Raw genomic sequence first — 57,671 nt, forward strand, 5'->3', positions numbered from 1 at the left:
AACTAGAAATCAACTAGTTGGGATTATCGCCTAACTGCAGGATCGTTCAAGTTAGCTTAAACGATCGGCATTAGTCCTTATGACGGCTTTTTGTTTATACCAACCGACATAAATATTTGATCAACGACTTATCCAAATTGGTATTACTCCCCCCACTTCTCTACCAGCGCGAATTTCCATTCAATACCTGTATAGCCCCTATACTTTATGTTGTCATTACCCAATGACAAATCAATCCATGATGATAATTTCAAACTAGGTGGAGAAATAATCATGGTCAATTTTTTAAAATCAGCTCTTTGTATATCTGCAGTACTTTCAACCAGCCTGATTGCGATTCCTGCAATTGCAGAAGACAGTAAGATGGCAGAAGACTTGATGACCGAAAAAATAGGTCGAGCCAAGTCTGCCGCCCCTGCCTCTATCAGTGGCGATGCAACAATTGTTGTTGATGGCAAGGTTGTGGTTGAAGGCTCAAACGGTTGGACATGTATGCCTGATACGTTCCCTGATGATGGTATGCCTATGTGCAACGATGCGGTTTGGATGGAAATGCTCACGGCGATGGTCAACAAGAAAGATTTCACAGCAACAAAAATTGGGATTTCCTACATGTTGCAAGGTGACCGTGGCGCCGGAGTCAGTAACTCCGATCCTTATCACTCCGATCCTAAGTCCGCTGATGATTACGTAGAGACAGGGCCGCACCTCATGATCATTGTGCCAAAAGCCATGCTTGAAGGGATTACCGATGATCCGACCACCGGCGGGCCTTACGTCATGTGGAAAGACACACCTTACGTGCACATCATGGTACCGGTTGCCGACAAGTAACCCCCATAACTATGAGTGCCGTAACAAACAATCCGCGCACAATCAGCCCAGCTATCAATAGCTGGGCTTTATGCAAAGATAAGACAATGCCCCAGCCTAAACCTGAATAAGCTATTCATTATTCTTAATGATTAGTGCATGGCTTAATCACGCTTTTCGTTTGTAGTTCTAATACCAATCTGGCTAAGTCGTTGATCAAGTATTTGCACTGGAAAAACCGTTGTTATCAAGGCAGAGATTGCCGTAACTAGTGGCTCTAATTACAAAATATCTAACGCAGAGAACAGCGATTTTAACCAGCAAGACTGATCAAATATTTATGTAGGTTGGTATAAGGTAGGTTGGCGTAATGATCAGTGTTAAGCAGCAACTGTTACAACCGTTCTCTTTGTCTTTGGCCCTATTAAGCTTGGTGTTTATACAAGGCTGTGAAGATAAGGAAGCTGCACCACCTCAAGGGCCACAATACGATATCGGCTATGTCACAGTAGTGTCTAAGTCGGTCGAACTACGTGATGAAATGCCGGGAAGAACAGTCGCTTCTTACGAAGCTGAAGTACGCCCGCAGGTGGGTGGCATTATCCTCAAGCAGCTGTTTGAGGAAGGTACAATGGTACAGAAGGGACAACCTCTATACCAAATAGATCCGGCGCCATTCCAGCTTTCCTTGGACCAAGCACAATCTGAACTAAATAAAGCTTCGGCGAATCTAGCTACAGCAAGAAACCGTGCAGACCGCTACCGCCGCCTAGTCAGAGAAAAAGCCGTTTCAAGGCAGGATTATGACGATGCTGTTGCGACATACCAAGAAGCACAATCGAATGTCGCCAGTGCGAAGGCCGGTGTTGAAAACGCCAAAATTAACCTTAACTACACCAAAGTCAACGCCCCGATAGATGGTCGTGCTGGCCGCTCATCCGTCACAGCAGGTGCTTTGGTCACCGCGAACCAATCTGCACCTCTGGTTACGGTGCAAACGTACAACCCGATGCACGTCGACCTGACAGCGTCAAGCACTGAGCTTTTACTGTATCGACGAGAGTTAGTACAAGGGGCTTTCAAGCAGACAAAAGCAGAGCTTGGCGATATTCAACTTTCCCTTGAAGACGGCACGACATACGACAAATTAGGCACTATCCTGTTTTCTGATATCAACATTGATGAAACAACGGGCTCGTTTGTTCTTAGAGTTTCCTTCCCCAATCCACAGCAAATTCTTCTTCCCGGCATGTTCGTTAGGGCATCACTGCCTCGAGGGATTGTCGATAGCGCTATTTTGATCCCAGCCAAAGCCTTAACCCGGACACCAAAAGGTGAGGCACAGGTGAGCGTTATTGGCCAAGACAATAACGTTGAAGTCCGAACCGTCAAAACTGAACGGCTTATAAATAATCACTGGTTGATCACTCAGGGGTTAAACGTTGGCGAGAAAGTCATTGTCGATGGTTTGCAGTTTGTCCGCTCAGGGGCACCTGTTAGTAAGTCGCATGAAATAAGCACCTCAACGACTAACAATCCTTCGAAGTAAATAGGACGGGGTCATGGCACATTTTTTTATACAACGACCTGTTTTCGCGTGGGTGCTTGCAATTATGGTGATGCTTGCAGGCATTATCTCGATTATCCTGCTGCCTATTGCTCAATATCCGACCATCGCGCCACCGGCGATACAAATTTCGGCCACTTACCCTGGCGCCTCGGCAAAAACTGCAGAAGACTCGGTGACACAGGTGATAGAACAACAGATGAACGGGCTCGATAACCTGTTGTACATGTCATCGACTTCCGATTCATTCGGTAATATTACGACCACCTTAACTTTCGGTGCGGGTACCGACCCTGATATTGCGCAAGTACAGGTACAAAACAAGTTATCAGTTGCCACCCCCTTACTGCCACTTGAAGTACAGAACCAAGGGGTAAAAGTAGAAAAAGCGAGTAACTCAATCTTGATGGTAATCGGGTTTGTCTCCGATGACCCTTCTTTAACCAATGAAGACATTTCAGACTATGTTTCCAGTAATGTGCTGGATCCCCTCAGCCGGGTAGATGGCGTTGGTCAAACCCAGCTTTTTGGGGCTGAATATGCAATGCGGATATGGCTCAACCCGTACCAGTTGGAAAACTATGATTTAATGCCATCCGATATTGTGGCCGCTATTCAAGAGCAAAATGCCCAAGTTTCAGCCGGACAACTCGGCGCAGCACCTGCGGTCCAAGGCCAACAACTCAATGCCACCATTACGGCTCAGTCCAGATTGCAAACTGTAGAGCAATTCAAAAAGATTTTGCTCAAGGTCAACCCTGACGGCTCTCAGGTTCTGATGGAAGATGTTGCCAAAGTTCAGTTAGGCTCAGCCTCATACCAAACCGTTTCCAACTACAACAAGCAGCCAGCCACCGGTATTTCTATTGCGCTTGCAACAGGTAAAAATGCCTTAGAAACTGCCGATGCCGTCAGGGCAAAACTCGCAGAGCTCGTCCCGTTTTTCCCTGAGGGGATCACCATTGTTTATCCTTACGATACCACTCCCTTTATTGAAATCTCGATTGAAGAAGTGGTAAAAACCCTACTTGAAGCGATCTTCCTCGTTTTCTTGGTTATGCTGTTGTTCTTGCAAAGTTTCAGAGCAACGCTGATCCCAACGATTGCTGTACCTGTTGTGGTACTCGGCACCTTTGCCGTACTGCTCACTCTCGGATATTCGATCAACACACTCACTATGTTCGCGCTGGTTTTGGCTATTGGCCTGCTGGTGGATGATGCCATCGTAGTTGTTGAGAACGTTGAACGGATCATGGAGGAAGAAGGGTTAGAGCCTAGGGAGGCAACCGAAAAGTCCATGACTGAAATTACCAGCGCTCTCGTTGGTATTGGTATGGTGCTCTGTGCTGTATTTATCCCCATGGCTTTCTTTGCTGGTTCAACTGGAGCAATTTATCGTCAGTTTTCCATTACCATAGTAACCGCAGTTGCACTCTCGGTAATGGTTGCGATTATCCTAACTCCGACCTTATGCATCAGCCTACTCAATAGTTCCGACGGGCATAAAACAACGGGGTTTGCAGGCTGGTTTAACCGCAACTTCAACAAAGCGACGGAGAAATATACCTCAGCAGTCACTTTCATTACTCACCGCAGCTTTCGCTTTTTGTTGATTTACCTAGGGATAGGCGTTGTGATGGCTTTACTGTTTTTACGCCTTCCAAGTGGTTTCCTTCCCGATGAAGACCAAGGCACCATGATGAGTATGGTGCAGTTGCCCAGTGGCTCAACCCAAGAGCAAACCTTGAACATCCTCGATAAAGTTGAGGATCATTTCCTCGAAACAGAAAAGAAAAATGTAAAATCTGTCTTCTCTGTTTCAGGCTTTAGTTTCGCTGGTTCCGGTGCAAATACCGGCATGATGTTCATTTCACTCAATGACTGGAGTGAGCGCACAGCAGAAAGCGACAAGGTCAATGCTATTGTTGGTCGTGCGATGAAGGCTTTTACCGAAATACCGCAGGCGTTAATCTTTGCCTTTGCCCCTCCCGCTATTATGGAGCTCGGTAACGCCACCGGCTTCGACATGTTTTTGCAAGACCGCTCAGGCCTCGGTCATGAAAAAATGACTGATGCGCGTAATCAATTATTGGGAGTGGCAGCTCAAAACCCTAAACTATTTCAAGTTAGGGCTAATGGGCTTAGTGACACACCGCAATATCATATCCAAATTGACCAACTCAAAGCGCGGGCACTTGGAGTCTCCATCAGTGACATCAACAGCACACTCGGTACCGCTTTGGGGAGTAACTACGTCAATGACTTCGTTGATCGGGGCCGAATAAAACAAGTCTATGTGCAAGCCGACATGCCCTTTCGCATGAACCCAGAAGACATCATGGAATGGAAAGTCAGGAACCAGTCTGGCGAAATGGTGGCCATGCGGGTGTTCAGTAAGGGTGAATGGACCTACGGCTCCCCCCGACTCGAGCGTTACAACGGCACATCGGCCATGGAAATTCTAGGAGAGCCCGCTCCCGGCATCAGTACCGGTGAAGCCATGTTGGAAATGGAGCAGATCGTGAACCAATTACCCAAAGGGGTCGGACTGGAATGGACAGGCATGTCTTATCAAGAAAGGATCTCGAGTGGTCAGGCACCACTGCTCTATGCCCTGTCCATCCTCATCGTTTTCCTCTGCCTTGCTGCACTTTATGAAAGCTGGGCAGTCCCCTTCTCCGTTATCCTCATTATCCCCCTTGGTGTATTGGGTGCGGTATCAGCGACCTTGCTGTTTGGGCTCGAGAATGATGTCTATTTTCAGGTTGGCTTACTGACAACCATTGGCCTTGGTTCAAAGAACGCCATCATGATTGTGGAATTTGCCAAATCGTATCATGACTCAGGTGAGGACATGTTCAAAGCAGCCATTCATGCCGCCAAAATCCGTCTGCGCCCAATTTTAATGACCTCTCTCGCTTTTGGTATGGGGGTTGTCCCCTTGGCGATATCTAGCGGAGCAGGTTCAGGTGCACAGAATGCGGTAGGTACAGGGGTTCTTGGTGGGGTTATTACCGCAACCTTCCTCGGAATCTTCTTTGTGCCGTTGTTTTTTGTTGCCGTGACACGGGTATTCTACGGATCAGACAAACCATCAGCCCCTGCAGAGGAGACCACGAATGACTAGAACCACGTCGCTGGCATTCTGCATATACCTGACTACCAGCCTAGCCGGCTGCACCAATTTCATCCCGAGTTACCAGCAACCCGTTGCGCCCGTCGAATCGGGCTGGCCTGTGGATGAGAGTGCCAATAACTTCTCTATCTATACTGGGAGTAATGTCCCAGGCACCTCAGTTCCAAACGCTTCGGATACTCTAGCACCTGGACCAGCAACATCGGTCAACCGAGTTTCTCCCTATGAAGACTGGCGGGCATTTATTCAGAGCAATAAGCTTACTAACGTTATAGAACTTGCCCTTCGCAACAATCGTGATGTGCGTATTGCTGTTTTAAATATCCAGCGCGCAGAAGCTCAATACGGTATCCAGCGAGCAAACCGCTTACCCAATATTGATCTAGGCGTAACCGGTGCCAACCAGCGCTTGTCTGAAAACGTGAATAATGGTAACTCGACGATTAGCCGCCAGTACAGCGTAGATCTTGGCGTCAGTAGTTATGAAATTGATTTCTGGGGCAGAATTCAGAGCTTAGAACAACAAGCGCTGGAGCAATACCTATCCACGATCGAAGCACGTAAAAACACCCAGCTCAGTTTGATCAGCAGCGTGATTGAATCATATCTCACCCTGATTGCCGATCAACGCTTACTACGTTTAGCGGAAGATACCCTTAGGGTGCAACGAGACTCTCTGGCCCTGACTGAAAAAAGCTTCAACAGTGGTGTTGCAACAGGGTTGGACGTTGCCCAGGCAAAAACAACTGTTGCTACCGCGCTCAAAGATGTGGCTGTTTTCACTAGCCAAGTGGATGTAGACATCAATGCACTGAATACCTTGGTAGGTAAAGCTGTCCCCATTCACCTTCTTCCCCAGTTAACGGATAATATCGGATTTGCCCCAGTCCATGTCGGTGTACCGTCAGATGTACTTCTACGTCGACCCGATATCTTATCTGCCGAACACCAACTACGTTCTGCTAACGCAAACATAGGTGCAGCGCGCGCGGCCTACTTCCCGACTATTTCTCTCACGGCAACAGGTGGTCTACTCAGCGCTTCGGCCGACGATCTGTTTTCCGGAGATAGTCGAAGTTGGGTATTCACGCCTAACCTTGTTTTACCCATCTTCAATTGGGGTGAGCTGGATAGTCAGTTAGATGTGTCTATTGCTGATCAACAAATTGCCTTAAATCAGTATGAACTCGCCATACAAACCGCGTTCCGCGAAGTATCAGATGCCTTGGCGAACCAAGCCACGATAAATGATCAGGTATCAGCACAGCAGATGCTGGTTGATGCCACCGGAGAGAGCTTCAGGTTATCGAACCTACGTTTTGATGAAGGGGTTGATGACTACTTTACGGTGCTAGATTCACAGCGAGAGTACTACACCGCCCAACAAGAGTTGATAAACACTAAGCTCTCAGAAGAGCTAAATCTGGTGACACTATACAAAGTGCTCGGAGGTGGGTGGGTAGAAACTGATGTACCAATACCTGACTCATTGCCTTCAACAGGAGCCTTATACGAAAGCCAATGAAAAAGTGGTAGTGAATTGTTCTAATTACATAAACTTTGACGCTTCACAACAATCATATATAACGCTGATCGTACCTCTCTTGACTTATGTAATTAAATTACATGACACCCGATCACGCATGATAATAAACGCTTGAATAGTGACCTAAGTCACACTAAAATTCTCCTTGTGGTAGCAATACAGCCACAAACTGTAAATTAATTACAAAGGAGTTACCCCATGACTTATGATTCTCTTATGGCAATGCACTATATCGTTTCTAAGCGCGTTAAAGCCCAAACAAAGCAGAAGCGTAAATAAGCCAGCAATTCCTTAGCGCTCAATTTTCAGCTCTGAGCAAAACAGAACACAAATCATCACTATCAAATAATATAAATCCTCCCCCTCAGGGGGTGTTGATTTAAATAGCTTCCCCGCCTACTTCTTATTTTTTTCATATACCGTACAACAACTCGGCGAGCACCCCAACACCAACCCAAGTGGTTTTATACCAACCTACATAAATATTTGATCTGTCTTGATAGCAACGATTTTTCCAGTGCAAATACTTGATCAACGACTTATCCAGATTGGTATTACAGCTAGATGCATGGTTTTCAGCGTTCTCTTTTTCTTTTAATTTAGCTGGCAGCCTGCTTTTAATCATAAAAAAAGCGCAAGCCACACACGTTGGCTTGCGCTTCAATGTTTCTTAAGTATTGTCTTTACGACTGACTAGCAACTTCTGCTTGTTCCCAGCCTTGCTGAGCTTGAGCTTCTGCTTCAGCCTTCTTGCCCTGCATTCGCAGAACAGCCAAAGGACCAGTGACCAATGTCACAGCCAACAGCATCGACACAGGAACCGCCGTGATCACAATGAACGACTGCAACGCATTCAAGCCACCGTCACCCGCAAGCAACAGCACGCCCGCAATAACACCCATCGCCAACGCCCAGAACAGACGCTGTGATTTTGACGGCTGGCTATCGCCAGACACAACAAGCGCAATTGAGTAAGCCATTGAGTCACCCGTTGTAACAACGAATGTCGTCGTCAACACTAAGAACGCAGGGATCATTAGTTCGTTGAACGGCAATTGTGCCAACGATGCAAGTAATACCGCTGGTAGGCCAGAGTCAGCAAGCGGGCCTGAAATGGTTCCTGGAACCTGAAGTTCAAAGAAGATTCCTGTGCCGCCTAGAACGGTAAACCAGAAGTTAGTCACAATCGGTGCAGCCACCGCAATGGTCAAAATCAGCTCACGGATGCTACGACCTTCAGAGATGCGTGCGATGAAAATCGCCATCATAGGTGCAAAACCGATAAACCAACCCCAGAAGAACCACGTCCACCACTGGCTCCAAGCAGGGCTATCCGCATTCACACTCATTTCGGGCAGATGCTGAATATAAGACGCGAAAGCCAGACCAAAGTGCTCAAAGATAAACTGGGTTGGGCCAAACACTAACATCACCATCAGGAGGGCAAAGGCACCCACGATGTTGAAACGGCTTAGCCACTGAAGACCTTTATCCATACCTGTGAAAGCAGAAAGCGAGTAGATCGCAACAACCACAGCCAAAATAACCATCTGGCTAGAAGAGTTGTTTTCGATATTTGCAACGACTTCTAGGCTGTAACCTAGTTGAGAAGCCAAGAAACCAATTGGACCGATTGTACCTGCTGCAACAGCAATAATTGAGCATGCATCAATAACAGAACCCAACCAGTGGTTTTCTAGCTTGTCACCAACAATAGGATAAAGCAAAGCGCGTGGACGTAGTTTTACCCCACCTTGGTGGTGCGCATACATCAACACAATCGTCGCTAGTGTGCCAAGACATGCCCAGGCCAAAAAGCCCCAATGCATAAAGCTTTGGCTAAGAGCAGGAACGACCGCAGCAGCAGACTCTGCTTGAACACCATCAAAGCTCGGTGGTGTCGTCATAAAGTGATAGATAGGCTCTGCAGCTGACCAGAACACACCACCACCTGCGAGCAGCGTACACATGATCATCGCCAACCAACGGAATGTACCAATTGTTGGCTTGCTGTTCACAGCACCTAGGCGTTGTTTGCCATATGGACTAACCGCTATCACTAGGGCAATAACGAAATTAATCACCATCAGCCATTGCCAAAACTGGCCAAAAGCAGCAGTAGAATAGGAAAACGCGGAATCGATGATCTGGCTGACTAAAGTCAAATCATAGAGAGAAAAGAGGAGAAACAATCCTAGGAAACCAATACTTAGAACTGAAACTGTTTTGTCGCTACCTTTTAGGGTATTGCTTAGCATAATTATCTCACGGTGTGTGTGAGGGACAGCACTCTAGCAGCTCATCCCCCAGCACACCAGTGAAATATTTCTGAAAGATTTATAATTACAACTCAAGCACCTAGCTAATAAAACTGTCATTTTTTAAAAATAGCTAGCCATAATAGGGAGTTATCGCATTCGTTACTTTCTATGCACCAATTGTTTTGAACACGAAATATTTTTTGTGATGCAGTTCAAAATCACACCAAACACAACGTCATGAATTGCTCGTGATATTCACCTCATTTCACTTGACTCACCAAGTACTCCGCTAGCAAATGGCTATGGAGATTTCGCTGAGTTAAAGCAAGTTCCTGTTTACCCGAAATAACAACGTCAAGCCAATGCTCTGCCATCGCATGAAAGCCCTTTGCAGCTAGCATTGGTGTCCAGTCTGCAAGCTTTAAACGCTTTTCTATATTATTCTGCCAGCGGCTCCCCTCGGTAAAAGAATCAAACCGATAACTGACATTCTTATAATTGGCAGAAACCGTTTCCATGGTCGCACCGTGCTGGCGGTTCATTGACGCGTGGAACAACGCGCCATTCTGTTGCCATTGCACATCAAGACGGCCAAGTTGTAACTGCGAGCCTACCGAGGCCGACTGGCAAGTAATATAGAGGTCTTCCAGATCGATGTTCGCATTCACATTGATGCTATCTAATGGATGGATGAAATCATCAAAAATAAAGGTTCTCCCTTCGCCCGGTAAGCCATGACGGTGTTTTTCCCAGCGTAATGACAACAATGGTCCTGAGGAAAGTTGCTCTGCAGGAACATGTTCCTCTCGTTTAGTATCAATAGATACTCCCGAAAGATGCTGCTTATATAGAGGGATATACCGACGATTGAACCCCATAAATAAGGGGGCTTGCTTACTTTCAGCAAGATCATAAAGGCGTTCGCACTGCTCATAGTTATCGGCGAGAGGCTTATCAACAAAGACCGGTAAGCCAAGGTTCAAGAAAAACGCTGCCAGCATAGGATGCGAAGATGTCGCGCTATGGATCATCACCGCATCGATACCTGCCTTGGCTAATTCTCGGTAGTCAGTATAAGTTTCAGTCACATGGTATTGCTTAGCGAGTTGTTGCAACCGCTGCGGATTGCGGGTACAGAACACCCACTCCACATTCGGCAGTTGGCTCAATACCGGTAAATGCGCCTTTATCGCGATATCGCCTAATCCTATCAGGGCAATCTTCATTTCAATCCCTACTAAACGTAAACTAACGATTTATGACACTTATTTTACTTTTTAAAGCGTATACTTTGCTAGAATCCCGTCTCAATTTTTATGAAGTGTATTGATTATGTTCCTCCGTCCATTCATTGAGCGCAAACTCCCTGGCCTCATCGCATTATTGTTAATGACCACCCTATTGTCAGCGGTGCTGGTCTTTTATTCTCAAGCCGACTTGAATGGTCCAGTTTCTGACTTTAGCGGCATGCTTTTTTCTTTATTAACCCATTCAGCTGGAAATCCAGGTTTCTTGGTGACGGTAGGCTTATTTATGATGATACCCGTTATCATGAAGCTACCGCGTAAGACATTGATCAAACTAGGCACTCAATTTGCCCTTCTGCTTGCCTTAAGCTTTATCGCCAAAACCGTAATGAAGCACATTACTGAAGTCCCTCGCCCTTATACTCATCAACTGCAAGCCTTGGACATCGTAGAAACTCCAGACGCTTTTTATACGCTTAGTCATATAGAAAAGGATGAAGCGGTTAAACAGGCAAGCGAGAGTGTCAGCCATTGGCGCATCACTCACTGGCAAGGTGAAACAAACTACTCGCTACCTTCTGGCCACACCATTTTTGCAGCTGTGTGTGTTGCTTTTTGGGGTGGTTTTTTCCTAAGGCGCCGTCAGTTTATTCCGGTCGGTATCATCATTACATGGGCTGTTAGCGTTGGGATCAGCCGCATTTGGCTTGGCATGCACTGGCCTACAGATCTACTCGCCTCAATTTTTGGCGCGGCTTGCTTATACCTTTGTATCCCTGAATGGAGGGTATTGCCTGCAAAGATGGCTGAACAAACTCAGCAGCAAACATTTCAAGAAACTAAGTAGCACTTCTAAATAGTAAGTTGTCCAGATTGATTACTGGTTAAGGTCTCTTTGCCAGTAATCAATTTCATTCAACTAAAATCTCTCCCCTCCGATTCACATCCATTTAATACGAATCACTACCCACATCTCATAAAATACGATAAGTTGAACCTTGGTTTATCCAAAAGTCATACAAAACGTCGCATAAGGGATAATGTGCTTGAGCAAATAGTAGGGATCCTATTTCCCGTTTTCACACTGGTATTAATAGGCTACGCAGTAGGTCGCTGGCTAAAGCCTGACTTTCGCCCCATCAACCGCATTAATATGGATGTATTTACCCCAGCATTGGTCTTTTCTTCGCTGGTTGCCATGCCGCTCGATACCGATCAACTCCCCCTACTTTACGCCTCGTTAATTGCCATTTTGGTACCGGGCATAATGATGCTTCCTGTCTGCCGCTTGAGCAAACTTAACTTTAAAGCTTGGGCACCACCACAAATGTTCCGTAACAGTGGCAATCTTGCGATTCCCCTCTTTACCTATGCATTTGGTGATTCGGCATTAGCACCAGCCGTCTTGCTGTTCGTGGTGTCAGCCTGTGTGCACAGCAGCCTCGGCCTAGCATTGCTCAGTAATGGTAATCCAATCAAGCAAATGGTCCGGATGCCGATTTTCATTGCGACATGTGCGGCGCTTGTGTTGAACATAAGCGGCTTGGGTATATGGAAACCTTTATATGATGCGACAGCACTACTGGGACAAGCAGCTGTCCCCGTCATGCTTCTATCGCTTGGCTCTCAAATGTGCAATTTACGTTTAGATGGGGTGAAGGTAGGTATGGTGTGTACTTTCCATTCATTAACCACTGGCGCAGTCGCTTTCAGTCTTATTTACTTCTTTGTTCCTTTGCCCACGTTACAGCTCCAGATGATGGTACTGTTTACCATGTTACCGCCAGCGGTCATGAACTATTTGTACGCAGAGCGGTTTGTCGTCGAGCCCGCAAATGTCGCTTCTATGGTGTTATTTGGCAATTTCTTCAGTCTCTTTGCCCTACCGCTGTTGTTGATGTTTTCCCTGTCCTTGGCTTAACCCATATTGATATGACAGCATCAAAACAGCCGCTCCCTAACTGTTGATACCTATAAACAAGAACACCCCTGAGGTCAGCCTTCATAAAGAAAACTGACCTCAGGGGTGTCAAAAAAGCTTGCATTATAAAGGCTTTACACCCAGTAACTGTAAGTTACTTAGGCCGATAAAATGTATTAATGCACTTCAACACTATGAATGTATTCAACAACCAGCTGATTACCGTCGTAGCGTACATTTTTAATTTCACCATCAACGATAAATGTATTGGTCAGCGTCACCGAATTTGGCAGTACCCCACCCATTTGGCTGCGCAGTGACGGTAATGTGAGCAAAGGATCTACACCAATATAATTACAAAACTGGTTAACAAAACGGTGCTCAAGAGGAACACTGCCACGAAGGATATCAGAGAATACCAATTGACTGACGCCAAGACGTTTAGCCATTTCAATTTGGGTAACTCGCATCTTTGCCTTGTAGCTCATCCAAGTGTCATGAAGAACCTGACGGTCTTGTTCAGTATATTGCATCATCGTTTCCTTGCGCACTGTTGCTAGCGCATTAGTATTTTTTCGTTGTACTTATTTAAGCCGATCCTTAAACCAGTTTTGTCAGAGAAAAGTAAGGCTTTTTTGCTTTCAAAGCCACGTCACATATGGCTTGAACTCAGTTTCATTAAAAACAAAAGCGTGATCATAGACTTGTCATTTTTTGTTCAAACGATAGCCAGTCTTGTACTTGAGGTTGTTCAATTGACTAAATACTAGACATGATGTGTTTGTATGTTCTATGGCTCTCTATGCGCCTGCAAAAGCGCATGGTCGGTCTTGCTGTTCCGGGCATGCCTCTCGGCTCTCCTGGCATGGAGCATAACGATCAAAAAGCCCCATATGAGGTTTTGGCCTTTGACGAAAATGGCCGAGCTATGGTGTGGTCTCGCCAGAATCAGTCACGATGATAATCTAACCGGTTAAAGGCGCCGTTTGGCGCCTTTAATTGAGTAACGTACTGAGTTATAGCAGTCTATAGCTTATCAAACCACGCCCGATTAGGATCTTGATGCTCAGCCCATTCTGGCTCAAGCTCTCTATGCTCTAGATAAATTTGCATCGCGGTAAAATAGGTAAAAGCCGTTAACTCAGAATCGGCACCGAAGTGCTCAAAAAAAGCATCTTCTTGCTCAGATAATTGATTCAAGCTCTTGATACCTTGCTTGAAGACCCATTGTGTCGCATGCGGCGGAATCAAAGTACGATGTAGAATCAACTCGGCAATATCACCAATGTTCACATCAATGCCCTTTGCATTCTGTCGTTCAGGTAAGGTCAATACCGCCTCTTCTGCTAGTAACGCTTTAAGGCTATCAATACTCGCCGCACGCTCTGCTGTCGAATACCCGTACGTCGCTTTGGCAAAGCGGATGGCATAAGACAAACGGTCACGCCCTACGACTTCCACCACTTCTTCTAAATACGGCTGCGGGATATTGTACGACTTTGCCAGTTGCTCTACCGCATGGCTGAGGCCGGTATAGTTGATGCCATCAAACTGAACATGGAAGCTAGTACTCAAGCTCGCGACAGGCAACCCATCAATGGTTAACGGCCAGCCCAGGTAGTTAACCCGCTCCTTGGCAATTTCAAACATGCTCCAAGCACTTTCACGAAACCCTTCAAGCGCCTTACCTTCAAATTCTGATTGCTCTAACTCTTCTTTTGTCCAATTCACCCCTATTTGCAAGTGTTTTTGGTACTTACGGTGAAGTTGCTCTTTCACCTTATCGCGCAGCAGCTCCAAATCACTCGCTTTAATGCCTTTGCAGATGCCATAACACTCTTGGCAACTCGGCAGAAGAATTGGCAGTTTTTGGTGGTCATAGTTAGGTGATGGTAAAAAGGCGTAAGATTCAAAATATGGTTCACCACAAAACCAACAGGTATGGCGATAATCAAAAGGTACATCAACGGATTGGTAGGTCGCTGTCATAGCAAAAATACCCAAATGAAAAACTAAGAATATTATGCTTGCCATGCCACCAAGACACAAGGCAGCACGTCGTCAAGCGACAGATAAATATGACCACTCATCTCGATTTCACAGATGCATAATTTACCCACAATAAAATTAACAAAGTACTTAACTGCTGAGGAGTCCGAATATCCTCTCGCTAAAAACTGCATAAACTATCCGCTAAAGAGAATTGTGCTAGCTTAGGGAAAACGTTAAAATGTGTGCCCTTTTCTATCATGGTGTAATCGAATGTCTGAACAGAAGCGAAAGGCGCTCAAAAAAATAGCGAAATGCCTCGAGCTGGGTAACTCTGCAAACGTCAATGAAGCCGCACAAGCCATTAAGATGGCGCATCGCCTGATGCTGAAATACGGCCTTGAACAAGATGACATCGAATTTATCAAGATGGGTAAAACCAAAACTAAGACCTTACTCCCGGCCGACATCAGCCAGCAGATATTGAAGATTATCCGCGGAATCAACCGTCGCTTTGGTGTTGAATGCGTGCTAACCAATCACAAAGGGCTCAAACAAGCTGAGTTTATTGGGGTTGCAGAAAGGGCGATCTTTGCCGCGTTTGCTTTTGATATTGTGTATCGTGAAATGAACCAGCAAACAGGCCAGTTCAGAAACAGTTTCCAAGGCTCCGGCACCAGTAATGCCGAAGTCACTCGTCGTGTAAACTCTTTCTTAGCCGGTTGGCTTGAAGGCGCGTTGGAAAAACTACCCGAGCTCAATACCGATGATGACCATGATAAACGCATGTCTAACTTCATCGATAAAGAGTTTGAAAATATTGATCGTGAAACCTTCAAGAAACAACTGCAGGAAGCGATGAATGCCCTTACCGATGATTACGAAAAAGGGATGAAAAAAGGTCGTTCAATTTCAGTAAACCGACCTGTTGCTGGCGAGAAAGCGTTCAAACCAAAACTGCTTTCATAACCAACGAGTCGCCCTAAAAGCCCCTACTTTCACTTAAAATGCGCTGCATCCAAGTAACTTGGTAGCTATAGCGACTTGGGGCTATATGAACACTAAGGTACAACTATCTTTAGTTTTAAAAGAAACAGCCCATATTGCGGCTGTTTTTTTATTTCCCTCCGAACAAAAAAACAGCAACCAACCTCAAAATATCACCTCAACGTCATGAAGTGGGATGTAAATCTCGTTTTTATGATACAATGAAACAAAATCCCCTTTAACCGATAGCCTTCAAACATGAAATTCCCTGGTCAGCGTAAATCCAAGCATTACTTTCCAGTCAATGCCCGCGATCCATTAGTAGCTCAAATCCAGCAAGAAAATCCGCTATCTCGTACTCACCTTGTTGGTGTTGGCCAAACTATCGTAGATATCGAAGCGCGTATCGATGATGATTTCTTGGCTCGTCACAATCTAAGTAAAGGTCATTCACTTGTTCTTGAAGAAGAGAAAGCTGAATTACTTTACCAAGAGCTCAAAGAACGCAATCTTATCAGTCATGAATACCCTGGTGATACCATTGGTAATACCCTTCATAACTATTCTGTTCTTGCTGATGACAAATCTATTCTTCTTGGCGTAATGAGCCAGGATCTAAAGATTGGATCTTACGCTTACCGCTATCTTTGTAATACCTCTAGCCGAATGGACCTAGATTTCTTACAACCCGTTGAAGGCCCTATTGGTCGCTGCTACACCCTTATTACCGAAGACGGTGAACGCACTTTTGCGATCAACGAAGGGGAAATGAACCAGCTTAAGCCAGAATTCGTGCCAGAAAGTGCATTTGAGAATGCTTCAGCGCTTGTTCTCTCTTCTTACTTGGTTCGTGGCAAACCTGGCGACCCGATGAAAGAGTCGGCACTTAAAGCTATCGAGCACGCTAAGAAAAACAATGTACCTGTTGTGCTGACCCTAGGTACTAAATACGTTATTGAAGGCATGCAGGATTGGTGGATTGACTTCCTAAAAGAACACGTTACCTGTGTAGCGATGAACGAAGAGGAAGCTGAAGCGCTAACTGGCGAAAAAGATCCACTCATTGCCGCTGATAAAGCACTTGAGTGGGTAGACCTTGTTTTGTGTACAGCAGGCCCTGTCGGCCTTTACATGGCCGGTTATACCGATGAAGAGCTTAAGCGCGAATCAACATTGCCACTTCTTCCTGGCCGTATTGCTGATTTCAACAAATACGAATTCAGCCGCCCAATGAAGAAAGACTCGTGTGCAAATCCAATCCGTGTTTATTCACACATTTCGCCTTATCTTGGCGGCCCTGTGGAAATTAAAAACACCAACGGTGCCGGTGATGCAGCATTGTCTGCACTGCTACATGATATGTCAGCCAACCGTTTCCACAAGGCAAACGTACCAAATTCAGGCAAGCATATCGGTGAGTTTTTAAGTTACTCTTCTTTCTCTCAGATCTGCCAATACTCAAACCGCGTCAGCTATGAAGTATTGACCCAACACGCCCCTCGCCTATCTCGTGGCCTGCCAGAGCGTGAAGACTGCCTAGAAGAAGCGTACTGGGAGCGTTAATCGTCACCAGCTAAACATCAAAAAACGGAGCATTTGCTCCGTTTTTTATACGCTAAATAATCACTGAGTTAAAAAGTGTACACCCCAGTATGAGAAGTATATTCACAAAATAATGATCCTTCCCTCGGTTGATTGACATCAACACACAGCAGCACATAGTTGATATAATCAACCAAATTTCGCTTTGTCGAATTCAATACGTACGAATCCATCTTACTGACATGCTTTTGTCGGTGAAACATTGAGAGCATCAACTTGAAAAAATCCCAACCGATACTGGGGAAAAATGGAACACTATTTTTCCTTGTGATTATCAGTGCCTTTCCGCCACTCACCATTGATTTATACTTGCCGGCACTGCCGCAAATGGTCAATGTGTTCAATACCGATCAGTCGATGGTCAACTTAACGCTCAGCAGCTACTTCATCACTTATGCTGTTGGTCTACTTTTTTGGGGACCGTTAAGCGAAAAGTTTGGCCGTAAGCCTATTTTATTTATCGGTATTAGCGGTTACATAATCGCCAGTATTCTTTGCGCAATGACGGGGAGTATAGAGCAACTGATTGGTGCACGGGTACTCCAAGCATTTTCCGGCAGTGCGATCACAGTTGTTGCGACGGCTATCGTCAAAGATCTCTTTGATGGGCTTCAGCGTGAAAAAATCATGGCTACAATTATGTCGTTGGTGATCATCGCCCCTATGGTCGCCCCTGTTCTTGGTGCCTTTTTGCTTAAAATTGCGTCCTGGCGAATGATGTTCGTGACACTTGCCGTTTTTGGTGTCTTCGCCTCTGTTTTAGCATTCTGCTACAAAGAAACACTCGAAACAAAATACGACGGCTCAATACTTCGCTCTTGGGGCAGACTGGGAGTGGTGTTGAAAAACCCAAGGTTCGTCGCATTGCTCGTTATTTTCTCCATCACTCCCATTGCCATGATGGCATTTCTTGCTGCCGGCTCTTATATCTATATCAATGGCTTTGGTCTTACTGAGCAGCAATTTAGTTACGCCTTTGCTTTCAATGCGTTGTGTGCTTCATTTGGCCCCTCAATATATATGAAGCTATCACGTCGAATACCGGTGCAGAAAATTATTACTTTATGCTTCTTCCTACTTGCCACGGTAGGTCTGTTAACCATAACCATCGGTCATATTTCACCTATCGTATTTGCATGTATTGTCGCTCCAGCAACGTTAATGGTGATCACCATGCGAGTGCCAGGCACCAATTTGATGCTTAACCAACAAGATCACGATACTGGATCCGCAGTGGCATTGATACAATTCTGCGGCATGCTTTGTGGTTCACTTGGTATGGTCTTGGTGTCCATCCGTCCAGAGTCTTTGATAGAAAACCTTGGTATCATTCAACTGACCGTTGGTATCGTAGGTGGCTCGCTCTGGTTATTGGCAAGAAACCGTCCCTTTGTAACCGATAAGTTAGTTACGCGATAATACACAGCTAATCTACAATCACAAAAACAGGCCAAGGTTTTCACCTTGGCCTGTTTTTAACCTAACGCTATAACGTTATAACGCTCCAATCATTACATAGTTATCGACCACAAGTTATAAAAACTCACTCGACCGATCAATTCACCGATCATCACCAAACCACACACTGACAGTAGGATCGGCTGAGCCGATTTCTGTTTCAATAGTGCAAACAGTGCCACAGCGCCACCAATCAATAACGCTATTGCTTGCAATACCCAAAGGCTGCTTTGCTCAGCGGCAAGTGTCGGTTCTACGCCAGTGACAAACGTAATATAGTCAAACCGCAGGGCTAACGTGACAAAAACGGCGGCAATAGACACAGCGACACCGTGACGAAATGCACCCAGTACTGCCGCTAATGCGCCACCAGTTACAAAGGCTGATGTCAGCATTTGAATGGTGGTATGCGACGTATCCCATGCAGCAACAGTGCTTAATTGATATACCTTGGGAATAGTCGCTACAAAAGCAATAGCAAAAATAGCGGTAGCCCATCGCAGCGCTTTTCGCTGCCCCGGTGTGCCTTTATCGTAAAAGCCAGCCAAACCGACCAATATACCAAGACCTGCAAATGCCCCACCGAGCAAAATTTCATTGCTCATTGGTGAACGCCCGACCCCAGCAAGAAGGTTCAAGGCTCGAACTGGCATACCAAGGTGGAACATACCAACCAACATCCCGACAGACAACAGCACCATTGAAACCAAGATGCCAATGGACAGCTTTCGCTCATTCATGCCATTGAAAGGCTGACTCAATAGCAATATCAAATAAGCACCTGCGGCTGCTTGGGCCAATACGGTAAAAAATACCAAAGGTAATTCATGCATAGTTACACCTCCGCCCTATTTTGAATTGCGCCCGCTTTATCGCCACTTGGCCTTGCGTTGGAATGCGGATGAATAACCAGATTGGGCTTGGTTAAACTCGCATTCGGTAAAGGAGCTATCTCATTCAATTGGCCGTACTTCTGCCTTAATTCGGCAATCGGACCAAACTCAATCGCCCGTTGCGGACACGCCTCCACGCATACAGGAGATTTACCCTGCTCTAGCAGATCAAAACAGCCATCGCATTTGCTCATGACTTTCTTTTCAGCATCAAACTGAGGCGCACCGTAAGGGCAGCGCATTTCACAATACCGACACCCTACACACTGGTCTTGATCCACAACGACCAATCCATCTTTTTCCCGTTTAGCCATCGCACCAGTGGGGCAGCCTTGGACGCAGGCTGGCTCATCGCAATGATTACAAGCGATCGAAACATAGTAGCTATAGACATCATGTTGCCACAGCCCCTCCCTTTGCACCCAAGTACCACCACCGTATTCATACACACGCCGTAGCTTAGGGCCAACATCCAAATCTTTCTTGTCTTTGCAGCTCACCAAACACGTTTTGCAACCGGTGCACTTTGCCGAATTAATATAAAATCCATATTGCGCCATTACTCACCCCCTAAGCCTTTTGGATTTCCACTAAGTTAGAATGCTGCGGATTTCCTTTTGCCAAAGGAGAAGGCCGCTGTGTCGTTAATGTATTAATACACCCTCCGACATCTATACCTTTTGCATTGGGCTGGTACCACGCCCCTTGTGGAACAGCAACAACACCCGGAATGATCCGTGCGGTGACTTTCACAGGCATATGGATTTGACCACGATCATTGAAGACAACAACACGATCCCCCTGGATCAAACCTCTCGATTGTGCATCAACCGGATTCATCCATACTTCGTCACGTACCGCTTCACGAAGCTGAGGAACATTATGGTAGGTTGAGTGGGTTCGACCTTTGGTGTGGAAACCTGTCATCTGTAGCGGGAATTGTTTCATTCGTTCTGGATCACCCAGCCCTTCGAAGCCCTCGCAATATTCAGCCACCGCAGTAATTTTATCGCCTTCTGGTAGCTCCCATGTCTGGGCAATGGTCGCCAACCGCTCTGAGTACATTTCTATTTTACCTGATGGCGTTTTGAGCGGGTGTGAATCAGGGTCTTCTCGGAACGCTTTGAGCGCGATATGATCTTCACTCTTTGCCAGCTTACGGTCGATGACACCCATTCCATCAGTTTTGGCATACTCTGGTAAATGTGGATTTGCTTTACGCAGCCCCTCATAGCTATGCGCTATCCACTCTTCGTAGGTACGACCTTCAGTAAAGGCGTCATGAGTCCCCATTTTCTTGGCAATATCCGCTAATACATCGTAAGTCGGACGGTTATCCCACAGGGGTTCAATTGCTGGCTGGAGTCGGGTTACATAATGGTAAGCCCCTGTCGCGTAGGAGTTATCAATCAGATCACTGGTTTCCAAGGTGGTGACATCCGGCAACAAAATATCGGCATAACGCGCTGACGGGGTCATATGATGATCCCACACCATGATAAATTCACACATAGATTCATCTTGCAGGATCTCATGGGTTTTATTGAGATCAGAATGCTGGTTCATTGTGGTATTACTAGCGAAATGCCACAAGAACTTGATGTTTGTATCCAGCTTGTCCTTATTGCGGATGAAACTGTTTTTAGCCGTCATTTCTGTGCCGCGCGTGATTGCATCCGTCCACAGAAAGCAAGGGATCGATGTCTTAACCGGGTTCGCCGTGGCAAACCCAGGAACAGCATATTTCACACTGCTACCCCAGTTACCAGTGTTGGTACCCAACTTACCGAACTGCTTGGTCATCACCGGTAACATCATAATCGCTCGCGCTGATTGCTCACCATTGGCGGTACGCTGCAAACCCCAGCCTTGTGAAATCCAAGCCGCTTTTGCTCCCGACATTTCCCTGGCTAATTGCTTGATCCTGACTGGTGAAATACCACAGATTTGACTCGCCCACTCCGGTGTTTTTTCAATACCGTCAGGCCCTTTACCCATGATGTAATCTTTGTATGAAGCATTCTTTGGTGCTGATTCCGGTAATGTGCTGGCATCCCAACCCACACTATAGCGATTGATAAACTCATCATCCGCCAGCTCTTCAGTGATCAAGGTATGGCCTAACGCGGCAACCAAAGCAGCATCTGTTCCTGGTTTGATTGGTATCCATTCGGCATCAAAGGCAATACTACTATCCGACATCCGCGGATCAATAATGATGACTTTGGCATTACTTCGTTTCAGTGCTTCAAAGGTTTCTGCAATCTGACCGCCACCCGACATCCGAGTTTCTGCCAAGTTCTGGCAGAACATCACAACCAAATCAGAATGGGCAATATTTGATATCAAACTTCCTTGGCCACTACCGTAAACGTAAGGCTCAACCGTTGATATCTGCGCGGTCGAATAAGTCCCGTGCTGCTCCAAGAAACCACCAATCGTATTCAAAAAGCGCTTGTTGGCATTTCGGCCGAGTAAATTAGCGCCTGTTGAACCAGAACCATACTGATAATAAATAGCTTCATTACCGTACTGTTCAATGGTGTATTTCAGCTTATCAGCAATGATGGTGGTGGCTTCGTCCCAACTGATACGTTGAAACTTTCCTTCGCCACGTTTTCCGACGCGCTTCATGGGGTATTTCAAACGATCTGGACTGTAGGTTTTCCATTTAACTGAACGACCACGCAGGCAAGGACGGATCTGATGCTGCCCCCAAACCGCGTCATCAATTCCACTTTCAGTGGATATTTGAGTCACAACGCCATCTTTGGTATGGACTTTGAGTGGGCAACGACTACCGCAGTTGACCAAGCAGGCACTGTAAGAGATCGTTTCTTTGGTCTCTTTCGCTGCAGTCTGTGCTTGTGCTGTTTTAGAGAAAGGAAGTGGGATACTCGCAGCAATTGCCGCCATTCCCCCAGCCTTGGCCGAATGCCCAAGAAACTGCCTACGAGACAATCCCTTCATGAAGGCATTAAATTTATGACTATCCATTGCCACCGCCTTAATTATGTTAATTTCTGTAACCAGATTACGGCGAGTAATAATGTAATTATTGACTAATATCAACTGATTTATCAGCAACGAAAGGCATAACCATAAAGTGGTATGGTGGTCACTAACACGAGCAAATATGCGCTTTTTGGAATATTTGAAGCTAGTCAAACAAATCTATAAATGAGAATTGTTAAGAGCAAAATTTAGATAAAAAAAAGCAACCCAATTACTTAGGTTGCTATTTATATAAAATTGAAGAATCAGACTACATTAACAATCGTTAATCGCATTGCGAACGCGCTTATCAGACACCGGATATGGTGTACCCAACTGCTGAGCAAAGTAACTCACACGAAGCTCTTCAATCATCCAGCGGATCTCTTTCACCTTCTCAGGGACAGGCTGGCCTTTCGGGATCTTATTAAGCAGCTCTTTATAATCAGAGACGACTGATTCGATCTTCAGAATATGCATGCGGTCTTTATTCGGATCGATTGGCAGCTTTTCCATGCGGCGCTCAATGGCTCGCATATAACGAAGAATATCAGGCAGCTTTTTCCAACCACATTCCGTCGCAAAGCCTTTGAAAATCAAGCTTTCGATTTGCGCCTTAATGTCTGACAGCGCAAAGGCCATCGATAGATCAACACGGCCTTTCAGCTTCTTGTTGATATTGAATGCTGTGGTTAGGATCTCTTCAACCTGCTTGGCGATATCCACTACCGTATCACCGAGCTCTCCACGTACATGCTCTTTCAACACTTCGAACGCTTCAGGTTGCCAAACAATGCCGCCCTTTTCATCGATCAATTTATCGATACCACAAGCGATACAGTCATCAATCAGATCCATTACTCGCCCGTATGGGTTAAAGTACAGACCCAGCTTCGACTTGTTCGGTAAGTTAGCATGTAGGTATTTAATCGGTGACGGTACATTGAGCAGTACCAATCGGCGTTGGCCTTGCTGCATCGCCGTACGCTGCTCTTCTTCGGTCTCAAACAGTTTGATACCAACCGAGTCTTTGTTATCAACGATTGCAGGGTAAGCTTTCACTTCAAAACCGCCGCGTTTTTGCTGATAGCGTTCAGGTAACTGGCCAAAGCTCCAGGTCTTCAGGCCTTCCTGCTCGATATCATCATCAGCCACTTTCGATAGCGTTTCTTGTACCTTCTCTTTCAAACCGTCTTTCAAGCTGTAGAGATCTTTGCTCTCACGCAGCTTACGGTTGCGATGATCCACAACACGATAAGTGATCTTCAAATGATCCGGTACCTGCTCAAGGTTCCAGTCATCACGCAATACCGTCACACCAGAAATACGCTTGAGCTCTTTTTCCATCGAATCTAGCAGCGGCATCGCCATCGCTTCTGCACGGGACAAAAACGCATCAGCATAGTTCGGCGCTGGTACAAAGTTACGACGTACCGGTTTTGGTAACGATTTAATTAGCGACACCACCAGCTCCTGACGCAAGCCTGGGATCTGCCAGTCAAAACCATCGGGTTCAACTTGGTTTAGGATAGGCAACGGTACATGCACTGTTACACCGTCACTGTCTTCGCCAGGCTCAAACTGGTAGCTCAACTTAAGTTTCAAGTTACCCTGATGCCAGAAGTTCGGATAATCCAGATCGGTGACATGGCTAGCATCGCCTTTGAACAGCATTTCACGTTCAAAGTTAAGCAGCTCGGCATTTTCACGCGATGCTTTCTTCCACCAAGCATCGAAATGACGGCCAGAGACCACCGTATGCTCAATACGCTGATCATAGAAATTGAACAGCTCATCATCGTCGATCAGGATATCGCGGCGACGAGACTTATGTTCGAGCTCTTCAACTTCACGCAACAGCTTACGGTTCTGCTGATAGAACTTGTGCTTGGTGTCCCAATCTCCCTCGACCAAGGCCGAGCGGATAAACAACTCACGAGAAATCACTGGATCAATTTGACCGTAATTGACTTTCCGCTTGGCAACTACCGGAATGCCATAAATCGTCACTTTTTCGAAGGCAGCGACAGATGCCTGCTTCTTCTCCCAGTGAGGCTCACTGTAACTACGTTTCAACAAGTGCTCTGCTAGCGGTTCAACCCATTCAGGCTGGATCTTAGCCGCAATACGGCCCCATAAGCGTGATGTTTCCACCAACTCGGCGACCATAACCCACTTCGGCTGCTTCTTGAAAATGCCTGAACCCGGGAAGATATTGAACCGTGCATTGCGAGCACCTTGGTATTCATTCTTCTCCTGATCTTTTAGACCAATATGAGAAAGCATACCGGCAAGAATTGCAGTATGAATACCTTGGTAGCTTGCTTCTTGTTCATTGATCCGAAATTCAAGCTCTTTGACGACTTGGCTAACTTGGAAGTAGATATCCTGCCACTCACGTACACGCATGTAGTTGAGGTAATCTTTCTTACACTGGCGACGGAACTGATTACCAGACAGCGCTTTTTGCTGCTCTTGAATGTAATCCCACAAGTTAACAAATGTCACAAAATCCGACTCTTTATCATTGAATCGACGGTGCTTTTCATCTGACGCTTGTTTTTTATCCGATGGTCGCTCACGCGGGTCTTGGATAGACAGTGCACAAGCAATGATCATTACTTCACGCAATGATCCGTTCTTTGGTGCTTCCAACACCATACGGGCAAGCCGAGGGTCAATTGGCAAACGGGCTAACTGGCGACCAATCACTGACAAGCGCTTACGCGGATCTTTTGCCTTGGGGTTAATCGCACCCAGTTCTTCAAGCAGGCGGATACCATCTTGGATATTGCGGTTATCTGGCGCTTCAACAAATGGGAAGGCTTGGATATCACCAAGACCAATCGCGGTCATCTGCAAAATAACAGATGCTAGATTAGTACGCAGAATTTCTGGGTCTGTAAACTCAGGGCGAGACAGGAAGTCTTCTTCCGAGTACAGACGAATACAGATACCTTCTGCCACACGGCCACATCGACCTTTACGCTGATTAGCACTCGCTTGTGAAACAGGCTCGATAGGAAGACGCTGTACTTTAGTTCGATAACTATAACGACTGATGCGCGCAGTACCTGGGTCGATAACATATCGGATGCCCGGCACCGTCAACGAGGTTTCGGCAACGTTAGTCGACAGTACGATACGGCGGCCAGCATGAGACTGGAACACACGGTTCTGCTCTCCCGCCGACAATCGGGCATATAGAGGCAATATCTCGGTGTCGCGCAGGTTTCGCTTCTCCAGCGCATCGGCAGTATCGCGGATTTCCCGTTCACCGTTCATGAAGATTAGAATGTCACCTAAACCTTCATCACAAAGCTCATCAACCGCGTCGAAAATAGCCTGAAGCTGATCGCGGTCGTTATCTTCGCTGTCTTCCGATACTGGGCGATAGCGTACATCTACAGGATAAGTACGGCCTGACACTTCAATGATCGGCGCATTAAAGAAGTGCTTGGAGAAACGCTCAGGATCAATGGTTGCCGATGTAATAATGACTTTTAAATCAGGGCGCTTTGGCAACAATTCTCGCAAGTAGCCCATAATAAAATCGATATTAAGGCTACGTTCGTGAGCCTCATCGATAATGATGGTGTCATATTGGCTTAAGAAGCGATCGTTTTGTATTTCGGCCAGCAATATACCGTCGGTCATTAGCTTGACCTGACTGCGATCCGACACTTTATCGTTGAATCGAACCTTATAACCAACATACGAGCCCAATTCACATTGAAGCTCTTCAGCGATACGACTCGCTACCGAGCGCGCCGCCAATCGACGGGGCTGGGTATGGCCAATCATGCCCTTGGTGCCAAGCCCAAGTTCCAGACAAATTTTTGGAAGCTGGGTCGTTTTACCCGAACCGGTTTCACCAGCCACAATGACGACCTGATTATTCTTGATCGCTTCGGCAATTTGGTCTTTTTTCTGGCTGACCGGTAACAACTCTGGGTAAGAGATTTTCGGGCGCTGGGTAGTACGCATTTCAACGGTTTGCATCGACTTGGCAATGTCTAGTGCAATTTCGTCAAACACGGCATGCTTTGCCTGCTCTTTCTTGATTCTGGCCGCACCTTGCACACGCTTGTGCAAACGAAACTGATCGCGAATCATGCAATCTTTAATCGCGGCTTTAAGTGTTTTTTCGTTGTTTAAAACGTTAGCCTGAGGAGTATTCGACTGAGTCAATGGAATTCCTGATATTTCAGCTGGGTATTTCAAAAAATTGTCCGAATTCTACCACAAATCTGTCGATTTGCGGCATACGAGAATTGCAGCCCAATTTTTTGATAAATATGTGACATAATTTGCAGCAGTTTTATGTCTTCATGTATTATTTTGTCGCAACTTCATACATAGAGTAAAAATAATGAAAAAAACACTCGTTAGCCTTGCGCTTGCAGCCGTAATGGCATCACCTGCTTTTGCTAACCAGCCTGTACAGCTATCCGTACCAGGCAATAACCTGCCTGACGGTAATGTTCACGGTTTCCGCGCTTCTCTTTTATATGGACAAACTCCATCGGTAACAGGTTTCCAGCTTCCAATGCTAGGTTTGGCTGAATCTCAGACTTTCAAAGGTCTGAGCTTCGGTATTCTGTTTGGTGCCAACCGTGTTACTGGCGATTCTACGGGTGTAAAGTTTGGTCTTGCTAACTGGAACGACAACACAGCAGCAGGCGCTGACTTTGGTTTTACCAACTACACAGGCAGCCAATTCACCGGCCTTCAATTTGGTGCGCTGAACTATGCAGGTAGCCTAAACGGTCTTCAGCTTGGTTTCATCAACGCCACTGACCGCATTGAGAAAGGTATTCAGATTGGTCTAATCAACTATGACAAATCTGGTACTTTCATCAGCAAAGATGTCCCTGTATTCCCGATTATCAACGCCCGTTTCTAATCACCATTACTGAAGAATGATTGCAGTCCGGAGCCAAAACTCCAGGCTGCTATTTTTCAGTCATTCCAGCCCCTCTCTCAGGCCATTATTGTTGAATAACTGCTGACTAAACATCCAACTAAACAGCGCGTAAGGAACTCCAAGCCTATCTAAAGAGTCATATACTTAATAGAAATGAAACTTGAGGCTCAGCATGTTCAAACAATTGCGTACAATTTTCCGCCAAGTCATGAATGAAGGAACTGATGGCGGCGCTGTCGATACCCCGACTCTCCACCTTTCAATGGCATGTTTGCTATGCGAAGTATCAAATGCTGATCACCGTGACGACCCAAGAGAAATTCAAGCCAAGCGCCACCAGCTTGTTTATTTGCTTGATATCAGTGAAGAGAATGCAGATGCATTGCTGGAAAAAGCACTACTGCAAAGCAAATCGTCCATATCGTTATACGACTTCACCAGTAAGCTACGCACCTTAGAGCCCGAGCAGCGATATGAACTTATCGAAGCGATGTGGCAAGTTGCCTATGCCGATGGTGTGTTGGATCCAATGGAAGAAGCGGTGATCCGCCAAGTTGCCGAACTGATCTATGTCGACCACTCCGAATTTATTCGTGCGAAATTAGCAGTGCAGAAAAGCTTGAAGAACAACTAACACCTAATCATAAAATATCTTTAAATATCCATTTGAAGTACTAGTGAACTAGAAGAGAGTGACAGCGGCCAAAGCGTTTTGTATTATTATATTTCAAATATTGAACTAGGTAAAAAAAGACTCGATTACCTTTTACCTTGTCTTGAGAGCCACCATCCTGATCTTGTTGTAATTTTACTGGGTACTAATGATTTGAAGTCTCGCTTCAATGTCACCGCCAGTGATATATCCAAAGGTGCTGCACGTTTAGTTCAGGTCATACAGAACTTTAAGCATTCATTTATGCCAAAAGCACCTGAAGTTTTGTTGGTTTCTCCCGCTCATGTATACGAAGTGGACCCATTAAAAGAAGGCTTTACTAATGCTGAAACGAAGTCGAAAGAGCTTTCTCATTACTATGCGCTACGCTCAAAAGAATTAGGCTGCCATTTTCTAGATGCAGCAACCTTCATCACCCCATGTGAACGAGAAGGTATTCATTGGCAAGTTGACCAGCATCAGAAGTTTGCAACAAAGTTAGCAGAGATCATACCTACTCTACTGCCAACAACATAAGTTAGCAGGTAAAGAATCTACGATAAGATATGGAAAACACAACATCATTGTAGAAGTTCTTTTTTAACCTCGTAATGCCAGCCAGAAGTTAGAGATATCTGACTTCTGTCTCTATTGCACTATCTACGTGGATTATCCACATGAATATAGCTATCACCCTGACGTTTATAGTAAAAATTATCAACGATCGCGTAACTTACTCCCGAAATAACCGCAAATGTTGCGATCTTAGGCAAACTGTTTCTTTTATAATGTTTATGTGATGGAGCCGATCTTTTATTTACAACAACGACCTTTGTCGGCGTCTTTTTTGCTGGAGCCTTCTTCACAACGGTAACCTTATTGCTTTTATTGTTAGAGTTGTGGTTATGCTTTTTTGCTTCAACTCCCGAAGACATGCCCAAGCCACATACAATAACAACGGCTGTAACAATTGATTTCACTGTATGTGGATTTAAACCACTTTTTTTAGCATACGGATGTAAATTCATAACGGACCTCTTGTTCTGTTATGAACAGTGTACATTAATTTATTTAAAGCAACGTTTTTTTAGGTAAAGTAATGTCAATATCTATTCGAATTCAACTTATGCTAGATTCTCAGCCATCAAGCCTGTAATGCGCTCAAATTCTTTCAGCTCTTCGTTACTGATCCCTTTCATCATTCTCTCATTCATCTGACCATCAATAATGGCCAGGTTCGCCAAAATCTCAGCGCCTTCACTAGTAACCAACAAACATTGGCTGCGTTTATCTTCTGGATTTGGCACTTTTTCGATCAAGCTCTGCTTAATCAGTTCATTGAGCAAACGGGTCACCTGAGCTTTGTCGCGATTTAAGAAATGAGCAATATCAACAGCAGTACATATTTGTTTTTTCTTGATAATTTTCAGTACACGCATATGCATAGGCGTAATGCTCAAATCCAGTTGCTCAATATGTTCATGCATGTGGCGCTTTAGCATATGGACTAAGTGAAACACGCTTTCTAGTGACTTTGACTCTGACATCCAGGTATCCTTAAACGAAATATAGTTGACTTTATCAACCAAAACACTATAGTTGACATTATCAACTTAATTGAAAGCAAATTCAAGTCTGGAGAATTAGATGACTGCAGAAGCAACAATGACAGCCCCATTACCCACTCAAACGAAGACACCTTTGATCTACAAGATACTGGTCGTGCTAGGAATGATGACCTTGATGGGAGGCACTTTGACTGGAGTAATGACATACATGAACGTCGGTTTCACCGACACATTCTTAATAGACTGGCTAACTTCATTTCTTAAAACTGTCCTGGTAATGATGCCAGTCGGGATGGTCATGATGACATTGGTCACCAAACTCGTTACCAAGCTGATGCCGAATGCCAGCGAGCATAAACGAAACCTCGTCGTAGGTTTGAATATGGCCGTAATTATGGAGTCAATTATGGCCTTTACAACGACCGCGAATAACATTGGTTTTAGCGACTTAAATCAGTTTACCCATAGTTGGCTACAAGGTTTTTTTGCAGCCCTGCCTATTGGCCTAACGTTGATCACTTTGATCTCATTAACAATTAAACCGAAAATCGAACGCTTTCTAAAAAGCTAAGCTATTCCATTGAATAAAATGGCAAATGAAGCATTGATAAATCTGGAGAGAAACATGAAACAGCCAAACCACTACCGTATTACTATCGAACGCACCAATACTGAAAATGAAAGCAGCCAGCAAACGTTGCAGTTTGAAATGCAAGACCGAGAAGATATGTTTGCTATTGTTGAAAAGCTAAAGCAAGGCAGCGGCTTAGATGAACAGACGTCTACCCGTGTTGGTGTTGCATTGCGTCTACTTGGTCCTGCGATGATGCAAGACCGCAAGCACCCTGTATTTGTAGATTTCTTCCCGCACTTCAAGACATTCATGCAAAACGTGAAAAGCAAATTGAAAAACAACAGTTAATCTTAAATATAGAGAAAACCAAGCTGCCCAATTTCCATAGGCAGCTTCAGGTTTATACAGCAAGCAATGACTCAACTTAGTCGTAGCATCTAGCGATCTCGCTACAGATTGCCCCGTACCATAGACTAACCTTACTACCTCACATCAATCGTCCGACTGGCTTTACGGTATTGTACCTTCCACCCTTGCCAGCGTGGCAGTTCCCAGCGCTTGGGATCGGCTTTACGATTCCCGCTTTCATGGACGGCCAATACCAGTTTTCGAGCTATATGGTATTCAATCCGCATGGTGAGATCGGTCAGCGAAACCCTGTAAGGATAGGCTTGGTCAAAATCGGGGCGCTCCCAATCAGGTATACCATTAAACATGAAGTCATCAGTCGTGAATAACTCGAAGTCTTCAGCTGATTCAACCCCTAGCGCTTCTATCTGCTCACTAAGCCACTGACGAACTTCCACAGGCTGTGCAGCACGAGTACACACATCAGATTGGTATTTACCCATAGCCAAGTACAAATTCCATTGATGGATATCCGCTGTAATTTTCTCGCTCAAGCCCGGTAAAATTGAACCCGCCAGAATCATATCGACAAATGTATCATGAGCAGAGGCCCCTTCCGGTACCACCCAGTCAGATTTAATCACACGTCCGGCATACACCTGCTGTTTTTCAACCAGGCAACCTTCATCCGACACACGCGTTTCGCCGAAGCTCGCTTCCCCCATCTCTAGTTGATTCATCAAATCAAAAGTGATTGGTGCCATACATGTAGCCAACACCAAATTTTGTTTAACCCCTTTGCCTGGCAACGCAAATTGATCAAACACGATGGCAGCTTCGGCATTTTCAGGAAAGCGACTCTCACGACCAGTACTAACTTCACTAAATCCATTGCCTAATGCCTGCCGCCTTTTCTGACGACAGACAAAAACCAATTCAGGTGCGGCTTTCATTACTGCCGTCAGCCATGCACCTCTTTTTACCGAAGACGCCACTTCAAGTGCTGGCAATCCAAGGGCCTCACGCATCTGCTCAGATAGCATTTTCGCTTCAGCCAACACATCTTTGTCAAACGTTAGCCATTCCGGCTCACTACCGCGTAACAGCTTAATTAGAGCCATCGCGTCACAGTGCTTTGGCTCCCATTGAGTCAGTTTTTCACGGGCTTCTTCACCCGACGGCATCTGCCAAATCCGCTGATACACACTCAGCGAGGCAGCAAGATCGACCATGGCTTCTCGACTGGCTTTATCAGGCATCGCCGTGATCAGATGGGCAAACAGCGTATCAATGGGTAGCGGATATAAGATTTGACCATGCTCTGTGGCCGCCCCGTCATTATCTATTGCCTGCATCTGGATGAGTTTATCCTTAGCAAGCAATAAAGACTTTTCAGGCACCGTATCAACAAAACTCAGTGTCTCGAACGGGTAGCCACAGCAAGCCGCAGCAAGCATAGGTTCGACGAGTTCTTCACGTTGCATTTCTGGCGGTGTAATAAACTCAAGCGGTGCTGCCTTGCCATACAGTCTAATGCACGTACCGTCAGTCACCCGCCCCGCCCGGCCTTTGCGCTGTTCGGCGCTGGTCTGGGAGATGGCATGCAACCCTAGCACCGTTCGCCCGTTTCGCTGGTGAGTTCGGCGCTCTAGGCCAGTATCAATAATCAAGGTCACGCCGGGGATGGTCAGCGAGGTCTCCGCAACATTGGTAGCCAGAATAATTCGCTGTTTATCACTTTCGGTCAGCGCACGATGACGCTCATCATCACTGACAGATGCATGTAAAGGAATGATGTCTATCATACCCAGTTCAATTTTATCCCGTAGGGCCTGCTTCAATGTCGATAAACATTGAGCGATTTCCTTTCGTCCCGGCAAAAACACCAAGATATCTTGATGCTGCTCATACCGAGTCACCACAGTCTCTTTGACCTTCTTTTCAAGATCACGAATATCCGGCATGTTTCGGCTATCGGTCGCTATATGCTCAACGGCAACTTGAAAGTTGCGCCCTTCCGCCCGCAGACATTCCCCTTGAAGGTAAATCGCCAGTCGCTCGCTGTCCAAGGTTGCGGAAGTCACCACTAACCGGTGGTTGTTTTCCTGCTTGAGCATCGCCAACAGCAAATCGGTATCCCAACGCCTTTCGTGGAACTCATCAATAATTACCGTGGTAAAGCTTGCTAGCCCGTCTTCGCTCAACCAACGCAAAGCGACACCAGGCGTGACAAACACAACTTGTGTGTCATCTGAAAAGAAATTCTCAAAGCGGATAGCATAACCTACCGACTTACCGATTTTCTCCTCCCTTTCACTGGCAACAAATTCAGCCAAGGAGCGGCAAGCGACCCTTCGGGGTTCGACCACTAAAACACGTCCGCACGTAGCAGCCCAAATAGGAAGTCGAGTCGATTTACCCGAGCCAGTTTCTGCCGAAACGACAAGGTGGGATTGTTCAAGAGAGGCAAGGAACTCGGCTTTGAGCGAGTCAATAGGCAATGAGATAGACATGACAAGTATTTAATTCAACAACATGAATCGTATTGTGGCAATAATTACTGGTTATGTCATGGCTAGCGGTTAAATGAACCGCTGAATTGCCGACAAATTAAGACAGATTATTTGCCAGTTCCAAACACAGTTTACGCAGCAACTCCACATCTTCGGCCTTCATACTGGATTTTGCCTCTAACTGTGCCTTTAGATCTTTGGCTTTATCTCGCAGGGCAAGGCCTTCACGGGTCAATGAAATGACTTTTTTTCTCTCATCCTCAGCCGAGACTTTGCGAGTCAATAGCGCTTTCGCCTCAAGACGCTTCACTATCGGCGTTAATGTGCCCGAATCTAACTGGGTACTGATAGAGACCTCTTTGAGGCTTACCCCATCGTTATACCAAAGTGCCTGCATCACAATGTATTGCGGATAGGTCAAATCAAATTCGTCCAGCAACGGGCGATAAGCCCTGACCAACGCATTCGAGGCGGTATACAAGGCAAAACACACATTGTCAGAAAGCTTATGGGCCATACTAAGATCCGAGTTAATTTATCGATTTCACTGCGATGATAACAGAAACATTGAAGAACAAAATACATTGCGCACAAATTATTTTCCCACAAAGCTATTGCATCTTTTCGTCGCTATCAGTAAGTTAATAGACAAATAGTTTGCGCGCAAATGTTTTATGCAGCAACGAATACGACAACTATCAAACCAGTTAGATCGTATCAAACAGAACTGATAAGGATTGAGAATGAACAGCCAACAGATCCATCTTGCATCCCGCCCAGAGGGCACGCCAACAACAGATAACTTTGAGCTTCATTCAACGGCGCTTCCCGATCCAAGAGAAGGAGAAGTTCTAGTAAAAAATACCTGGATGTCCGTCGACCCCTATATGCGTGGCCGCATGGTTGATCGCAAAAGTTATGTGCCGCCATTCCAGATTGGTGAAGCACTCGAAGGCGGAGCAATTGGTGAAGTGACCGAGTCCAACAATCCTGATTTCCCTGTGGGAAGCAAAGTAAGCAGCATGTTAGGTTGGCGCACTCACTTCATCAGCAACGGCGAAGGGTTAACGCGACTGCCTGAAACTGCCCTGCCTGACCAAAGCTTCCTTGGTATTATGGGTATGCCGGGTATGACTGCGTGGACTGGTCTATTCCGTATCGCGGAATTAAAACCAACAGACACAGTGTTTATTTCGGCAGCATCTGGCGCTGTAGGGAGCATTGCCTGCCAGATTGCAAAAATGCATGGCTGCAAGGTGATTGGTTCGGTCGGTTCTCAAGAAAAAGCCGATTACCTGCTTTCACTAGGTGTCGATGCGGTAATCAACTACAAAGAAACAAACAACTTGACTCAAGCTCTAGCAGAAGCAGCTCCGCAAGGGATTGATGTATATTTTGAAAATGTTGGCGGAGAACACTTGGAAGCAACCCTTAACAATATGAATGATTATGGTCGCATTGCGGTATGTGGTTTGATTTCTCAGTACAATGCAACAGAGCCACAGCCAGGCCCAAGTAACATGGCGATGCTTATCATCAAAAAGCTAAAAATGCAGGGCTTCATTGTCTTTGATCACTGGGCACACTACGGCGAATATGCACAGCAGATGGGCCAATGGATTACTGAAGGCAAAATAAAATGGGAAGAAACCGTGTTCGAAGGTATCGACCAAGCCCCCAATGCTTTCATTGGCCTTTTTGAAGGTAAAAACAAAGGCAAGATGCTCGTTAAGCTATAACACATCAGCTTGAGCCTATCTGACAAAGCCACCAACATTGCAGAGTTGGTGGCTTTCATTGCTTTTCGGTAACGTAGCTAAGGCATGCTGATTGAGAAATACCCCACCTCGCTAAAATCCATCGCTATCCAGTCATATTCTTTCATAAACCATTGACATTTAGCTGTAACTCCCTAGCTTATACCTCACTGAGCATTATCCAATGAGGCAAACGTCATCATGACTCGCAAAGAGATTTTTAATCCTGAGCTTTGGGAAGAAGTTCCAGGGTTCGACTTTGAAGATATCACTTACCACCGTGCCAAAGATCAAGGTACTGTTCGTGTTGCACTCAACCGTCCAGGCTGCCTGAACGCCTTCCGACCAAAAACGGTTGACGAGCTTTACACAGCGCTAGATCACGCTCGCCAATGGTCTGATGTTGGTTGTGTCTTCATTACCGGTAACGGCCCATCAGAAAAAGGCCAATGGTCATTCTCTTCAGGCGGCGATCAGCGCATTCGCGGTAAAGACGGTTACAAATACGAAGGTGAAGGTGAAGAAGCCGGTAAAGCAGACGTTGCTCGCATGGGTCGCCTTCATATCCTTGAAGTTCAGCGCTTAATCCGCTTTATGCCTAAAGTGGTTATCGCTGTCGTTCCGGGTTGGGCTGTTGGTGGCGGTCATAGCTTACATGTTGTTTGTGATCTGACATTGGCGTCGAAAGAGTATGCCGTTTTCAAACAGACTGATCCAGATGTTGCTTCATTCGATTCAGGTTACGGCTCTGCTTACTTGGCCAAGATGATCGGCCAAAAACGTGCCCGTGAAATCTTCTTCTGTGGCTTCAACTACAGTGCTCAAGAAGCGTATGAAATGGGTATGGTAAACAAAGTTGTTGACCACTTTGAGCTGGAAGAAGAAGCCCTTCGTTGGGCTAAAGAGATCAACAGCAAATCACCAACGGCTATGCGTATGCTGAAATATGGCTTCAACTTGCCAGATGATGGTTTGGTCGGACAGCAACTATTTGCCGGTGAAGCAACCCGTCTTGCTTACGGCACTGATGAAGCCCAAGAAGGCCGTGATGCGTTCCTAGAAAAACGCGACCAAGACTTTAGTAAATTCCCGTGGCATTACTAATTATTAAGTCGATTAAATAAATAAACGCGCCCGCAGTCTATTTAAAATTGGTGGGCGCTTAACCCTTAACAGGATTCAACCAAATCTGTTTTGCGCTTGAAAACACACCGCAACGCTTTTATACCGCCTTCAAATATTCACCGCTTTTCGAGTGGCCGTATACATCATGGTGTTCTGGCATGGTTTCTTTGTCGTTAATCATGATCTCATCCAACCAGAAATCTGTCACTTATGACAAAATAATGGAGATCGAAATAACAGTAATAATGACCTGTAAGATGTACTTTTCATTATGCTTTTATATATGTTGTTCAATTTGCGACTGCATTTTTACCATAAATAAAAAAAATCCCTTACATCTGAAACATAAGGGCAAATCCCTAGCATATGGGTTATTATTCACTGTCATTCAGAGAGCACATTAAAGATAAATCGCACTACCACTTTACTCCCTCTGACTGACAAAATGATTATATCTAATCCGTAATTATGTTTGGAATTACAGTTATTCCAACTTGGTTCATGGCTTTCAAAAAAACACTAGCTGAAACAGCTTCAATTCATCTATGATTAGTAGATAATCAACCCCATGGGAATTAAAAATTATTGATTTATGAATGATTTAAATGCGCTCCATGTTTTTATCGCTTTGATGCAAACTCACTCGACGACTAGAGCTGCTCAAAAGTTAGGTCGCTCCCAGTCCTATGTATCGAAAGTATTAGCTCAACTACGGGAAGATCTGAATGATCCTCTCTTTGTTCGCAGCGCTGAAGGCTTATCACCAACATCTTATGCTGTGAGTATCGAACCAAGACTTCGTGTGGCTCTCGAGCAAGTTAGCCAAGCAATCGAACCTGAAACGTTTGACCCTAAACAGTTAAATAAAGTATCACTACACATCATAGAGCCTTACTTAATCACTATTGGCAAAGATATTGTCAATGCCATTCGCAAGGAAACCGATGCCATTATAGATATCCGACAGTGGAGTCCTTTAAGCGAAACCATGATCCAAGAAGAAGTTGTGGACATTGGCATACACCTATTGAATAACAAACCACAGACATTACACCAAAAACCATTATTCAAAGGGCGTGCCTATTTTGAAGGCAATAGAAAAGGTGAATATATCAAATACATTATTTCAGGAATTAATGAATATGATAATCGATACGAATTGATAGACCCTTCCATCAAACCGACGATTTTCACTGATAATCACGTACTTACCACTCACCTCATGGACACCTGCTGTACCCTTCGTTACGCCCCCGACAAAGAGCAGAAATTCGAGCATGACATTGATCTGACTGTCGCTATTATCACCAAGTCTTCTCGCCGCCAGTCAGATAAAATCCAGTGGTTAACCAAGCTTCTGGTCCCTACTATTGAAAAATTTGAAGGCTATTAGCCATAATTCCTATGGGAATTTCAATTACCATCATTATCGCCAATACCACTTATATAATATTTTCAAATTTCACAACTCATAAAAAAAATGATGACTGATTCAAAAAAAATCAAACATTTAGCCCAACAACACCTAAAAAGGGTAAGAAAAAAGGTTCTATCCCGAGAAATAAAAAAAACAAATAAAAACACAACCAAGAACTAACGGCAATTAAGTTTATGAGGCCACATTACGCAGCCTCTTTTGCAATAGATCTTAATTCACCTAATAAAGATTAATATGTAAAACTTACACCTAGGAAGTGAATCCGGCTATCAAAGGTACCGTCCAATTGTGGGATATTTCGCTTTATATCCACCTCTCCCAAGTCGGCATATTCATAGAACATATCAATCGTCACATCATTCCACTTGGTTGCGGCACCGACCGAATAGCGGTATTGCTCGCCGACCGGGACATCCACCCATTGCTTGGTTGGGTCATCTTGCGGTGATGTTTCGTAAGAGAAGCCACCTTTCAGTCGCCATTGGCGGTTAAGCTGATAATCCGCACCAAAAGCAAACTTCCACACATCATCCCAGTCTCTAACAATGGTCGCAGGGCCATTTTCAAAACCAATGCCAAAATCCATTACGGTATTATCCCACTCACTCCATTGATGCCATTGAACCGAAGCCAGCAAGTCTAGCTGTGGGTTAAGCGCATAACTGGCACTGATATCAGCAATGGCTGGTACAGTAATGTCTGTACGAAGGCTGTTAAATAACTCAGCTTCAGTTGGGCCAGAAACACGGGTGCCAAATTCATGTTCGAGTTTAGTTCGATAACTCGCTCCTAGTGCCAATCGCTCATCATGTTGATACATTACACCGAAATTCGCACCAAACGCCCAATCAGTGTCTTTATCAATATCGAGCAGGCTTGTGGATTGTTCTAGTGAGGCCCAGCTAAGTTGCAACCCAGCCCCCACCGACCACTGCGAGTTAATTTGATAGCTAATCGCAGGGTTAACCTGCATTGCGGTGAGGGTTATCTCATCAAGTGCCGCCGCACCCGCCCACTCCGTTCCGTAAGAAAGGCTTGATCCGCCAACAGCACCAAGCGCAATGCCGACATGAATATCATCGGTGATTTGACGTGCATGAAATGCCCCAGCGGAAGGTAAAACAGAGTGAGCTTTGCCATCGCCATTATCAGCGTTATCTCGGTATTTCATTTCGAGATCAAAGCCGAGCACATTAAACGTTGTCAGACTCTCCCCCATGCCACTCATTGTGGCAGGATTAGCCCACATTGCTGCTGCTGAACCGGTATAAACACCATCGCCTGCGCCCGCGGTACCCGCATTTGCTGTTACTGCTTCCTGCAGGAAAATGCCACTCGCTTGAACAGGTAAAGACAATACCGACATCACTGCCAATGTTGATTGTAATGGTCGCATTTTCTCCCTCATTATTATTTTTAATGATCAAATGAGGCCCACTAGCCCCGTTTAGATTTTAGTTCGTCAATCACAAACTCAGGGGCAACTTTAGCTAATGATTCTAAACATGAATCAGTTTTGAGATGGTTATACCTCACATAGATATCACACACTGCGTACAACTGCTCTGGGGCCCCTGATATTTCATAGGCTGTTTCAAATGAGGTCGTTGCATCATCCACATTGAAAGCTTCCAGCAATACACCGCTCAAATACCAAAAGTAACTATTATCTGGCGCAAGTTCCGTCGCTTTCTTGATTGCCTCAGCAGCTTGTTTCTTCTCGTCGAGTCTCACCAAGGTCAGTGCTTGGGAGTAAAACATGTTGGCCTCTTCAGGTAATATTTTTTGTGCTTGGTCCAGCACTATATTGGCTTGCAGGTCATCCCCTTGAGCACGGTAATTATCTGCTAGACCCAACCAGATTTGAGGGTTACGGTTATCAACTTCCTGCAAAGCGGTATATATCTCGTGTGCTTCGTCAAACTCTTGATGCCAACGGTAAACATCGGCCAATAACAGTTGAGACGGCAGATCTTTCTTACCTTTGAGGTATGAGGTTAACTCCGCTGAGGGTGGGTCCATCAATGCTTTTTGCCCAACGTCCATTTCACCATAATTTCGAATTAGGTTCGTGGTAGCGGTTAAACGTACATTTGCCTCACTGTCTGTAAGCAACGGAGACAGCAAACGCCAGCGGTGATCAAACTGATAAGGCTCAGCACCTACAACGGCTGCTTCTCTGACAATTGGATTTTCATCCTGTAACCCTCGGGCAACCGCGACCAAGCTATTTTGGTTAGGGTAGCTTGCCAACTGCCTCAGCGCATCGGCACGCTTTTCATCGTTCTGACGATGATCTTGTGCAATCATGACCCACTGCTGTATTCGTTTAGCTTGAGCATCCTGCGTGTTTTTCTGTGCTGTCTGAGCACCTTCGGCTGTCAGCTCAGAACGCCCCATCTCCGCAGCAAGTGTTAAAGGTGATACCAAGAAAGAGCACAGTAGTGCCATTGCAATAGTACGTTTCATTACCACTACCTCACATTAAAATCGGGTTGGAAAATACGGCTGACGTGGTGCTGTTTTAAGCATCGCAGTATTCATCACAGCATCTGAATACTTACCGTATGCGACAGGGTTGCCCGCCGCTCTTAATACCAGAGCAAACGCTTTATCTGCGTGAGAGAAGAACTTTTTCCAGCCGGCACATAAATAGTTCAACCCCGGCTCGCCATCTTTGGTACGGATAAAGCGGTTCTTAGGGCACTCACCGAAACAAGCAAACTTATAGTCACACTGTTGGCATTGGCTAGTTAACGTTCGTGACTTGGCAAAACCAAATTTCTGCTGAGCCTCGGAATAAGCCATCTCATCGAGTTTTTGATGGTGGATATTTCCGACTTGATAATCCGGATAAACATAATGGTCGCAGGTATAGACATCACCGTTTGGCTCCATCGCCAATCCTTTACCGCAAATTTCACCGAGTGTACAAAGCGGGTTTTTTCGCCCCATCCAAGTTTCAACGCTCGCTTCAAAATATTGAACAAATACTTTGCCAATATCGTTTTGAACCCACTCATCAAACACGGCAATCAAAAAATCTCCCCAACCTTCTGCCGACACACACCAAGGTTCAACCACTGAGTTCTTATGCCACGGGTTCAGACGCTTATCTCCTTGCCGTAATTGTTCATGGCTCTCCCACGTCTGAGGTGCTGTTGTTCTGAACGTCTTTTGTTCGACAATAGGAATAAATTGGATCTGTGGCGATTTCACTTCATCTCTTAAGAAACGATACACTTCAAGCGGGTTCTTGCTCGTCAGGTTATTAATGCAAGTCAGGGTGGCAAACTTCACCTGGTGTTTATGGAGTAACTCAACCGCCGCCATTACCTGTTTAAAGGTACCGCGTCCCGCTCGGTTGGTACGGTAAGCGTTATGAAGCATCTCTGGGCCATCAATGCTCAAGCCAACCAGAAAGTTATTCTCGGCCAGAAACTCGCACCACTCATCGTTAAGCAAAGTACCGTTAGTTTGGAGATCGTTAGATATAGCGATGCCTTCCGGCTGAAACTTCTTCTGCAGTTCAACAACCTTGCGGAAGTAATCAACACCCAGCATGGTTGGTTCTCCACCTTGCCAAGAAAAAGTAATCTCTGGGGTGTTCTGGCCTTCGATATATTGGCGAATATAGGTTTCCAGAGTGTTCTCATCCATCATTGGCGAACAACCCTTCTTATATTCGAGTAAGTCCTGTTTACTCAGGTAATAGCAATAGGTGCAATCAATGTTGCACGCGGCACCAATAGGTTTTGCCATTACATGTAATCGCTTTGATGCCTTGCCATTGTATTGCGGCCCCTGAGTAATCAGCATATTTCACCTACTTATAAACATTTAAGTAAGCCAATTTTAATGCGTGCTTCATACCGGCGCTTATTATACCCCTTATAACCTTTAGGTATGATTTTTTTCCTTACAATGGGCTTCTTATTTCAATGATCAATCACATGATCCATGGAGACGCCACATGCCATCACCAACGCTAAAGCGAGTTGCATTTACCACTCTTTCCGGTTTTGCCGTCGTCGCCGTCACCACTTGGATTACCACCGATTTATTTGCCAGTACGCCTCACCCCATTATGCAGAACATCGAAACAGATATGGTTTTGGTTGAAGGTGGACAGTTCGAGATGGGCTCTGATCTTACTGTAGCCAGTAAAGCGGAAAAACCTGCTAGAACTGTCTCAGTCGATAGCTTCTACATCTCCAAATTCGAAGTCACACAAGCGCTTTTCGAAAGTGTAATGGGCTCTTCAATGAGCTACTTCAACAATCCCAACGTACCGGTGAATAACTTAAGCTGGCAGCAGGCCAATTATTTTATCGACCAGCTCAATACCCTTACAGGTGCAAACTACCGTCTGCCAACGGAAGCAGAATGGGAGTTTGCCGCCAAAGGTGGAAACAAAAACCAAGGCTACACCTATAGTGGCTCAGACAGCATTGATGATGTGGCCTGGTATGCTGGCAACGCCAACGACCGGGCTCATCCTGTCGGCCAGAAAAAACCGAATGAGCTTGGCCTCTATGATATGACGGGCAACGTAGGTGAATTTGTCATCGATGCCTATGATGAAGGCTTCTATCGCCATGGCCCAACCGAAAACCCCAATAATGCACAAGACTCTAGCATTGGCCTTGCCCACAAATCCGTACGTGGTGGCAGTTTTGCTTACGACGAAAATTTGTCTGAAAACTATCGACGCGATTTTGCAAGCCAAAACATTATCATGGCTGACATGGGATTAAGACTGGTGCGCGACGCTGAATAAGCATTTTATGTAATAGCCATATGATTAATAGTCCTCTATTTAGTGTTGAGGATTTTCTCTTCTACACTTCAAGTGTTCTTTATCCATAAAAACGGAGCTTCTATCAATGAAGATAGCAACAGTACCCCGCCTGTTATGTCTTAGCTTAAGTTTACTCGCTACAAATACCGTTGCAGCACCACCACCCACTCCACAACTGGTTTTACAAATTACCGTCGATGGCCTTCGTGGCGATTTACTGGAGCGATATAAACACAACTTTGGTGATAACGGGTTTCGCTATTTAATCGATGAAGGCACTTATTACACCAACGCGCATTATCAGCATGGCAATACCGAAACCATTGTTGGCCACGTATCCCTTGCGACCGGTGCCCCGCCAAGTGTACACGGCATGGTGGGCAATGTTTGGTATGATCGACAAAAGGAAAGATTGATCTATAACGTCGAAGACAGTGATTATGCCATGCTGACCCAAGGCGCAGGTGTTAACCAATCCACAGAAATCGACCCAACCCAAAAAACCGCCAAGGTTGATGGCCGCTCCCCCGTCCCCATTCTTTCCACTACCTTTAGCGATGAGCTCGCCATTGCCAGTAATGGCGAGTCCAAAATCTTTTCTGTCTCCGTAAAAGATCGTGGTGCTATTTCTTTGGCTGGTCACTCGGGCAAAGCCTTCTGGTTCTCTAAGGCTCAATCAGAATTTGTGACTAGCAATTATTACTATCAGGCGTACCCAGAATGGGTCACTGAGTGGAATGCGAAGGGCTATCCTGCCCGCTACAGTAAGCAAAAATGGGATCTCAGCTTAGTGAGGGATAAGTACACCCTTAAAGAAGGCCCTCAAGATCAGAAAGTCGACCTGGCTGGATTCAAACGTACTTTCCCACACCCTTACGGACCAGCGAGCTTTCAATATTACAGCACTATGTTGACCCTCAGCCCTGCCGGTGACGAACTAACGGCTGACTTTGCGACGACGCTCATTGAGAAAGAAAAACTCGGCCAAAGTAATTTCACCGATTACCTTGCAGTCAGTTTTTCATCCAATGACTATGTCATTCATATGTTCGGGCCATCAAGCTTAGAAGCTGAGGATAACTTGATCCGTTTAGATAAAACACTCGCTAAATTCTTAGCAAATATCGAACAAAAAATCGGTTTAGATAATACCTTAATTGTTCTTTCAGCTGATCACGGTGTCCCCGAGGCATCTCCAACGGTGAATGCGCTGGGCTACAACACCGCACAATACTTCAACAAAGACACCATAATCAATGAACAGTTGTTAGGCCGTTTAAATAAAGAGTTTGGCTTAGACAAAGATGCCATTCGCTTATATGCGCAGCCTTATATTTACCTCAACCATGACATCATTAAAAAGAAAGGCGTATCCCTTGAATCTGTGCAGCGAGTCGTAGCGGAAGAGGTCGAAAAAATAACAGGCATAGACCATGCCGTTACAGGCTCTGATATCATGCAAAATACCTTGCCAGATACACGTATGATGCAACTGGTAAAAAACAATCATCACCCGCAGCGCTCAGGTGACATCTACTTGGTCTTTACGCCACGTACCTATATTAATGATATGGATGGTTTAACCATCGCGTCTACGCACGGCTCACCATGGCGATACGATACCCATGTGCCGGTCATTTTTGCGGGTAATGGCATTAAAGCCAATAAAGTCACACGAGATATCACGCCGTATGATATAGCTCCCACACTATCAAATACACTGGGCATAACCCTACCAAGTGGCGCTATCGGTAAAGTGTTGGAGGAAGTGAGACCTAATAATTAATACTGCTCGTTCATATTCCCGCAAGTATCGTGAAGCAACTTGGGTAAAGAGCCTATTAAATTTAATAGGCTCATACTATTGATTAATACTCGATCCACTAATATATGGACATACAAGTCCAGAAAAAAAAGCTCTTTTAACAAAAACCTAGCTGCAAAACTCATGTGATGTATCAAAAGTGAACAGTCTTTTTCTGGTCTCCCCCCGGTAACCCTCTATATTGTATGGATATATATTCAAGCGAAACTGAAATGATTGTTCTCAGGTGCGCTAATTAACATTCGTTGGCTTTATTTTGTGAGAATAATTTCAGAAATAACACCGTTTTTTCAACAAAATAAATAGGAAAAACGTTATGAAAACACACCGATTATCGGCTATTACTGGTGTTTTAGCTGGGTTTTGTTTCGGGCATGCAACAGCCGCAAATGATGTCGACAGGTGGCAATATGAAGTCACCCCTTACCTGTTAATCGCAGGGCTAGATGGAACGACAGGCGTACAAGGGTTTACAACCGATGTTGACGCTTCTTTTAGCGACATTATTGACAACCTCGATATGGGATTTATGGGCTTATTTACTGCCAGAAAAGGTCCCTGGGTGTTCGGCCTAGAAGGTGTATATATTGACATTGGTAACGAGAGCAGCTCTCCCGTATCGGGTCCCGGCGGTTTCTTGAGCGGTAACGGTACACTGGAAGTATCGAGCTCAATGTATATAGCCCAAGGAACAGTCGGTTATCTCTTATTAGACTACGGTAAAACCAAACTAGAAGGCTTTGGTGCCCTTCGCTATACCCGAATGGACGTAAGCATGGATGCCACAATCCAATTTGATGAACCCAAGCCATTCGGAGGTGAGGCAAGCCAAGGTGATAGCGAAAACTGGGTGGATGCGGTCGTCGGCCTACACGTCCTCTATCCCGTTTCAGATAGCGCAACACTGTCTGGTTATTTCGATATAGGAGGTGGAGGTTCCGATTTAACCTATCAGTTTATGGCTGGTGTTAACTGGGAGTTTTCCAAAGGCTATACGGCCAAATTAGGCTATCGGCACTTATACTGGGACTACGAAGACGCTGGCTTCGTTTGGGATATAACAGCAAAAGGTCCTTATCTGGGGTTGGGGTTCAGCTTCTAGGTTAGCCTTATTTAAAAGGCACCGGCTCATCGAAAAAAGTGCTCATAACCGTGTTTCATTCGAACAGTTTATCGCATGATGGCTATAAGGAGTGATGATGAATAACGCTAGATTAACAACCCTAAGCGAATCAATCAGACGTCTCACACATACAGATATAGACGGTGGCAAAAATGGCACTGCTATGATGGGTACTTTTCTGACGACAACTGCAATAGCTCTTGGATATACGCCTTTTATCAGTGCTCAGCAACCTTTAGATCGTACAGTTTTACCAATCCCCGAACCTGTACCACCAACATATAACGAACTTGATGTGCGCAACGCTACCCCGCCACCACGATTTGAAGTAAAAGCCCCCGAGGGAGCGCCAAATGTGGTGGTCATACTGGTTGATGATCTTGGATTTGCCGGAACCAGCACCTTCGGTGGCCCGGTTAATACTCCGACATTTGACCAGGCCGCTGCACAAGGTGTCCACTACACCAATTTCCACACTACGGCGGTTTCCTCCCCGACCCGTGCAGCACTCAAGAGCGGGCGCAATCATCATGTCAATAACATGGGCGGTATCATTGAAACGGGGACTGCATTTCCTGGTAATACCGGTCAAATCCCCAAAGACGTCGCCCCAGTCGCCGAGATGTTACGTCTTAACGGTTACAGTACTGCCGCATTTGGCAAATGGCACGAAACGGCAGCTTGGGAGGCCAGTATCTCAGGGCCATTAGATCGCTGGCCAACGAAACAGGGTTTTGACAAATTCTACGGCTTTCTTGGCGGTGAAACCAATCAATGGGCGCCATATATTTATGACGGTACCCACCCCGTGGAGCTGCCTGATGACTCGGATTATCACTTCCTAAACGATATGACCAACCAAACCGTTTCCTGGCTTAAATACCAAAAAGCGCTAACGCCAGATAAGCCTTTCTTTATCTATTATGCCCCCGGAGCCACTCACGCGCCGCACCATGTACCCAAAGAGTGGATTGCCCGATGGAAAGGAAAATTCGACCAAGGCTGGGATACCTTGCGCGAACAGATCCTCTCACGCCAGATTGAAAAAGGAATTGTCCCAGAAGGTACCCAACTTGCACCCAAACCTAAAGCTATCCCCGATTGGGATACGCTCAGTGCCGATGAAAAAACGCTATTCTCCCACCAAGCAGAGGTATTTGCTGGCTTCGTAGAAATGACAGACCATGAAATTGGCCGAGTGGTAAAAGCAATAGAGGAAACCGGTCAACTTGACAACACATTAATCTTCTTCGTTTACGGTGACAACGGTACCAGTGCAGAGGGTGGTCGTAATGGAATGTTCAGCGAAATGACCTACTTTAACGGGGTCCAGGAACAAGTGTCAGATATGCTCAAAGTTCTGGACAAATGGGGAGGCCCGGAAACTTACCCGCACATGGCCGCAGGCTGGGCAGTGGCGTTTGATACACCTTATAAATGGACTAAGCAGGTTGCATCTGACCATGGAGGCACTAAAGTCGGCATGGCTGTCCACTGGCCGAAAGGATTCAAAACCAAGGGGGGACAACGCGAACAATTTCACCATGTTATCGACGTTGCTCCGACAATTCTTGAGGCTGCGGGGTTACCTGAACCGAAAGAAGTTAATGGCATAGCACAGCGCCCCATGGACGGTGTAAGTATGCTCTACAGCTTCGATGATGCAGAAGCGAAAGAGCGTCATACCACACAATACTTCGAGATGTTTGGCAACCGTGCCATCTATCACGAGGGCTGGTTTGCCCGGACTATACACAAAGCTCCGTGGGAACCCCACCCTCGCCGCGGCCTTGAAGAAGATATCTGGGAGCTTTTTGATACGAGAACCGACTTCAGTCTTGTTAACGACTTATCAAAGGAGAATCCAAAAAAGTTGGTCGAAATGCAGGATCTATTTATGCAAGAGGCGAAAAAAAACAAGGTACTCCCTATCGATGATCGTACCGTGGAAAGAGTGAATGCAGCGATTGCAGGTCGTCCGGACCTTATGGGAGACCGTACCTCGCTCACCCTCGCTGAAGGGATGACGGGGATGACCGAAAATGTGTTCCTGAACATTAAAAACAGATCTAAGACTATCACGGCAGAAGTTGAAGTCGCTGATGATGGCGGCAACGGCGTGATCATCGCCCAAGGCGGTCGCTTCGGCGGATGGGCGCTATATGTTAATGACGGTATACCAGCCTACGATTACAACTTCCTCGGCCTTGAACGCTTTTCTGTTACGGGTAAAAGTAAGCTCAAACCCGGCAAGTCTATTCTCCGTTTCGTCTTCGACTACGATGGAGGAGGTTTGGCCAAGGGAGGGCTGGGAACCTTGTACGTCAATGACGAAAAAGTCGCCGAAGGGAAGATCCCTCGTACTCAACCCATGGTATTTTCTGCTGATGAAACCGCTGATGTCGGTATTGACCTAGCAACACCAGTGGTCGAGGACATCGGCTCTGAAGCAAAATCCCGTTTCACCGGAAAAATTAACAAAGTGACTGTCGAGGTCGCCCCCTTAGAACAGGCCCGAGAGATTGAAACTGAAACGAATGAGACACAATAATAGCTAGCACGCGATACGTTAGGTTAGCTCTAATACCAATCAGGATAAGTAGTTGATCAAATATTTATGTCGGTTGGTATAAAGTGCCTTTACTCAGGACGGATGACTTATGACATCCGTCTTGTTGATCCCTTCTTGGAAGGAGTCTATAAACCATGCCCCAAAATCGCTCAAATAAAACTGTACCTGAAAGCAAAGTGGCACAGGGAATTCATGTGGTCAGCAAGCCCATCGGACCGGTGTGTAATATAAAGTGTGAGTATTGCTTTTATCTCGAAAAACACGCGCTATACCCCAAAAATGAACACTACCGTATTTCAGATGAGGTTTTGGCTGCATTTATTAAACAGTATGTAGAATCGCAACCAACGCCTGTTGTCGAGTTTCTGTGGCAAGGCGGAGAGCCGACCCTGCTGGGTATGGACTTCTATAAAAAGGTCGTTGAATTACAGGCACCTTATAAACAACAAAAAGAGATCCGAAACAGCCTACAGACTAACGGTATACGCTTAGATGATGATTGGTGCAAGTTCTTCAAGGCCAATAACTTCTTTATCGGTATCAGCCTAGACGGACCTAAAGATATCCACGACCGATACCGAAAAGATAGGCGCGGAGAAGGTACCTTCGAGCGCGTGATGCAAGGAGTCCGGCTTCTCAAGAAGCATCAGGTGGAGTTCAATGTACTTGCTTGCGTCGGCCGAGAAACCGCATCTCGGCCGCTTGATGTTTACCACTTTTTCAAAGAAGAAGGGATAGAATATATTCAGTTCTCTCCCATTGTTGAACGCGAACCAAATCAAGAAACGTCTGCCCAAGGACTTTGGTTAGCCTCACCAGCAACACTTGAACGGCTTGAACCCAACACCGAAGTGACACCTTGGACCGTAGACCCAAAACAATACGGTGAGTTTTTGATCGCTATCTATGAGGAGTGGGTCCGCCAGGATGTGGGGACAACATTTGTCATGAACTTCGAATGGGCTCTCACTGCCTGGATGGGCGAACCATCTCCGGTATGCATTTTTTCTCGGCAGTGTGGTCGCGCCGTGGCCATGGAGCATGATGGCAGCCTGTTTTCCTGTGATCATTATGTTTATCCTGACTATCGTTTGGGAAATATACTTTCCGATGAGCTAGGACAGATGGTTGAGCAGTCAGTTTTAAAGGGATTCGGGCCCCACAAGGAGCATACCCTACCACGCTGGTGTCGCGAGTGTGATGTGCTAAACGCCTGTTGGGGCGGTTGCCCAAAACATCGTTTTATCACGTCTCCCGACGGTGAACCGGGTTTACATTATCTGTGTGCGGGGTACCAAGCTTTCTTTCGGCATATCCGTAAATACCTACGCGCCATGGCAACATTGTTGAATAATGACCTGCCTGTATCCTATGTGATGGAAGCGGTAAAAGGACCTCTAGTGATCAAGAAAACTGGAGATATATCTCGCCAGAGCCGAGAAAGTGAATAGGCTTTTATTTTCGAAGCAATACCTTTAAGGCTTATACCAACCTACATAAATATTTGATCAGTCTTGCAGGTTAAAATCGCTGTTCTCTGCGTTAGATATTTTGTAATTAGAGCCACTAGTTACTGCAATATCAGCCTTGATAACAACGATTTTTCCAGTGCAAATACTTGATCAACTACTTATCCAGATTGGTATTACATTTTCATCATAGTACGTCGACACCGTCAGCATACTATGATGAAAAGAACAGCAACGCTATCAGAAGCCTGGCGGCATCTTACTCCAAGGATACCCTCTCAGCGCCATTTCGTAACCTGTTTGGAAAAGTGCCCGCATAAATTCAGTATCAAACTCCTCATGGTGAGGATGATTAAAATCTTCAGGCACATAAGCCAAGTTGTAATCAACACCATCTCGCTGTGTGATCAAATACACTCTATATAGGTCTCCGACCCCCTGAGTTTGTATCAAGGAAGATATAGCACGCTCTGCAATACTCATCGTCTGGCGTTCGACTGACGCCCACTTAGGATCCAACTTAGCATTACGTATTATGTAAGCATACCTTTCCCTCTCCACATGTTGCTTCTCAGATATTTCCTTTGTATGTAATTCAGGAGGATAGATGAACAGCTGCGACATTGTGCCACCATCAACATGCATTTCTTGATAATGTTGACCTCTTGCCTCAACGTCAATCATAACAGGGGGAAAGGCTCCAGGAATCGATGCTGAAGCAATTAATACAGAACGAAATAAATGCAATGCTTTCGGGTCACCGCTGGCCGCTATCTTTGTCATATTCCATATTACGGAATTCCTTGCATCAAGATCCACCGTCGCAATGAGGAGCATCCTGCCTTTGTCATGTTCGACAGCAATGGCTTCAAGTAAACGTTCATCAATCTCTTTTTCTAATAGCTCCCATAAGGGAGAAGTGTCAGCCATTGCATCAGAGGTGAGTGCAGCCAAAAACCAACGTTGCTCGATAATGTCTTCAGCAGATATATTCGTATATAAATTCCTCAGTCGAGCATCGTATTCAGAGCCAAGAAAAGCAAATGGTGCGATCAACGCCCCTGTACTGACACCCGTGACTAATTTAAATTCAGGCCTAGTTCCCGATGATGTCCAGCCGCTTAGCAAGCCTGCACCAAATGCACCATGATCGCCCCCTCCGGATATAACCAAAAAATGTACTGGTGGTAATGGCCCTGAATGTCCACTGGCCTTAAGTTGCTCTGCTTCCCGCCAAAAGGAGTCAAACGCATCTTTTTTGAGAGCCTCCGTATCTATCCCCAAGCGATAGCGGACATCTTCCATACCAGGAACAACTGCTTGATTTGTTAAATATTCTGGGACTGCTTGTTCTCTAATAATGCCAGCACAACCAGCGAATATTAGTGTGGAAATTAAGCCAATTGAAAGAGTAATACTTCGCATAAACCACACCTTATTAATAACAATTTGACGAGGTTCGACAATTACAAATTATAGGTGATTATCATGCAAACCATATTAAACATTGAAAGAACGTTTATTTACCTCTTAAGTAAAATGATAACTATTTCCAATATAAACACAGCGCTGAAATGGATGAATCCCACAGAAAATCTATCTCTGTAATGGCAAGTTATAATGCAATAACGTCAGGCGATGGAAAACGCCAACACTACATTGGGCGTTAAATAATCAACAATCTTTCACCACTTTAAACAACAATTGCCTTAGCCAGCGATGACTGGTTTCTGATGTTCGGCTGGGGTGCCATATCGCACACAGATCATAGATATCGTCACCAAACGGCAAAGGTAACGCTTTAATTGCATACCGTTCAGAAAAGGCATTGATAATGGATCTTGGTAAAATGCCAATCATGTCAGAGCCAGCAATTATAGGCAGCATTTCTACTGCGCCCGGTGCACGAACAACAATATTTCGTTGATCAAGCTCCGGAATATCCTCAGCATTTAATAAACTGCCGCGCGCATGCCAGCGGGACACCACCACATGGTCTTCAGTAATAAACTCTTCGATAGTGATCGAGTCAGAAAATCGAGGGTGATGCTTACAGCACACCACACTGAGTTCCTCAGAATAAAGGACCTGAGATTTTAACAGGCTACGTCCACGCGGAGGCAAATCTATCACCAGATCGTATCGCTGCAACCGTAAATCCGCCTCCATATCTTCAGTGAATAAAGGGTGTATTTCGAAAGCAATATTAGGCGCTTCCATACGTACCCTCTCGATCAATGCAGGAATAACGCTATAGCTTGCCACTGACACACAAGCGATAGAAAATATCCGCTTCGATGTTTTAGGGTCAAACTCTCGTGATGCCGATAAGGTTGAACTAAAGTTCTTCAAAGAAGCGGCTAAAGCTGGATAGATATCACTGGCAAATGCTGTTGGATCTACGCCGCTAGCATTACGGTGAAACAAGGGATCATCATAGATCTCCCGTAGGCGTTTTAGGCCCTTACTCACTGCGGGCTGACTGATATTCATGCGCACGGCTGCTTTAGATAGACTTTGCTCTTCAAAGATAGCAACAAAGATAGGAATGAGATTAAGATCGGTACTTTTCATCTTTTGAGTCACTTTACTATTCTTCCTCGATCCAACAATAGGCCAAAATATTCAGTCAGTTAAGGCCTATCAACGCGCCTTGTGCAGTTTATCTAAATTAGGGAGTGCTTTAGGTAGCTTTCCCCATCTTCGTGCGCTTTGCTTGCCACTAATCAGCCGCCACATCTTCATAAACACATTAGCCTTTTCTTCGCCGGCTTGGATTTGAACACTTGTTTTCGACCAAACGGTATCACTCGCCACTTTATTCATTTCAAGCGTGTTCGTTGTTTGACGTAAATGGCGATACAGTTTTCCCCTCGCTTGTGGCCACTTTCCCTTTTGGACATCAAACCAAAATAGAAGCCATGGTGGTTTAGGGTGGGTACGATAAAAACGTCGTGCCGCGAAAAATACCGCCAACGCAACAGCCACTGTCACAACAACTGCAATCAAGGCGTGTAGATTAGCCTTCACAAAAGAAGCAGGGGTATGACGAGCATGAAAATGTTTACCTTCGACAGTGACGGTCTCCAGTTGGTTGGTTTTGACATTCCACCACTGAAATTGATGCTCAGGCAAACTGAAATCACCGCCTTGCTGAATCACATACACGGTTTCTTCAACCCGGCTAGATTGATAATCCCCCCTTGTTTGCGAGTCAGCTAAACGATGTGGTTGAGGGTAACCTTGAAAGTAGGCCGATGACTCGCTATCAAGCAGATTTGGCAATAATACCGAAAGGCTATCTTGTGCCTGAATAGTCACCTTACGGGTAATAACATCACCCACTTTCAGCTCATCATTGGATTGTTTCCATTCTTGTTCTACATCCACATTAGATGCGGTAAACCAGGGACTTTGGTCACTCACTAAGCCTGAAGGTAAGGTGGCGTTAAACACCATGGGCTTGGTATACAACGTACCAGAGCTATTACCCCCACCAGGCGCTGATACTTGCACATTCACCGCCAACGGAGGAATAGAATATGTACCCGACTTGACAGGGTATAAAGTGATTTCCCATCGCTGCCTAGACCAAGTCACTCCCCCTTTTCTCTCGGTATAATTGGTCGCCAGCTGATTACGCTGCTTAGCGATGACATTCGGTATTTCAACTGCCTCTATTCGAGTGCCACCGGTGAACCAGCGCGGGGTTGCGACTTCAACATAAAGTATCACTTGTTGGTTAACGCTGAAGCTCGGCAGTTGGTTCTGATCTGTATCTGACCCCGTCCTAGAATCTGAGCCTGAATCCGCTAGCCAAGACTTAATCTCTACATCATTGCTAGTTTGTAAATCTGAAACTGTGACAGCGTAACTCGAGGTACTGCCTGCACAGGCAAAAATAACCATTAAGCGCACTAACAAATGAGCAGCGCTCTTTGTCTGCTGCTTCAATATACGTAATGAAAATAGTATCTTCATTGCTGTGCCTCTCCAGCTTCACTTGTACCATTCGAGACAGTGGTATGACTTGGCTCATTGAGCTGTAACTGGAATTTAGCCCGTAGGAAGTACTTAGGATCGGCCTCTACCCTTTTTAACCACTTATCCGCCAATTCATTGCTGCCCAAGATTTCATTGGCATTGAGCGTGTCTTTAATCATTAATTCACCCGCTGTTATTTCATCGGCTCCATCGGCAGTACGCGGTTTATCGTCATTTAATTCAAAAGATTCTTCAGGCCCGTCAGTGGTTCCCGCCTGGCTTTCACTAATTAGGTTAATTTCGTCGACAATACCGCCTATCACATCGAGGTTATGTTCAACACTCGGCCGTAATTCAGCAGCAAGGGATTTCTTATCTGCGAGTGACTGTAACAAGTCCCTTGCCGCTAGATACTCTCGCTGTCTCGCCAGCGCACTGGCAGCGTTATATAAGCCAAAATCGCTGTCCATTTGCAAAAAAGCACGGTGGGCTTGTTTATACTCAGAGGCATAATAGTAAGCAGTCCCCTTTCTTAACGGGTCGACAAAATGCTTTGCCGCGTCAAGATACTCGCCTTGATTTAAGAGTCGTTGACCTTGCTGATCAGGCGTTAGCCATAAATCCCACCACCATTGAGCTGCTTTATCCCATGTTGTCACCACTTCAGCTGGCTGCGAGGTTTGCGCTTTAGACGCCACAACGGTTTCGGCTTTCACCGTCGGTGCGACCAATAATGACCCGGTCAGTGACAGCACAACACACCACTGCACCAACCAACCTTTTCGAAACCAAAGCAACATGACTAAGGCTATAGGAAGTAACAGTTGATAACCCATGTCTTGCCAAGGCATGGATGACTCGCCGTTAAGCTGCATATTACGTTCAACTGAACGATTTAGCTGCTCAACATCGCTGCTATCAACCGTCATTTCAATAAATCGCCCATTCACTTCACTTGCCAGTTGACGCAATGAGTCAAAATCAGCAGGGGCATCACTGACAACATTATTGTTACCTGCCCCAAATATCATTAACTGGTAAGGCTTATCGCTAAAATACGATTTGAAAGCGGCAATCGTATTCGGGTTTGTCCCGTCAGATACTAATAACACGGTTGATCCCGGCTTGCCCTGAAGTAATTGATCAATTAACGGCAAAGATTTTTCCGCGAATTTACCTTCAACAGGCATTATTTCAGGGGAAATCGCCGCCAAAATGGGCTCAAACACTTTAGTATCTTGAGTCATGGGCATGGCAACATGCGCTGAGCCTGCAAACACAGCCAGCCCCGTACTCCCCCCCTGTCTAAGCGCTAACAAATCACGAACCTTCTGTTTAGCCCGCTCCAACCGACTTGGCGGTAAATCTTGCTCTAGCATAGATTCACTGCTATCAAGCAATACCAGCATTGACGCTTTATCTTCACCAAACGGCGACGCTTGTCGTTGCCACGTCGGCCCAGCGCAGACCAAGACACCAATAGTAATAATCAAGGTCAGTAACTTGAGGGGAAGTTGTTTGCTCCAACCTTTTTCGCCAATGGTTAACACCTTGCGAAGGTGATCGGGTAAAACATCTTTCCAGCCGGGTTGGTTGGCTTCCCGCCAACGCAGCCAAAACAATAGCCCCATAGGAATAAAAGCCAGTAACCATAGCGGTCGAATAAAATGAAATTGAGTAATTACCTGCTGTAGGCTAAGACTATCGAACATTGTTATTCTCCGCGCCTTTGGCTCCTGTAATTAGCTTCTTACGACGCATTATTGTCGCCAGCGAAAACGCGACAAGGTACATCACCACCACAATGGCAATAAGATAGTGATGAATACTTTGCTTAGGACGATAGGTTGAGCTTTCATAGAGCTGTGGCTCCAAGTTGCCGATCTCTTCGTAGGCATCTGAAAGTGCGGCGCGATCGAGTGCCACAAATGCCTGGCCACCAGACTCTTTGGCAACCCGGTTGATTGTTGTCATATCCAGAGCGGTTTCACCGACGGTTTTCGGATCACCCATCGCGATCATATGGATGCGAACTTCCTTGGCTTTTGCAACCTTTGCCGCTTCTATTGGTTCAACGAAGCTATCAGTATCATTGCCATCAGTAAGTACAATGGCTACTTTCTCTCTATCTTCATCACCTTTTTCTTGATGGCTTTGCTCAAACACCTTGATGGCTAGCCCCATCGCGTCACCAAGATGGGTACTCTGTCCAGCCATTGCCACTTCTGTTTCATTAAGAAGCGCGAGCCACACCTCTTGATCGGCGGTAAAGGGGGTTTGTAAAAATGCCGCATCACCAAACAAAATTAGCCCTAAGCGATCCCCTTGACGGGTTGTAACAAAATCCGCCAGTACCTCTTTCACCGCCTCAAGACGAGACACTTTCTGGCCCGCCGACGAGGTAAAGTCTTGCTCTGCCATAGAGCCAGACAAATCAACCAGTACCATCACATCCCGACCATAACTTTCTCTCACCTGTGGTTCACCCAAGATGGTTGGTTTTGCTAGTGCTGTAATAATCAGCACCCAAGAAATCGCCAAAGTCAGCCGCTGCCACCAAGACGGGGATAACTGATTCGCCCCTGTCGATGGTGTTTCACCCAAGGCCTCAATCAACTGGCTAAAAAATGGCACTTTAATCGCACTTTGCTTGGTTCGGTATGCTGGCACGAAATAGAAAACAATCAGAGGTAAAGGCAGAGCTAGAAACCACCAAGGATGTACAAATTCCAAATTGATTAACGAGAAATTAAACATGGCGACTTTCCCCCCGCCCTGTTCGCTCATTCGACCGTTTATCAAATAGCGATCTGACAGAAGCGAATTTTTGGGAATTGCCTTGATGCGTTTTCGCCCACAACACAGCACGTTGACGTAAAATTTCTCGCTCGCGGCTATCAAGAACGGTTGAAGGGTTAACCAACGACTGAACCCACTTCTGGGCTATTTCGTCATTAAATAAAGTACTTTCATCACTTAATTCATCGATCTTTTGCAAAAAAGATCGACCAAATAACTTGCCATTGGCGGGATCTAAATACACCAGCACCATTTTTAAAATAGAAAACAATATGTCTTCGAAGTGATGATGTTCAATCGATAAATGGGTTAAAGCCTCAATGGCTTCAGTTCGATAACGGTTACACCACCAGCGCAGCAGCCACCTATAACTCAAATAAGCCGCTACAATAATTAACACAACCAATAGCACTTTCCAGCCAATGGTTTGTGGCACCCAACTGATACTATCTGGTACGGTGACATCATTAAGCTCACGCAGTATGTACGTACTTGGAGGTGTGTGTTCAATACTCATGCTTATTGCCTCCCAACAAGTCGCTGAAACTGTGCGATATGAGCCCCTTTAGTGTCCAATTCAATAAACGGTAAGCTCTTCAATGCCATCAGGCGGGTCAATGATTGCCGAGTCAGGTAACTGCGCGCTGCCATACTCGCGCTGGCCTGATCAACTTTTTCTGTCGTATCGAGACTCAGCTGATACTGACCATCGCCAACGACCCAGTTTGATTTAGCTAACTCTCGGGGTAAGGTTTGCTCCAGCGGGTCATTAATCAACACAGCCAATACGTCATTATGTATTTGTAACTGCTTGAGCTGATCAAGGTGGCGCTCCTCACAATCCCGCCAATCGGTCATAAATACGATGGTCGACTGAGATAGCTTCATGCGCTTAATTTGCTCGAGCCACAATGAGAAACTCACCCTATCACTATTGATCGTTTCTACATTGAGTTGCTGATTGGCGTTCGCTAATAGCTTTAACTGCGCCATAAAAGCATGCTGTGAACGCTGGGATTTACTGTGATAAATTTTCTCGGCAGAGGCGATGACAAGGCCAACACGATCACCATCTTTTAGTACCCGCCAACCGCACATGGCTGCAATTTCTGCTGCGATAACAGACTTCATCACGGTTGTGGATGAGAAAAACATCTGGCTACGCTGATCGACACAGATAATCACATTGCGATCTTTTTCTTCGGTATAACTTCGCACATGAGGTTTACCTGTGCGCAATGTGACTTTCCAGTCCAAGTTACGAATATCATCACCCAGTTGGTAATGACGTAACTCCTCAAAGTTCAGGCCCCTGCCTCGAAACAACGAATTATGTCTACCTGATAGCACACTGCCAGCTTTCAAATGGGGCAATAAACTAAACACACCAATTTGAGATTGTAAGCGCACCAAACGTGAGTAGTCACAGTAAATTCGAGTATCCAGCCCTGTAGAATGAGGCGCAATGTTTGGCTTTGCCATACAGCCCCCCGGTTATCCGATTTCTACATGGTCGAGCAACTCCTCGACAATCCTCAAATGGTTTATCCCATCAGCAAGGGCATCATAGGTAAGCGTAAAACGGTGCCCCAACACCATTGGCGACATGGCGCGAACATCATCGGGCAAAACGTGATCACGACCTTGCAACCAAGCGTAGGCACGAGCACATTTATCAAGGGCAATGGAGGCTCGGGGACTTGAACCAACCTCAATCCATTTAGATAAATTCGAATTGGGGTAACGCTCTGGCTTACGCGTTGCCATGACTAAAGCAACAAT

At 45.6% G+C, this 57,671-nt stretch carries 45 protein-coding genes and 1 pseudogene (1 of these 46 running past the window's edge); 23 read left to right on the plus strand and 23 right to left on the minus strand.

The window, feature by feature from the left end:
- Positions 1-273 precede the first annotated feature (273 nt).
- From NHN17_RS12920 to NHN17_RS12935, 4 genes are all read left to right on the plus strand, one after another.
- Positions 274-834, plus strand: a complete 561-nt coding sequence (locus tag NHN17_RS12920) for a hypothetical protein (protein WP_255042974.1) — start codon at positions 274-276, stop codon at positions 832-834.
- A 349-nt stretch (positions 835-1,183) separates the two neighbouring features.
- Positions 1,184-2,362 (plus strand): efflux RND transporter periplasmic adaptor subunit, encoded by a 1,179-nt coding sequence (locus tag NHN17_RS12925; RefSeq protein ID WP_255042975.1) that lies wholly within the window; start codon positions 1,184-1,186, stop codon positions 2,360-2,362.
- Positions 2,363-2,375: 13 nt separating this feature from the next.
- Positions 2,376-5,507 (plus strand): efflux RND transporter permease subunit, encoded by a 3,132-nt coding sequence (locus tag NHN17_RS12930; RefSeq protein WP_255042976.1) that lies wholly within the window; start codon positions 2,376-2,378, stop codon positions 5,505-5,507.
- A complete protein-coding gene (locus NHN17_RS12935) occupies positions 5,500-7,041 on the plus strand; it encodes an efflux transporter outer membrane subunit (RefSeq protein WP_255042977.1) in 1,542 nt (513 codons plus the stop codon). The genes NHN17_RS12930 and NHN17_RS12935 overlap by 8 nt, the downstream gene beginning before the upstream one ends.
- 704 nt (positions 7,042-7,745) lie before the next feature.
- Here NHN17_RS12935 and NHN17_RS12940 read toward each other — a convergent pair.
- Together NHN17_RS12940 and NHN17_RS12945 are read right to left on the minus strand one after the other, a co-directional pair.
- Positions 7,746-9,320 carry a BCCT family transporter gene (locus tag NHN17_RS12940; protein WP_255042978.1) on the minus strand — a complete coding sequence of 525 codons (1,575 nt, stop codon included), beginning with the start codon at positions 9,318-9,320 and terminating at the stop codon, positions 7,746-7,748.
- Positions 9,321-9,583: 263 nt separating this feature from the next.
- On the minus strand, positions 9,584-10,549 hold the full coding sequence (locus NHN17_RS12945; protein ID WP_255042979.1) for a Gfo/Idh/MocA family protein: 966 nt from the start codon (positions 10,547-10,549) through the stop codon (positions 9,584-9,586).
- 106 nt (positions 10,550-10,655) lie between these two features.
- Between NHN17_RS12945 and NHN17_RS12950 the strand changes: the two genes are divergently transcribed.
- Together NHN17_RS12950 and NHN17_RS12955 are read left to right on the plus strand one after the other, a co-directional pair.
- Positions 10,656-11,417 (plus strand): phosphatase PAP2 family protein, encoded by a 762-nt coding sequence (locus NHN17_RS12950; protein WP_255042980.1) that lies wholly within the window; start codon positions 10,656-10,658, stop codon positions 11,415-11,417.
- A 195-nt stretch (positions 11,418-11,612) separates the two neighbouring features.
- On the plus strand, positions 11,613-12,491 hold the full coding sequence (locus NHN17_RS12955; RefSeq protein WP_255042981.1) for an AEC family transporter: 879 nt from the start codon (positions 11,613-11,615) through the stop codon (positions 12,489-12,491).
- A gap of 176 nt (positions 12,492-12,667) precedes the next feature.
- Here NHN17_RS12955 and NHN17_RS12960 read toward each other — a convergent pair whose 3' ends face one another.
- Positions 12,668-13,024 carry a helix-turn-helix domain-containing protein gene (locus NHN17_RS12960; RefSeq protein WP_255043022.1) on the minus strand — a complete coding sequence of 119 codons (357 nt, stop codon included), beginning with the start codon at positions 13,022-13,024 and terminating at the stop codon, positions 12,668-12,670.
- Between the two features lie 269 nt (positions 13,025-13,293).
- Here NHN17_RS12960 and NHN17_RS12965 point away from each other — a divergent pair, with 269 nt between their 5' ends.
- Positions 13,294-13,452, plus strand: a complete 159-nt coding sequence (locus tag NHN17_RS12965) for a DUF411 domain-containing protein (protein ID WP_255042982.1) — start codon at positions 13,294-13,296, stop codon at positions 13,450-13,452.
- A gap of 65 nt (positions 13,453-13,517) precedes the next feature.
- Here the strand turns inward: NHN17_RS12965 and NHN17_RS12970 are convergent, their stop codons facing one another.
- On the minus strand, positions 13,518-14,480 hold the full coding sequence (locus tag NHN17_RS12970) for a hypothetical protein (protein ID WP_255042983.1): 963 nt from the start codon (positions 14,478-14,480) through the stop codon (positions 13,518-13,520).
- A 273-nt stretch (positions 14,481-14,753) separates the two neighbouring features.
- On the opposite strand from NHN17_RS12970, the gene NHN17_RS12975 reads away from it, so the two are divergent.
- The 3 genes from NHN17_RS12975 (at position 14,754) to NHN17_RS12985 (ending at position 18,488) form a co-directional block, all read left to right on the plus strand.
- The gene (locus NHN17_RS12975; protein WP_255042984.1) at positions 14,754-15,449 is read left to right on the plus strand and encodes a DUF2786 domain-containing protein; all 696 of its coding nucleotides are present in this window, start codon (positions 14,754-14,756) and stop codon (positions 15,447-15,449) included.
- Between the two features lie 276 nt (positions 15,450-15,725).
- A complete protein-coding gene (locus tag NHN17_RS12980; RefSeq protein ID WP_255042985.1) occupies positions 15,726-17,030 on the plus strand; it encodes an inosine/guanosine kinase in 1,305 nt (434 codons plus the stop codon).
- A gap of 255 nt (positions 17,031-17,285) precedes the next feature.
- Complete coding sequence (locus NHN17_RS12985; protein WP_255042986.1) at positions 17,286-18,488, plus strand: multidrug effflux MFS transporter; 1,203 nt, start codon at positions 17,286-17,288, stop codon at positions 18,486-18,488.
- A gap of 92 nt (positions 18,489-18,580) precedes the next feature.
- Here NHN17_RS12985 and NHN17_RS12990 read toward each other — a convergent pair whose 3' ends face one another.
- The 4 genes from NHN17_RS12990 to hrpA all read right to left on the minus strand — a co-directional run bounded on the left by NHN17_RS12990 (position 18,581) and on the right by hrpA (position 26,605).
- Positions 18,581-19,360 carry a dimethyl sulfoxide reductase anchor subunit family protein gene (locus NHN17_RS12990; RefSeq protein ID WP_255042987.1) on the minus strand — a complete coding sequence of 260 codons (780 nt, stop codon included), beginning with the start codon at positions 19,358-19,360 and terminating at the stop codon, positions 18,581-18,583.
- Positions 19,361-19,362: 2 nt separating this feature from the next.
- Complete coding sequence (locus tag NHN17_RS12995) at positions 19,363-19,980, minus strand: DMSO/selenate family reductase complex B subunit (protein WP_255042988.1); 618 nt, start codon at positions 19,978-19,980, stop codon at positions 19,363-19,365.
- A 10-nt stretch (positions 19,981-19,990) separates the two neighbouring features.
- A complete protein-coding gene (locus NHN17_RS13000; protein WP_255042989.1) occupies positions 19,991-22,417 on the minus strand; it encodes a DMSO/selenate family reductase complex A subunit in 2,427 nt (808 codons plus the stop codon).
- A 273-nt stretch (positions 22,418-22,690) separates the two neighbouring features.
- Positions 22,691-26,605 (minus strand): ATP-dependent RNA helicase HrpA, encoded by a 3,915-nt coding sequence (gene hrpA, locus NHN17_RS13005; RefSeq protein WP_255042990.1) that lies wholly within the window; start codon positions 26,603-26,605, stop codon positions 22,691-22,693.
- Between the two features lie 181 nt (positions 26,606-26,786).
- Between hrpA and NHN17_RS13010 the strand changes: the two genes are divergently transcribed.
- The 3 genes from NHN17_RS13010 to NHN17_RS13020 all read left to right on the plus strand — a co-directional run bounded on the left by NHN17_RS13010 (position 26,787) and on the right by NHN17_RS13020 (position 28,530).
- A complete protein-coding gene (locus tag NHN17_RS13010; protein ID WP_255042991.1) occupies positions 26,787-27,320 on the plus strand; it encodes an LA_2272 family surface repeat-containing protein in 534 nt (177 codons plus the stop codon).
- Between the two features lie 193 nt (positions 27,321-27,513).
- Positions 27,514-27,975 carry a tellurite resistance TerB family protein gene (locus tag NHN17_RS13015; protein ID WP_255042992.1) on the plus strand — a complete coding sequence of 154 codons (462 nt, stop codon included), beginning with the start codon at positions 27,514-27,516 and terminating at the stop codon, positions 27,973-27,975.
- A 78-nt stretch (positions 27,976-28,053) separates the two neighbouring features.
- Positions 28,054-28,530 carry a GDSL-type esterase/lipase family protein gene (locus tag NHN17_RS13020; protein ID WP_255042993.1) on the plus strand — a complete coding sequence of 159 codons (477 nt, stop codon included), beginning with the start codon at positions 28,054-28,056 and terminating at the stop codon, positions 28,528-28,530.
- 119 nt (positions 28,531-28,649) lie between these two features.
- On the opposite strand, the gene NHN17_RS13025 is transcribed toward NHN17_RS13020, so the two are convergent.
- Positions 28,650-29,021, minus strand: coding sequence for a VPA0510 family protein (locus tag NHN17_RS13025; protein ID WP_255042994.1), 372 nt, complete (start codon positions 29,019-29,021; stop codon positions 28,650-28,652).
- A gap of 96 nt (positions 29,022-29,117) precedes the next feature.
- Positions 29,118-29,540 carry a MarR family winged helix-turn-helix transcriptional regulator gene (locus NHN17_RS13030; RefSeq protein WP_255042995.1) on the minus strand — a complete coding sequence of 141 codons (423 nt, stop codon included), beginning with the start codon at positions 29,538-29,540 and terminating at the stop codon, positions 29,118-29,120.
- A 100-nt stretch (positions 29,541-29,640) separates the two neighbouring features.
- On the opposite strand from NHN17_RS13030, the gene NHN17_RS13035 reads away from it, so the two are divergent.
- Positions 29,641-30,132 (plus strand): DUF2798 domain-containing protein, encoded by a 492-nt coding sequence (locus NHN17_RS13035; RefSeq protein WP_255042996.1) that lies wholly within the window; start codon positions 29,641-29,643, stop codon positions 30,130-30,132.
- A gap of 54 nt (positions 30,133-30,186) precedes the next feature.
- Positions 30,187-30,483 (plus strand): DUF3861 domain-containing protein, encoded by a 297-nt coding sequence (locus NHN17_RS13040; protein WP_255042997.1) that lies wholly within the window; start codon positions 30,187-30,189, stop codon positions 30,481-30,483.
- Positions 30,484-30,617: 134 nt separating this feature from the next.
- Here NHN17_RS13040 and NHN17_RS13045 read toward each other — a convergent pair whose 3' ends face one another.
- Together NHN17_RS13045 and NHN17_RS13050 are read right to left on the minus strand one after the other, a co-directional pair.
- Positions 30,618-32,996 carry a helicase-related protein gene (locus NHN17_RS13045; protein WP_255042998.1) on the minus strand — a complete coding sequence of 793 codons (2,379 nt, stop codon included), beginning with the start codon at positions 32,994-32,996 and terminating at the stop codon, positions 30,618-30,620.
- Positions 32,997-33,093: 97 nt separating this feature from the next.
- Positions 33,094-33,513 carry a MarR family winged helix-turn-helix transcriptional regulator gene (locus tag NHN17_RS13050; protein WP_255042999.1) on the minus strand — a complete coding sequence of 140 codons (420 nt, stop codon included), beginning with the start codon at positions 33,511-33,513 and terminating at the stop codon, positions 33,094-33,096.
- 226 nt (positions 33,514-33,739) lie between these two features.
- On the opposite strand from NHN17_RS13050, the gene NHN17_RS13055 reads away from it, so the two are divergent.
- The 3 genes from NHN17_RS13055 (at position 33,740) to NHN17_RS13065 (ending at position 37,271) form a co-directional block, all read left to right on the plus strand.
- Entirely contained in the window at positions 33,740-34,735 is a 996-nt protein-coding gene (locus tag NHN17_RS13055; RefSeq protein ID WP_255043000.1) for an NADP-dependent oxidoreductase, read from the plus strand.
- 219 nt (positions 34,736-34,954) lie between these two features.
- Positions 34,955-35,857, plus strand: a complete 903-nt coding sequence (locus NHN17_RS13060) for a 1,4-dihydroxy-2-naphthoyl-CoA synthase (protein WP_255043001.1) — start codon at positions 34,955-34,957, stop codon at positions 35,855-35,857.
- 613 nt (positions 35,858-36,470) lie between these two features.
- The gene (locus tag NHN17_RS13065; protein ID WP_255043002.1) at positions 36,471-37,271 is read left to right on the plus strand and encodes a LysR family transcriptional regulator; all 801 of its coding nucleotides are present in this window, start codon (positions 36,471-36,473) and stop codon (positions 37,269-37,271) included.
- A gap of 274 nt (positions 37,272-37,545) precedes the next feature.
- On the opposite strand, the gene NHN17_RS13070 is transcribed toward NHN17_RS13065, so the two are convergent.
- Genes NHN17_RS13070 through NHN17_RS13080 form a run of 3 tightly spaced genes read right to left on the minus strand, consistent with a single transcriptional unit; the run spans position 37,546 to position 41,135 of the window.
- Complete coding sequence (locus NHN17_RS13070; protein WP_255043003.1) at positions 37,546-38,712, minus strand: OmpP1/FadL family transporter; 1,167 nt, start codon at positions 38,710-38,712, stop codon at positions 37,546-37,548.
- Positions 38,713-38,753: 41 nt separating this feature from the next.
- Entirely contained in the window at positions 38,754-39,785 is a 1,032-nt protein-coding gene (locus tag NHN17_RS13075) for a tetratricopeptide repeat protein (RefSeq protein ID WP_255043004.1), read from the minus strand.
- A 15-nt stretch (positions 39,786-39,800) separates the two neighbouring features.
- Positions 39,801-41,135 carry an anaerobic sulfatase maturase gene (locus NHN17_RS13080; RefSeq protein ID WP_255043005.1) on the minus strand — a complete coding sequence of 445 codons (1,335 nt, stop codon included), beginning with the start codon at positions 41,133-41,135 and terminating at the stop codon, positions 39,801-39,803.
- A gap of 253 nt (positions 41,136-41,388) precedes the next feature.
- Between NHN17_RS13080 and NHN17_RS13085 the strand changes: the two are divergent.
- The 5 genes and pseudogenes from NHN17_RS13085 to NHN17_RS13105 form a co-directional block, all read left to right on the plus strand.
- A pseudogene (locus NHN17_RS13085) lies at positions 41,389-42,096 on the plus strand (formylglycine-generating enzyme family protein); the annotation flags it as partial.
- A 106-nt stretch (positions 42,097-42,202) separates the two neighbouring features.
- On the plus strand, positions 42,203-43,903 hold the full coding sequence (locus NHN17_RS13090; RefSeq protein ID WP_309243487.1) for an alkaline phosphatase family protein: 1,701 nt from the start codon (positions 42,203-42,205) through the stop codon (positions 43,901-43,903).
- 355 nt (positions 43,904-44,258) lie between these two features.
- Positions 44,259-45,044, plus strand: coding sequence for a porin family protein (locus tag NHN17_RS13095; RefSeq protein WP_255043007.1), 786 nt, complete (start codon positions 44,259-44,261; stop codon positions 45,042-45,044).
- Positions 45,045-45,228: 184 nt separating this feature from the next.
- Positions 45,229-47,616, plus strand: a complete 2,388-nt coding sequence (locus NHN17_RS13100; protein WP_255043008.1) for an arylsulfatase — start codon at positions 45,229-45,231, stop codon at positions 47,614-47,616.
- 155 nt (positions 47,617-47,771) lie between these two features.
- Complete coding sequence (locus NHN17_RS13105) at positions 47,772-49,088, plus strand: anaerobic sulfatase maturase (protein ID WP_255043009.1); 1,317 nt, start codon at positions 47,772-47,774, stop codon at positions 49,086-49,088.
- Positions 49,089-49,346: 258 nt separating this feature from the next.
- Here NHN17_RS13105 and NHN17_RS13110 read toward each other — a convergent pair whose 3' ends face one another.
- The 8 genes from NHN17_RS13110 to NHN17_RS13145 form a co-directional block, all read right to left on the minus strand.
- Positions 49,347-50,531: a patatin-like phospholipase family protein gene (locus tag NHN17_RS13110; RefSeq protein WP_255043010.1), complete on the minus strand. Its 1,185-nt coding sequence runs from the start codon at positions 50,529-50,531 to the stop codon at positions 49,347-49,349.
- Positions 50,532-50,780: 249 nt separating this feature from the next.
- Complete coding sequence (locus NHN17_RS13115; protein WP_255043011.1) at positions 50,781-51,680, minus strand: LysR family transcriptional regulator; 900 nt, start codon at positions 51,678-51,680, stop codon at positions 50,781-50,783.
- Positions 51,681-51,749: 69 nt separating this feature from the next.
- Complete coding sequence (locus NHN17_RS13120) at positions 51,750-53,087, minus strand: hypothetical protein (protein WP_255043012.1); 1,338 nt, start codon at positions 53,085-53,087, stop codon at positions 51,750-51,752.
- On the minus strand, positions 53,084-54,802 hold the full coding sequence (locus NHN17_RS13125; RefSeq protein ID WP_255043013.1) for a VWA domain-containing protein: 1,719 nt from the start codon (positions 54,800-54,802) through the stop codon (positions 53,084-53,086). The genes NHN17_RS13120 and NHN17_RS13125 overlap by 4 nt, the downstream gene beginning before the upstream one ends.
- Positions 54,792-55,847, minus strand: coding sequence for a vWA domain-containing protein (locus tag NHN17_RS13130; protein WP_255043014.1), 1,056 nt, complete (start codon positions 55,845-55,847; stop codon positions 54,792-54,794). The genes NHN17_RS13125 and NHN17_RS13130 overlap by 11 nt, the downstream gene beginning before the upstream one ends.
- The gene (locus NHN17_RS13135) at positions 55,840-56,406 is read right to left on the minus strand and encodes a DUF4381 domain-containing protein (protein WP_255043015.1); all 567 of its coding nucleotides are present in this window, start codon (positions 56,404-56,406) and stop codon (positions 55,840-55,842) included. The genes NHN17_RS13130 and NHN17_RS13135 overlap by 8 nt, the downstream gene beginning before the upstream one ends.
- A 2-nt stretch (positions 56,407-56,408) precedes the next feature.
- The gene (locus NHN17_RS13140) at positions 56,409-57,371 is read right to left on the minus strand and encodes a DUF58 domain-containing protein (RefSeq protein ID WP_255043016.1); all 963 of its coding nucleotides are present in this window, start codon (positions 57,369-57,371) and stop codon (positions 56,409-56,411) included.
- Positions 57,372-57,383: 12 nt separating this feature from the next.
- Positions 57,384-57,671: the 3' end of an AAA family ATPase gene (locus tag NHN17_RS13145; RefSeq protein WP_255043017.1), read on the minus strand. The gene runs 699 nt beyond the window's last position; the window shows 288 of its 987 coding nt (coding positions 700-987); its start codon lies beyond the right edge, outside the window; the stop codon is at positions 57,384-57,386.

Source organism: Photobacterium pectinilyticum, from assembly GCF_024357955.1.
Lineage (GTDB): Bacteria > Pseudomonadota > Gammaproteobacteria > Enterobacterales > Vibrionaceae > Photobacterium > Photobacterium pectinilyticum.

Coding starts and splice junctions, on each gene's coding strand:
- NHN17_RS12920 (WP_255042974.1), top strand. CDS start 274: ATGGTCAATTTTTTAAAATCAGCTCTTTGTATATCTGCAGTACTTTCA.
- NHN17_RS12925 (WP_255042975.1), top strand. CDS start 1,184: ATGATCAGTGTTAAGCAGCAACTGTTACAACCGTTCTCTTTGTCTTTG.
- NHN17_RS12930 (WP_255042976.1), top strand. CDS start 2,376: ATGGCACATTTTTTTATACAACGACCTGTTTTCGCGTGGGTGCTTGCA.
- NHN17_RS12935 (WP_255042977.1), top strand. CDS start 5,500: ATGACTAGAACCACGTCGCTGGCATTCTGCATATACCTGACTACCAGC.
- NHN17_RS12940 (WP_255042978.1), bottom strand. CDS start 9,320: ATGCTAAGCAATACCCTAAAAGGTAGCGACAAAACAGTTTCAGTTCTA.
- NHN17_RS12945 (WP_255042979.1), bottom strand. CDS start 10,549: ATGAAGATTGCCCTGATAGGATTAGGCGATATCGCGATAAAGGCGCAT.
- NHN17_RS12950 (WP_255042980.1), top strand. CDS start 10,656: ATGTTCCTCCGTCCATTCATTGAGCGCAAACTCCCTGGCCTCATCGCA.
- NHN17_RS12960 (WP_255043022.1), bottom strand. CDS start 13,024: ATGCAATATACTGAACAAGACCGTCAGGTTCTTCATGACACTTGGATG.
- NHN17_RS12965 (WP_255042982.1), top strand. CDS start 13,294: ATGCGCCTGCAAAAGCGCATGGTCGGTCTTGCTGTTCCGGGCATGCCT.
- NHN17_RS12970 (WP_255042983.1), bottom strand. CDS start 14,480: ATGACAGCGACCTACCAATCCGTTGATGTACCTTTTGATTATCGCCAT.
- NHN17_RS12975 (WP_255042984.1), top strand. CDS start 14,754: ATGTCTGAACAGAAGCGAAAGGCGCTCAAAAAAATAGCGAAATGCCTC.
- NHN17_RS12980 (WP_255042985.1), top strand. CDS start 15,726: ATGAAATTCCCTGGTCAGCGTAAATCCAAGCATTACTTTCCAGTCAAT.
- NHN17_RS12990 (WP_255042987.1), bottom strand. CDS start 19,360: ATGCATGAATTACCTTTGGTATTTTTTACCGTATTGGCCCAAGCAGCC.
- NHN17_RS12995 (WP_255042988.1), bottom strand. CDS start 19,980: ATGGCGCAATATGGATTTTATATTAATTCGGCAAAGTGCACCGGTTGC.
- NHN17_RS13000 (WP_255042989.1), bottom strand. CDS start 22,417: ATGGATAGTCATAAATTTAATGCCTTCATGAAGGGATTGTCTCGTAGG.
- NHN17_RS13010 (WP_255042991.1), top strand. CDS start 26,787: ATGAAAAAAACACTCGTTAGCCTTGCGCTTGCAGCCGTAATGGCATCA.
- NHN17_RS13015 (WP_255042992.1), top strand. CDS start 27,514: ATGTTCAAACAATTGCGTACAATTTTCCGCCAAGTCATGAATGAAGGA.
- NHN17_RS13025 (WP_255042994.1), bottom strand. CDS start 29,021: ATGAATTTACATCCGTATGCTAAAAAAAGTGGTTTAAATCCACATACA.
- NHN17_RS13030 (WP_255042995.1), bottom strand. CDS start 29,540: ATGTCAGAGTCAAAGTCACTAGAAAGCGTGTTTCACTTAGTCCATATG.
- NHN17_RS13035 (WP_255042996.1), top strand. CDS start 29,641: ATGACTGCAGAAGCAACAATGACAGCCCCATTACCCACTCAAACGAAG.
- NHN17_RS13040 (WP_255042997.1), top strand. CDS start 30,187: ATGAAACAGCCAAACCACTACCGTATTACTATCGAACGCACCAATACT.
- NHN17_RS13045 (WP_255042998.1), bottom strand. CDS start 32,996: ATGTCTATCTCATTGCCTATTGACTCGCTCAAAGCCGAGTTCCTTGCC.
- NHN17_RS13050 (WP_255042999.1), bottom strand. CDS start 33,513: ATGGCCCATAAGCTTTCTGACAATGTGTGTTTTGCCTTGTATACCGCC.
- NHN17_RS13055 (WP_255043000.1), top strand. CDS start 33,740: ATGAACAGCCAACAGATCCATCTTGCATCCCGCCCAGAGGGCACGCCA.
- NHN17_RS13060 (WP_255043001.1), top strand. CDS start 34,955: ATGACTCGCAAAGAGATTTTTAATCCTGAGCTTTGGGAAGAAGTTCCA.
- NHN17_RS13065 (WP_255043002.1), top strand. CDS start 36,471: ATGAATGATTTAAATGCGCTCCATGTTTTTATCGCTTTGATGCAAACT.
- NHN17_RS13070 (WP_255043003.1), bottom strand. CDS start 38,712: ATGCGACCATTACAATCAACATTGGCAGTGATGTCGGTATTGTCTTTA.
- NHN17_RS13075 (WP_255043004.1), bottom strand. CDS start 39,785: ATGAAACGTACTATTGCAATGGCACTACTGTGCTCTTTCTTGGTATCA.
- NHN17_RS13080 (WP_255043005.1), bottom strand. CDS start 41,135: ATGCTGATTACTCAGGGGCCGCAATACAATGGCAAGGCATCAAAGCGA.
- NHN17_RS13090 (WP_309243487.1), top strand. CDS start 42,203: ATGAAGATAGCAACAGTACCCCGCCTGTTATGTCTTAGCTTAAGTTTA.
- NHN17_RS13095 (WP_255043007.1), top strand. CDS start 44,259: ATGAAAACACACCGATTATCGGCTATTACTGGTGTTTTAGCTGGGTTT.
- NHN17_RS13100 (WP_255043008.1), top strand. CDS start 45,229: ATGATGGGTACTTTTCTGACGACAACTGCAATAGCTCTTGGATATACG.
- NHN17_RS13105 (WP_255043009.1), top strand. CDS start 47,772: ATGCCCCAAAATCGCTCAAATAAAACTGTACCTGAAAGCAAAGTGGCA.
- NHN17_RS13110 (WP_255043010.1), bottom strand. CDS start 50,531: ATGCGAAGTATTACTCTTTCAATTGGCTTAATTTCCACACTAATATTC.
- NHN17_RS13115 (WP_255043011.1), bottom strand. CDS start 51,680: ATGAAAAGTACCGATCTTAATCTCATTCCTATCTTTGTTGCTATCTTT.
- NHN17_RS13120 (WP_255043012.1), bottom strand. CDS start 53,087: ATGAAGATACTATTTTCATTACGTATATTGAAGCAGCAGACAAAGAGC.
- NHN17_RS13125 (WP_255043013.1), bottom strand. CDS start 54,802: ATGTTCGATAGTCTTAGCCTACAGCAGGTAATTACTCAATTTCATTTT.
- NHN17_RS13130 (WP_255043014.1), bottom strand. CDS start 55,847: ATGTTTAATTTCTCGTTAATCAATTTGGAATTTGTACATCCTTGGTGG.
- NHN17_RS13135 (WP_255043015.1), bottom strand. CDS start 56,406: ATGAGTATTGAACACACACCTCCAAGTACGTACATACTGCGTGAGCTT.
- NHN17_RS13140 (WP_255043016.1), bottom strand. CDS start 57,371: ATGGCAAAGCCAAACATTGCGCCTCATTCTACAGGGCTGGATACTCGA.